The 55925-nt window shown below is 68.7% G+C and carries 54 protein-coding genes (2 of these 54 running past the window's edge); 29 read left to right on the plus strand and 25 right to left on the minus strand.

The genetic code is table 11. The annotated features are described in order from the left end of the window. The 4 genes from PSS76_RS01580 to PSS76_RS01595 form a co-directional block, all read left to right on the plus strand. Positions 1-12, plus strand: the final stretch of a protein-coding gene (locus PSS76_RS01580; protein WP_005516783.1) for a type 1 glutamine amidotransferase domain-containing protein. The gene continues 672 nt to the left of window position 1, outside the view; only the last 12 of its 684 coding nucleotides appear in the window; its start codon lies off the left edge, out of view; its stop codon occupies positions 10-12. 171 nt (positions 13-183) lie between these two features. Beyond that, positions 184-606, plus strand: a complete 423-nt coding sequence (locus PSS76_RS01585) for a YciI family protein (RefSeq protein ID WP_005516784.1) — start codon at positions 184-186, stop codon at positions 604-606. Positions 607-610: 4 nt separating this feature from the next. Further along, complete coding sequence (locus PSS76_RS01590) at positions 611-1912, plus strand: RNA polymerase sigma factor (RefSeq protein ID WP_013417603.1); 1302 nt, start codon at positions 611-613, stop codon at positions 1910-1912. 127 nt (positions 1913-2039) lie between these two features. Then, a complete protein-coding gene (locus tag PSS76_RS01595) occupies positions 2040-3779 on the plus strand; it encodes a cutinase family protein (RefSeq protein ID WP_069855388.1) in 1740 nt (579 codons plus the stop codon). Between the two features lie 33 nt (positions 3780-3812). Here the strand turns inward: PSS76_RS01595 and PSS76_RS01600 are convergent, their stop codons facing one another. The 4 genes from PSS76_RS01600 to PSS76_RS01615 form a co-directional block, all read right to left on the minus strand. After that, positions 3813-4847 carry a GAF domain-containing protein gene (locus PSS76_RS01600; protein ID WP_069855389.1) on the minus strand — a complete coding sequence of 345 codons (1035 nt, stop codon included), beginning with the start codon at positions 4845-4847 and terminating at the stop codon, positions 3813-3815. Between the two features lie 68 nt (positions 4848-4915). Then, positions 4916-5737, minus strand: coding sequence for an SDR family NAD(P)-dependent oxidoreductase (locus PSS76_RS01605; RefSeq protein ID WP_337455775.1), 822 nt, complete (start codon positions 5735-5737; stop codon positions 4916-4918). Positions 5738-6306: 569 nt separating this feature from the next. Then, on the minus strand, positions 6307-8655 hold the full coding sequence (locus PSS76_RS01610; RefSeq protein WP_069855390.1) for a heavy metal translocating P-type ATPase: 2349 nt from the start codon (positions 8653-8655) through the stop codon (positions 6307-6309). A gap of 69 nt (positions 8656-8724) precedes the next feature. Next, positions 8725-10245 (minus strand): flavin-containing monooxygenase, encoded by a 1521-nt coding sequence (locus PSS76_RS01615; RefSeq protein WP_005516795.1) that lies wholly within the window; start codon positions 10243-10245, stop codon positions 8725-8727. A 151-nt stretch (positions 10246-10396) separates the two neighbouring features. Between PSS76_RS01615 and PSS76_RS01620 the strand changes: the two genes are divergently transcribed. From PSS76_RS01620 to eutC, 5 genes are all read left to right on the plus strand, one after another. Beyond that, positions 10397-10744: a UBP-type zinc finger domain-containing protein gene (locus PSS76_RS01620; RefSeq protein ID WP_005516798.1), complete on the plus strand. Its 348-nt coding sequence runs from the start codon at positions 10397-10399 to the stop codon at positions 10742-10744. A gap of 23 nt (positions 10745-10767) precedes the next feature. Then, positions 10768-11649: an aminoglycoside phosphotransferase family protein gene (locus tag PSS76_RS01625; protein ID WP_084924316.1), complete on the plus strand. Its 882-nt coding sequence runs from the start codon at positions 10768-10770 to the stop codon at positions 11647-11649. Between the two features lie 14 nt (positions 11650-11663). Beyond that, positions 11664-12329, plus strand: coding sequence for an Rv1157c family protein (locus PSS76_RS01630; RefSeq protein WP_337455778.1), 666 nt, complete (start codon positions 11664-11666; stop codon positions 12327-12329). A gap of 97 nt (positions 12330-12426) precedes the next feature. Then, on the plus strand, positions 12427-13839 hold the full coding sequence (locus PSS76_RS01635) for an ethanolamine ammonia-lyase subunit EutB (RefSeq protein ID WP_084870749.1): 1413 nt from the start codon (positions 12427-12429) through the stop codon (positions 13837-13839). Then, a complete protein-coding gene (gene eutC, locus PSS76_RS01640) occupies positions 13836-14582 on the plus strand; it encodes an ethanolamine ammonia-lyase subunit EutC (protein WP_084870748.1) in 747 nt (248 codons plus the stop codon). The genes PSS76_RS01635 and eutC overlap by 4 nt, the downstream gene beginning before the upstream one ends. Positions 14583-14612: 30 nt before the next feature. On the opposite strand, the gene mihF is transcribed toward eutC, so the two are convergent. Both mihF and PSS76_RS01650 read right to left on the minus strand, forming a co-directional pair. After that, entirely contained in the window at positions 14613-14927 is a 315-nt protein-coding gene (mihF, locus tag PSS76_RS01645) for an integration host factor, actinobacterial type (RefSeq protein ID WP_005516808.1), read from the minus strand. A gap of 108 nt (positions 14928-15035) precedes the next feature. Then, entirely contained in the window at positions 15036-15815 is a 780-nt protein-coding gene (locus PSS76_RS01650; RefSeq protein WP_084870747.1) for an enoyl-CoA hydratase, read from the minus strand. A gap of 127 nt (positions 15816-15942) precedes the next feature. Between PSS76_RS01650 and pepN the strand changes: the two genes are divergently transcribed. Beyond that, positions 15943-18441: an aminopeptidase N gene (gene pepN, locus PSS76_RS01655; protein ID WP_337455780.1), complete on the plus strand. Its 2499-nt coding sequence runs from the start codon at positions 15943-15945 to the stop codon at positions 18439-18441. A gap of 165 nt (positions 18442-18606) precedes the next feature. Further along, positions 18607-18738 (plus strand): hypothetical protein, encoded by a 132-nt coding sequence (locus tag PSS76_RS01660; RefSeq protein WP_005516815.1) that lies wholly within the window; start codon positions 18607-18609, stop codon positions 18736-18738. A 78-nt stretch (positions 18739-18816) separates the two neighbouring features. On the opposite strand, the gene PSS76_RS01665 is transcribed toward PSS76_RS01660, so the two are convergent. Then, positions 18817-19224 (minus strand): hypothetical protein, encoded by a 408-nt coding sequence (locus PSS76_RS01665; protein WP_005516816.1) that lies wholly within the window; start codon positions 19222-19224, stop codon positions 18817-18819. 159 nt (positions 19225-19383) lie between these two features. Between PSS76_RS01665 and PSS76_RS01670 the strand changes: the two genes are divergently transcribed. Beyond that, positions 19384-19770 carry a hypothetical protein gene (locus tag PSS76_RS01670; protein WP_022598513.1) on the plus strand — a complete coding sequence of 129 codons (387 nt, stop codon included), beginning with the start codon at positions 19384-19386 and terminating at the stop codon, positions 19768-19770. Positions 19771-19785: 15 nt separating this feature from the next. Here PSS76_RS01670 and PSS76_RS01675 read toward each other — a convergent pair whose 3' ends face one another. Continuing rightward, the gene (locus PSS76_RS01675) at positions 19786-21006 is read right to left on the minus strand and encodes an MFS transporter (protein ID WP_081264976.1); all 1221 of its coding nucleotides are present in this window, start codon (positions 21004-21006) and stop codon (positions 19786-19788) included. 75 nt (positions 21007-21081) lie between these two features. On the opposite strand from PSS76_RS01675, the gene PSS76_RS01680 reads away from it, so the two are divergent. The 3 genes from PSS76_RS01680 to PSS76_RS01690 all read left to right on the plus strand — a co-directional run bounded on the left by PSS76_RS01680 (position 21082) and on the right by PSS76_RS01690 (position 24130). Further along, the gene (locus tag PSS76_RS01680) at positions 21082-21534 is read left to right on the plus strand and encodes a helix-turn-helix domain-containing protein (RefSeq protein WP_064076373.1); all 453 of its coding nucleotides are present in this window, start codon (positions 21082-21084) and stop codon (positions 21532-21534) included. Further along, positions 21531-22298, plus strand: a complete 768-nt coding sequence (locus PSS76_RS01685; protein ID WP_022598508.1) for an ABC transporter permease — start codon at positions 21531-21533, stop codon at positions 22296-22298. Before PSS76_RS01680 ends, PSS76_RS01685 begins: the two co-directional genes overlap by 4 nt. Positions 22299-22522: 224 nt before the next feature. Then, entirely contained in the window at positions 22523-24130 is a 1608-nt protein-coding gene (locus tag PSS76_RS01690; protein WP_193384786.1) for an alkaline phosphatase D family protein, read from the plus strand. Positions 24131-24134: 4 nt separating this feature from the next. On the opposite strand, the gene PSS76_RS01695 is transcribed toward PSS76_RS01690, so the two are convergent. Genes PSS76_RS01695 through PSS76_RS01705 form a run of 3 tightly spaced genes read right to left on the minus strand, consistent with a single transcriptional unit; the run spans position 24135 to position 27840 of the window. Next, the gene (locus PSS76_RS01695) at positions 24135-24968 is read right to left on the minus strand and encodes an HpcH/HpaI aldolase/citrate lyase family protein (RefSeq protein ID WP_013417589.1); all 834 of its coding nucleotides are present in this window, start codon (positions 24966-24968) and stop codon (positions 24135-24137) included. Then, a complete protein-coding gene (locus PSS76_RS01700) occupies positions 24965-26425 on the minus strand; it encodes an NAD-dependent succinate-semialdehyde dehydrogenase (RefSeq protein WP_084870745.1) in 1461 nt (486 codons plus the stop codon). The genes PSS76_RS01695 and PSS76_RS01700 overlap by 4 nt, the downstream gene beginning before the upstream one ends. Before the next feature lie 41 nt (positions 26426-26466). After that, positions 26467-27840 carry an MFS transporter gene (locus tag PSS76_RS01705; RefSeq protein WP_041674474.1) on the minus strand — a complete coding sequence of 458 codons (1374 nt, stop codon included), beginning with the start codon at positions 27838-27840 and terminating at the stop codon, positions 26467-26469. 341 nt (positions 27841-28181) lie between these two features. On the opposite strand from PSS76_RS01705, the gene PSS76_RS01710 reads away from it, so the two are divergent. Then, positions 28182-30170, plus strand: coding sequence for an oxidoreductase (locus PSS76_RS01710; protein WP_337455782.1), 1989 nt, complete (start codon positions 28182-28184; stop codon positions 30168-30170). A 17-nt stretch (positions 30171-30187) separates the two neighbouring features. Here the strand turns inward: PSS76_RS01710 and PSS76_RS01715 are convergent, their stop codons facing one another. Continuing rightward, the gene (locus PSS76_RS01715; protein ID WP_337455783.1) at positions 30188-31489 is read right to left on the minus strand and encodes an HNH endonuclease signature motif containing protein; all 1302 of its coding nucleotides are present in this window, start codon (positions 31487-31489) and stop codon (positions 30188-30190) included. 479 nt (positions 31490-31968) lie between these two features. On the opposite strand from PSS76_RS01715, the gene PSS76_RS01720 reads away from it, so the two are divergent. Next, positions 31969-32577, plus strand: coding sequence for an AMIN-like domain-containing (lipo)protein (locus tag PSS76_RS01720; protein WP_139809541.1), 609 nt, complete (start codon positions 31969-31971; stop codon positions 32575-32577). 5 nt (positions 32578-32582) lie between these two features. On the opposite strand, the gene PSS76_RS01725 is transcribed toward PSS76_RS01720, so the two are convergent. Next, positions 32583-34076, minus strand: a complete 1494-nt coding sequence (locus PSS76_RS01725) for a PucR family transcriptional regulator (protein ID WP_064079119.1) — start codon at positions 34074-34076, stop codon at positions 32583-32585. Positions 34077-34279: 203 nt separating this feature from the next. On the opposite strand from PSS76_RS01725, the gene PSS76_RS01730 reads away from it, so the two are divergent. Together PSS76_RS01730 and PSS76_RS01735 are read left to right on the plus strand one after the other, a co-directional pair. Further along, positions 34280-34696, plus strand: a complete 417-nt coding sequence (locus tag PSS76_RS01730) for a RidA family protein (RefSeq protein ID WP_337455784.1) — start codon at positions 34280-34282, stop codon at positions 34694-34696. Positions 34697-34765: 69 nt separating this feature from the next. Then, positions 34766-35362, plus strand: coding sequence for a CHAP domain-containing protein (locus PSS76_RS01735; RefSeq protein WP_013417582.1), 597 nt, complete (start codon positions 34766-34768; stop codon positions 35360-35362). Between the two features lie 34 nt (positions 35363-35396). Here PSS76_RS01735 and PSS76_RS01740 read toward each other — a convergent pair whose 3' ends face one another. Continuing rightward, positions 35397-36770: a type I glutamate--ammonia ligase gene (locus PSS76_RS01740; RefSeq protein ID WP_337455786.1), complete on the minus strand. Its 1374-nt coding sequence runs from the start codon at positions 36768-36770 to the stop codon at positions 35397-35399. A 44-nt stretch (positions 36771-36814) separates the two neighbouring features. Between PSS76_RS01740 and PSS76_RS01745 the strand changes: the two genes are divergently transcribed. Both PSS76_RS01745 and PSS76_RS01750 read left to right on the plus strand, forming a co-directional pair. Further along, positions 36815-38008: an amidohydrolase family protein gene (locus PSS76_RS01745; protein ID WP_337455787.1), complete on the plus strand. Its 1194-nt coding sequence runs from the start codon at positions 36815-36817 to the stop codon at positions 38006-38008. 105 nt (positions 38009-38113) lie between these two features. Continuing rightward, positions 38114-39736, plus strand: coding sequence for a long-chain fatty acid--CoA ligase (locus PSS76_RS01750; protein WP_337455788.1), 1623 nt, complete (start codon positions 38114-38116; stop codon positions 39734-39736). A gap of 50 nt (positions 39737-39786) precedes the next feature. On the opposite strand, the gene PSS76_RS01755 is transcribed toward PSS76_RS01750, so the two are convergent. After that, positions 39787-40389, minus strand: a complete 603-nt coding sequence (locus PSS76_RS01755; RefSeq protein WP_022598489.1) for an LOG family protein — start codon at positions 40387-40389, stop codon at positions 39787-39789. 59 nt (positions 40390-40448) lie between these two features. On the opposite strand from PSS76_RS01755, the gene PSS76_RS01760 reads away from it, so the two are divergent. Beyond that, complete coding sequence (locus PSS76_RS01760; protein WP_005516839.1) at positions 40449-41039, plus strand: TetR/AcrR family transcriptional regulator; 591 nt, start codon at positions 40449-40451, stop codon at positions 41037-41039. Here PSS76_RS01760 and PSS76_RS01765 read toward each other — a convergent pair. Further along, positions 41010-42149: a YbfB/YjiJ family MFS transporter gene (locus PSS76_RS01765; RefSeq protein ID WP_337455789.1), complete on the minus strand. Its 1140-nt coding sequence runs from the start codon at positions 42147-42149 to the stop codon at positions 41010-41012. The genes PSS76_RS01760 and PSS76_RS01765 overlap by 30 nt on opposite strands. Before the next feature lie 84 nt (positions 42150-42233). On the opposite strand from PSS76_RS01765, the gene PSS76_RS01770 reads away from it, so the two are divergent. Further along, the gene (locus PSS76_RS01770; RefSeq protein ID WP_005516841.1) at positions 42234-43091 is read left to right on the plus strand and encodes a LysR family transcriptional regulator; all 858 of its coding nucleotides are present in this window, start codon (positions 42234-42236) and stop codon (positions 43089-43091) included. A gap of 6 nt (positions 43092-43097) precedes the next feature. Here PSS76_RS01770 and PSS76_RS01775 read toward each other — a convergent pair whose 3' ends face one another. The 4 genes from PSS76_RS01775 to PSS76_RS01790 all read right to left on the minus strand — a co-directional run bounded on the left by PSS76_RS01775 (position 43098) and on the right by PSS76_RS01790 (position 46117). Next, positions 43098-43505 carry a hypothetical protein gene (locus PSS76_RS01775; protein ID WP_084866930.1) on the minus strand — a complete coding sequence of 136 codons (408 nt, stop codon included), beginning with the start codon at positions 43503-43505 and terminating at the stop codon, positions 43098-43100. A gap of 98 nt (positions 43506-43603) precedes the next feature. Further along, complete coding sequence (locus PSS76_RS01780) at positions 43604-44809, minus strand: enhanced intracellular survival protein Eis (RefSeq protein WP_145274889.1); 1206 nt, start codon at positions 44807-44809, stop codon at positions 43604-43606. A gap of 73 nt (positions 44810-44882) precedes the next feature. Then, positions 44883-45617, minus strand: a complete 735-nt coding sequence (locus tag PSS76_RS01785) for a polyprenol monophosphomannose synthase (protein WP_005516848.1) — start codon at positions 45615-45617, stop codon at positions 44883-44885. A gap of 92 nt (positions 45618-45709) precedes the next feature. Then, a complete protein-coding gene (locus PSS76_RS01790; RefSeq protein WP_013417573.1) occupies positions 45710-46117 on the minus strand; it encodes a VOC family protein in 408 nt (135 codons plus the stop codon). Between the two features lie 88 nt (positions 46118-46205). Between PSS76_RS01790 and PSS76_RS01795 the strand changes: the two genes are divergently transcribed. Further along, positions 46206-46349 carry a hypothetical protein gene (locus PSS76_RS01795; RefSeq protein ID WP_013417572.1) on the plus strand — a complete coding sequence of 48 codons (144 nt, stop codon included), beginning with the start codon at positions 46206-46208 and terminating at the stop codon, positions 46347-46349. Between the two features lie 247 nt (positions 46350-46596). On the opposite strand, the gene PSS76_RS01800 is transcribed toward PSS76_RS01795, so the two are convergent. Then, positions 46597-47757, minus strand: a complete 1161-nt coding sequence (locus tag PSS76_RS01800; RefSeq protein ID WP_041674867.1) for an Rv3169 family protein — start codon at positions 47755-47757, stop codon at positions 46597-46599. Further along, positions 47757-48947: a phosphotransferase family protein gene (locus tag PSS76_RS01805; protein ID WP_337455791.1), complete on the minus strand. Its 1191-nt coding sequence runs from the start codon at positions 48945-48947 to the stop codon at positions 47757-47759. Before PSS76_RS01805 ends, PSS76_RS01800 begins: the two co-directional genes overlap by 1 nt. Before the next feature lie 208 nt (positions 48948-49155). On the opposite strand from PSS76_RS01805, the gene PSS76_RS01810 reads away from it, so the two are divergent. Next, positions 49156-49749 (plus strand): TetR/AcrR family transcriptional regulator, encoded by a 594-nt coding sequence (locus tag PSS76_RS01810; RefSeq protein WP_005516865.1) that lies wholly within the window; start codon positions 49156-49158, stop codon positions 49747-49749. Positions 49750-49758: 9 nt separating this feature from the next. Here PSS76_RS01810 and PSS76_RS01815 read toward each other — a convergent pair whose 3' ends face one another. Both PSS76_RS01815 and PSS76_RS01820 read right to left on the minus strand, forming a co-directional pair. Beyond that, on the minus strand, positions 49759-49902 hold the full coding sequence (locus PSS76_RS01815) for a hypothetical protein (protein WP_175279534.1): 144 nt from the start codon (positions 49900-49902) through the stop codon (positions 49759-49761). Between the two features lie 16 nt (positions 49903-49918). Then, on the minus strand, positions 49919-51130 hold the full coding sequence (locus PSS76_RS01820) for a cytochrome P450 (protein ID WP_081183941.1): 1212 nt from the start codon (positions 51128-51130) through the stop codon (positions 49919-49921). Between the two features lie 87 nt (positions 51131-51217). Between PSS76_RS01820 and PSS76_RS01825 the strand changes: the two genes are divergently transcribed. From PSS76_RS01825 to PSS76_RS01835, 3 genes are all read left to right on the plus strand, one after another. After that, a complete protein-coding gene (locus tag PSS76_RS01825) occupies positions 51218-52114 on the plus strand; it encodes a helix-turn-helix domain-containing protein (RefSeq protein WP_084962511.1) in 897 nt (298 codons plus the stop codon). Continuing rightward, on the plus strand, positions 52111-52482 hold the full coding sequence (locus tag PSS76_RS01830) for a limonene-1,2-epoxide hydrolase family protein (protein WP_005516871.1): 372 nt from the start codon (positions 52111-52113) through the stop codon (positions 52480-52482). Before PSS76_RS01825 ends, PSS76_RS01830 begins: the two co-directional genes overlap by 4 nt. A gap of 87 nt (positions 52483-52569) precedes the next feature. Next, on the plus strand, positions 52570-54108 hold the full coding sequence (locus PSS76_RS01835) for an acyl-CoA synthetase (protein WP_005516873.1): 1539 nt from the start codon (positions 52570-52572) through the stop codon (positions 54106-54108). Positions 54109-54120: 12 nt separating this feature from the next. Here the strand turns inward: PSS76_RS01835 and PSS76_RS01840 are convergent, their stop codons facing one another. Further along, a complete protein-coding gene (locus PSS76_RS01840) occupies positions 54121-54984 on the minus strand; it encodes a M23 family metallopeptidase (RefSeq protein ID WP_084986136.1) in 864 nt (287 codons plus the stop codon). Positions 54985-55530: 546 nt separating this feature from the next. On the opposite strand from PSS76_RS01840, the gene PSS76_RS01845 reads away from it, so the two are divergent. Further along, positions 55531-55925, plus strand: partial view of a gluconokinase gene (locus PSS76_RS01845; RefSeq protein WP_201791951.1) — the 5' portion only. 133 nt of this gene lie beyond the right edge of the window; 395 of the gene's 528 nt are visible here — the first part of the coding sequence; the start codon lies at positions 55531-55533; its stop codon lies off the right edge, out of view.

Raw genomic sequence — 55925 nt, forward strand, 5'->3', positions numbered from 1 at the left:
GCGCTGCTCTGACGTCACGTAACCGACGCCACGAAACCGACGCCGCGACGCGGAGAGCGATGCCGAGAGCCCGGACTACCGGCCCCCGAAAAATAATTCTCGGCACCTGTCGATCCGCCGTCTTCCCGTTCGACGTCCTGGATGAGAGGGTCGATTCGCGACCCCGGACGAAGGAGCGGACACATGAAGTACATGCTGATCATGCGCGTCACCGACGAGGCGATCGAGGCGTCGAAGGACATCCCGTTCGAGCAGATCATCGAGGACATGGGCAAGTACAACGAGGCGATGATGAAGGCCGGTGTGCTGCTCGCCGGCGAGGGTCTCTCCGACGCGCAGGAAGGCTTCGTCGTCGACTTCACAAGCGAGACCCCGCTGGTGACCGACGGCCCTTACGGTGAGACGAAGGAACTGTTCAACGGCTTCTGGATCCTCGAGGTCGCGTCCAAGGAGGAGGCCGCCGAGTGGGCCAAGCGCGCTCCGCTCGGACCCGGAACCAAGCTCGAGGTGCGCCGGGTGACCGGCCCCGAGGACTTCCCTCAGGACAACGAGTGGATCGAGAAGGAAGAGGGCTGGCGCGAGGAACTCGAGAACCGCAAGGCCTGACCGTATGCCCGACATCCCGACCGAGCGTCGCGCGGAACCACCGGAGTCTGCGGAGTCTGCGCGACGCTCCGTCGCGGCGGTGTGGCGGATCGAGTCCGCCCGCATCGTTGCGACACTCACCCGCATGGTCGGTGACTTCGGCCGCGCCGAGGATCTCGCGCAGGACGCACTGGCCGACGCGCTCGCACAGTGGCCACAGACGGGTGTCCCCGCCAACCCCGGCGCGTGGCTGACGGCCGTCGCGAAGCGCCGCGCGATCGACGGCTGGCGCCGGCAGGAACGGTATGACGAGCGTCTCGCCGCGATCGCCCACGACCTCGGGACGGAGGAGGATCCCTCGTCGGACGAGTTGCCGTGGGACCCCGACCGGATCGACGACGACGTCCTGCGGTTGGTGTTCGTCTCGTGCCATCCGGTGCTGTCCCGCGAGGCCCGGGTTGCATTGACGCTCAAGGTGGTCGGCGGCCTGTCGAGCGAGGAGATCGCCCGCGCCTTCCTGGTGCCGACGTCGACGGTGCAGCAGCGGATCGTGCGGGCCAAGAAGACCCTGGCCGCCGCGAAGGTGCCGTTCGCGGTGCCCGAGCGCACCGAGTTCGCGGAGCGGCTGGGAACGGTGCTCGGGGTGCTGTATCTCGTGTTCAACGAGGGGCATTCGGCGAGCGCCGGCGACGACTGGATGCGCCCGGAGCTGAGCCGGGAGGCGCTGCGGCTCGGCCGGGTGCTCGTCGAGCTCGTGCCGCGCGAACCCGAGCCGCACGCGCTGGTTGCGCTGATGGAACTGACGGCGGCCCGGTTCCCGGCCCGGCTCGACGCGAACGGTGACCCGGTGCTGCTCGCCGACCAGGACCGACGACGCTGGGACCGGGGCGCGATCACGCGTGGCCGGGCCGCCCTCGCCCGCTCCGACGAGCTGGGACGCGGCCGCGGTGCCTACGCGCTGCAGGCGGCGATCGCGGAATGCCATGCGGTTGCACCGTCCGTGGACGACACCGACTGGGAGCGGATCGTGCTGCTGTACGAGGCACTGGGGAGGCTCGCGCCCTCCCCCGTCGTCGACCTCAACCGGGCTGCCGCGGTGGCGATGGCGTCCGGGCCCGGTGCGGCGCTCGAGATCGTCGACGGTCTCGTCGCGGACGGGCGGCTCGCCGGATACCGGTTCCTGTGCGCGACCCGCGCGGAACTCCTCGTTCGCCTCGGCCGGAACCGGGAGGCGCGCGCGGAGTTCGAGGCGGCGGCCGAACTGACAGCCAACGTCCGGGAACGGAAGAGGCTCGAGGACAGGGCGTCCGAATTGCCGAGCGCGTGACGATGCCGGGAGTGTGCACGGCCGTGATGTAACGCGTCCGGTCGACCGCCCGACTTCCTCCATGACGTGACGCGCGGACCGGGGGGCTGTCCACGTGTCTTCCGTGAGTCGGGTTTGGGGAGTGGACATGGCTATTCACGGCTTTCTCGAGCGGCATCGCGGCGCGACGCGGGTGCTCACCCCGATCGCACTGGGGGTGGCGTTGCTGGTGGTTCTGACGTGGGCGTTGTGGTCCGCCCCGCCGCGCACCATGGACACCGCGCTGACGGCGTCGACCACCGATTGCCACGACATGGTGACCTTGTCGATCGCGGGACGCGGTGACACGCCTCGCTCCGGCACCACGAAGATGCTCGTCGACGCGAACGGCCGGGAGTTGCCGGCGGCCTCGGCGGACGACTACGTCAGTGACTGGATCGACCAGGCGTCCAATGCGCCGCTGAAGGCGGTCGCGCCGGGCTCGTACGCCGCGATGTACATCGCCTACCCGGCGGACATGGCCAGCTACGAGAACGCCGTGACCACCGGTGTCGCGAACACCGAATCGGTGATCAAGGCGATTCGGGCGTCCTGCCCGGACACCAAGTTCGCGATCGTCGGCTACAGCGAGGGCGCCGACGTGGCCCGCCGCGTCGCGATGAACGTCGGCCACCAGGACGCGAACGCCGAAGGTGGTTACGGCATCGTCGATCCGGCGAACGTGGTCGGGGTCGTCATCCTCGCCGATGCCGGTCGCGCGGAGGGGCAGGGCCCGTTCCCCGGTGCGAAGAACCCGTTCACCAATCCGGACGGCTTCGACGTGAAGTACCAGAACGGCAGGAACCCGGTCCCCGGTCAGGGTGTGACACCGGATACCGGGGGCTCCGATTTCGGTGCACTGGCCGGACGCATCGCGTCGTTCTGCTCGGACGGTGACCTCACCTGTGCAGCGCCGCAGAACATCTCGTTGTTGCAGCTGGTGGTGAACGTGGGCCGACAGTTGAACATCGACGCACTCGAGCGGGAACAGTTGACGCCGGCCACCGGCATCGACGTCGCAACGGTCCTTTCCCGGATCGCGCTCGACGCCTTCGCGCACATCCAGGCGCAGCCGGACTGGATGCAGAACGACGAGACGTTCCTGGACGTATTGCTCACGGTGTCGAATCCGTCGTACACCCGGCCCACCGCGCCGCCGATCACGACGACGAAGCAGTCGGAGACCGGTACCGACAACGCAACCACGGATTCGGACATCTCGACTCCCGTTTCGGGAGAGACGGATTCGATCCAGGTCGAGAAGATGTCCCCGCTGGCGTACCTGCCGCAGAAGCTGTTCAAGGAGATCGTCGGTCTGATCGTGACGAACCAGAACACGATCCCGGTGATCATGAGCGATCCGTACCAGCTGACGTTGGGTCCGGATGTCGGGCACCACTTCGACTACTGGCGCGACGCCGACCAGGCGAACGGTAAGCCGCTCACCTCGGCGGACTACGCGGCTGCGTGGCTGACCCACCTCGCGAAGCAGGCTCAGAACGGACAGCAGGTTAATGCGGCGGCCAAACCCAGTGCGGCGGAACTGGCTGCGGCACTGGACGAGGTCACGTCCTCCGCGGCCCCGTCCTCCACAGCACCGTCCCCCGGGACCCCGTCCTCCACGCAGTCGAGCGCTTCGGTCGGACAGCCGCCGGCGGCCACCGCAGTCGCCTCGCCCACCCCGCAGGCTCCCGCGCCCGCTACGACGCCGGAGGTTGTGGTGCCCGAGACCACGACAGCTGCGACGGAAGGGGTTTCGCCCCCGGCGGATGCGTCCACGCCGGCCCCGCAGACCACCACCGTGGCCCCGACGACGACGTCCAGCGCAGCCCCCACACCGAGCGGCTAGCTGTCGCGGGTTCGCGCGGCAGGCCCCGATCGTTCATTCGTGAACGGTCGGGGCCTCCGTCACGGTGACCAGGCCGCCGTGCGTGGACTCGTCGAATGCCATGAGCGCCACCGACAGGTGCAGGGGCTTCCATGCGCCGTCGAGTCCGCGGCACCGGATCACGCCCTCGACCTTCCGGTGCGCGAGATCCTTCGCCATCGCCCTGGCGAGAGGGAGATCGTCCGGGTGGATTGCCGGCTTCGGTTCGCCGACAGCGTTGCCCCAGGCGATCCCGGGCATCGGCTGGTTGCGCCACTTGATCAGGGTGAGGCGTTTCAGGTCGACGTATGCGTGGTAGTGGCCGGGGGCGAGCACCGCGTCGAGGACTCGGTGCTCGAGGATGACCGGCGGAGGTGCCGACGAAACGTGTTCGGCGGGACCGATGTCGTGGGTGACGCCGCGCAGGATGACCACGCGGGGAGCGTCCGGTTCCGGTCGTTCGTCGAGCATTCGGCACGAGAAGTGTGCGGCGCGTTCGACGCCGTCGTCGCGCCGCACCTTCCATACCGCCTGGTGTTCGGTGCCGGGCTCGGACTGCACTATCTTCGCGAGTGCCTGACCCTCGTCGTGGTTGGTGACCAACCTGTTGAACGCGCCCGACAGTGCCGCCTCGGATCTGCGGTCCTCGGGTGCCACCCCGTACAGATCGAACAGGTCCTCACTACCGCTCGCGGTTCCTGCCGTCAGGTTGAAGTGCCACGCGCCGACGGGATCCCGCCTCGGAAGTTCGTCCGAGACGCCACCGCGCCACAGGTGAATGCCGTGCAGGCGTCCCTCCGAGTTGAGCAGTGGCACGGCCACGATCCGGTGGTCGCCGTCGTCGGTGGTCCGGTCGATCGGTCGATCGTGCGGATCGGCCATGACCTCCAGCACCGTGGAACGGATGTCGTCGAGGGACCGGTTCCTCTGTGCGCGGCGAGTTTTGAAGTGACGATCGAGAGCGACGAACGGTTTGGGGGTCGACCCGAGACCGATCAGTGCAGGCTCTGCACCGCCGAAGGTGTCGATCAGCAACCACTCCGGTGTCATGCGTACTTTCATCCCCCCAGTTGTGATGATGTGAACCCGCTCCGGGAGGAGCGGCACGCGAGACCTGCCTACCGTGAGGCCAGGCGCTTGGCCGCGGGCAGCAGCCATTGGTAGCCGGGCCCGAGGATCCGGGTGACGACGTCCACCACGCGGGCGTCGGGACCGACGAGCACGCGTGGGCGTCCGCGTTCGACACCCCGCAGGATCGTCCGAGCAGCATCGGCAGGGTCTGTGCGGGCGATCCGCTGTTCGAACGACGCCACGACGTCGGCGTGGTCGACGCCCGCTGCAATGCGCGCCGTGCGTGCGATGGGAGTCCGCACCCCGCCCGGGTAAACGCAGGTGACCTTGACACGATGACCGGCGCTCTCCATTTCCTGCCGGAGCGATTCGGTGAAGCCGCGCACCGCGAACTTCGCGGCGTTGTATGCGGAATAGCCGGGGGCGGCCATCAGCCCGAAGGCCGACGACAGGTTGACGACGTGGCCGCGTTCGGACTTCAGGATGTGCGGAAGGAACTCCTTGGTGCCGTTGACGACACCCCAGAAGTCGACGTTCACGACATGTTCGAGGTCCGCATAGTCGGCGTCGACTACGTTGCCGCTGAAGAGGACCCCGGCGTTGTTCACGATGACGTCGACCCCGCCGAACCGTCCGACGGTGTCGGTGGCGAATGCCGCTACCGCTGTTCGGTCGATGACGTCGAGTGCTGTGGTCGCGACGTCGGCGCCGATTCGGCGGCAGGTCTCGGCCGTGACGTCGAGTGCGGCGGAGTCGATGTCGGCGAGTGCCAGAGATGCCCCCGACTGCGCCAAGCGCAAAGCCAGTTCGCGGCCGATCCCTGAACCCGCACCGGTCACCGCGACGACGCGACGATCGAAATACCCCACTGAATTCCCCTGTCCCCGACATCTTCGTGCTCTGGTTGATTACCAGACAGCCGTCATGCCCGCATCCCGGGCGAATGTCGGGAAGGAGACGACCGCCGGACGGGCGATCCGCGTCGGGGTGTCGGATCGCACGCCCGGCGGCCGAACGGCTCGAGTGCTTGCGTGAAGCCACACGAGCCGAGTCGGTTCGGCGTTCTGTTCGATTCGCGTGACGAAGATGCAGAACGCCGAGAGGGTGACATGCCGGTGCACGATGCGCTACAGGCAGACCCGACGTGGACAAGGCTGCAGGAGACCCCGTATGGAGTGCGCTGTTGGCACTGTAGGCGAGCGTCCGATGATGTGGCAACAACGGCGGCGTGTCGGCGGTTTTCGGGGATCGGGTGGTGACGCCGAACGCGTTCTGCGTCACCACCCGACCACGGCCCGCCAGGTCGGGGGTCCGGGAGGCCGTGGGCCGTCCGACGAATCGGCCGGCACTTCTGAACGCTAGTGGGGCCTCGTCCGGGGCTGTAGGGGGATTTGCCCCGTGGTGGCGGGTGGCCGCGCCGTGGGGGTCCCCGGCGGCGTCAGCTGTTGGGGGCGGCGTCGGATTCGGGGGCGAGGGTGAAGTAGTTCTCCTCTTCCTGGACGAAGTGCAACCGCAGCAGCGCGTGCAGTCCGTACAGGCACGCCAGTAGGTCGTCGACCTGGTCCGGGGTGATGCCGCCGGCCCCGTCGGCGCGAGTGAGGTGGGTGCGCAACCGACGGGCGAGGCGGTCGATCTCGGCGTGCATGCGGCTCATCGTCGCCGTCGCCTCCGCGTTGCCGAGGGGCGTGGCGAGCGCCGGATACAGCTCGCGGTCCTCAGCCTCCTCGTGGGGCAGGAGGGTGTCGAACAGGAAGGCGTCGACGCGGCGAAGCGCGGCGTGGGCGGCCTCGAGATCACCGGTTGCGAGCAGGTCGGCGGTGTCGCGCAGGATGGTGAGCTGGTCGCGGAGCTCGTCGTGCTCGGCGGAGAACCGATGCAGCATCGCCTCTGTGTCCTCGGGCAGCGGAACCTCCTCGGCCCGATCGCCGCCCAGCGCGCGCAGCGCGTTGAGGATCACCGCCACGTCGATGCCTTCCTGGAGCAGCGCACCGACCGCGGGTGGTAACAGGCCGAAGGCGGCGAAGCCCATGGCCACCAAGGACAATCCCATGCCGACGGCCGCGCTCTGCACCGCGATCCGCCGGGAGCGTCGCGCGATCGCCATGGCGTCCGCGAGGTGGTCGAGACGGTCCGTGGTGAGCACGACGTCCGCCGCCTCGGAGGTCGCCGTCGACCCGCGGGCGCCCATTGCCACGCCGACGGTCGCGGCCGCCAGGGCGGGTGCGTCGTTGACCCCGTCGCCGACCATGACGGTGACCGCTCGCTCCCGTTCCGCCCGCACCCCCGCCACCTTGTCGGCGGGGCTCTGTTCGGCGCGGACCGCGTCGAGGCCGAGGACCGCCCCGATCTCCTCCGCCGGTTCGCGGCGGTCCCCGGTGAGCATGACCAACCGGTTCAGGCCGGCGGCGCGGAGGCGCCGGAGGGTGCGGGAGGCGTCGCGGCGCACCGGGTCGATCAGCAGGATCGCGCCGGTCAGCCGGTCGTCGACGGTGACCCAGGCGACTGCCGCCCCGTCGAGGACGGCCCGTCCGTGCGCCGACCGGGCCCAGCCCGGAGCATCGTCCGGCAGGTTCAGGGTGCCGACGCTGACGCGATGTCCGTCGACGGTGGCGGTCACTCCGGTACCGGCCTCCTCGTCCACGTCGGTCGGCAGGGACAGGTCCAGGCCCCGCACCTTCGCCTCCTGCACGATGGCCTCGGCGAGCACGTGCGGTGACAGCTGATCGGCCGACGCGGCCAGGCGCAGCACCTCGGAGGCGTCACCGCCGGGCGCGGTGAGCACATCGGTCCCGGTGGGTCGGCCGGTGGTGAGCGTGCCGGTCTTGTCCATCACCAATGTGGTTGCATGCCCCAGATTCTCGAGCGCCCCGCCGTTACGGACCACGACGCCGCGGCGCGAGGCGCGGGACAGACCCGACACGATCGCGACGGGCGCGGCCAGCAGCAGTGGGCAGGGTGTGGCGACGACGAGAACGGCGACGGCGCGGGTCGCCGAGCCGCTGAGTAGCCAGGCGGCACCTGCCACGGCCAGCGCTACGGGTAGGAACCAGCCGGCGATGCGGTCCGCGACCCGGACGACGGGAGCGCTCTCGGCGGCGGCATCCTGGGCCAGGCGCACGATTCCGGCGTACGTACTCAGGTCCGCGGTGGTGCGCGCCTGCATCTCGAAAGCGCCACCGGCGTCGACCGTTCCGCTGCGAATCGCCTCGCCGCGTCGGCGCTGCACGGCGAGCGGTTCGCCGGTGAGTACGGACTCGTCGAGAACCGCCACCTCCGAGGTGACCCAGCCGTCGACGGGCACCACCTCGCCGGGACCGACGACGAGGGCGTCGCCGGCAACGACGGCTTCGAGCGGGACGGTCTCGACGGTGTCGCCGACCCGGCGTCGCGCGGTCCGTGGCGCATGGTCGAGCAGCGAGCGCAGGTCCTTGGTGGCGCGTCGTTCCGCGGCCGCGTCGAGGGCCTGGCCGGTCGCCAGCATCACGCCGATCAGTGCGCCCGCCAGATACTCCCCCACGAGAAGCGTGCCGACGAGCGAGAGCACGGCGATGAGATCGACGCCGACACGGCGGTGACGAAGGGCGTCGACCACCCACCACGTGGCGGGCACGATCGCGACGACGGTCCCGGCGATCCAGCACGCATCCGAGACGTCGCGCGCCCCCGCGAGCCAGGCGATGCCACCGGCCAGGAGGGCCGTGAGCGTGACTGCCAGTAGGGCGGGTTCCCGCAGGCGACGCAACAGTGCACGCCGCCTGGATCGTGCATCGGACGCGGCATCCACCATGACGCTCCCAGGCTCTCGCGATGTCACCTCGACGGTACCGCGGCTGCATGCGTTGCCGGAGCAGACCGGTCAGTCGGGGCTGACGAGGTCGCCGTCCGGTTCCGTCGGTCTCCGCTGGGCCGCGGCGAAGGTCAGGGTGCCGTCGTCGACCGGGGTGTCGCGCAGGACCGCGACGTCCTTGTAGTAGTCCATCTGCAGGTTCCAGGGGTCCTTCGTGCCGGCCTGCGGCCACAGGTCCAGGGAGCGTTGGACGTAGCCGGCAGCGAAGTCGAGCAGGGGGCGGGTGTCCATGCCCTCCTCGCGGTTCTCCGCGACGGCGACATCGGCGCCGCGCCGATCCATCTCGGTGAGCACTCGGCACAGGAACTCGGCCACCAGATCGACCTTCAGCGTCCACGGGGCATTCGTGTAGCCGACGGCGAACGAGAAGTTCGGGATGTCGGAGAGCATCGTGCCCTTGAAGGCCAGCCGCTCGGTGATGTCGACGGGTTCGCCGTCCAGTCGCAGTTCCACACCGCCGAGCGCCAGCAGGTCGAGTCCCGTCGCGGTGACCACGATGTCGGCGTCGAGGTGCCTTCCGGACTCGAGCGCGATACCGGTCTCGGTGAAGGTCTCGATCCGGTCGGTGACGACCGACGCCTTGCCCTTGCGGATCGTCGCGAACAGATCGCCGCCCGGTACGACGCACAGCCGCTGATCCCACGGGTCGTAGCGAGGATTGAAATGGGTGTCGACATCGAAACCCGACGGAAGCAGGCGCTTGTTGAGCCACCGGATGACGGCCCGGGCCTGCCGCGGAAACCGTTGACAGAGCTTGTAGATCCAGACGTTCTGGGCGATGTTCTTCTTCCGGGTGAGCCGATAGCCGCGCTCATCGCCCAGCACGCGTCGGAACACACTCGACAGGGCGTCTTCGGCCGGCAACGGAATGATGTACGAGGGCGATCGCTGGAGCATCGTGACATGACCCGTGGCGTCCGCCATCGCCGGGATGAGCGTGACGGCGGTGGCCCCGGAGCCGATCACGACGACCTGCTTGCCGACGTAGTCCAGATCCTCGGGCCAGTGCTGCGGATGCACGAGTTGCCCGGCGAAGCGCTCGACGCCCGGCAACTGCGGGGTGTACCCCCGGTCGTAGTTGTAATAGCCGCTGGCGCAGAACAACCAGTTCGTCGTGAACGTCGCGGTCTCGTCGGTGTCACCGATCTGTGCGACCACGGTCCAGCGGGCATCGGATAGTGACCAGTCGGCACGGATCACCCTGTGGTGGTAGTGGATGTGCCGATCGAGGTCGTACTCACGGGCGGTCTCACGGATGTAGCCGAGGATGTCGGCGGCGGGTGCGAGCGCCTTGCGGCCCTTCCACGGCTTGAAGTCGTACCCGTAGGTCTGGACGTCCGAGTCGGAGCGAATGCCGGGGTAGCGGAACAGATCCCAGGTTCCGCCGGAAGCCGCGCGCGATTCCAGGATGGCGAGGGTCCGCTCGGGGTGCTCGCGACGCAGGCGGGCGGCGACGCCGATGCCGGACAGTCCGGCACCCACGACGAGGACGTCGACGTGCCGGGCAGTTCTCGCGTCGGTCTCGCTCATCGGGTCCTCCGGGTCGGCGTACGGTTGAACGGCGTCTGTACTGCACGTTAGCCCGATTCCGTAGGGTGGTGTGCGCAACGCGGCAACGGCTGCGTGGACGCCGTCCCGGACGCCGAGGGGCGCCGGGCGCGACCGAGTCGAGGAGGTACTTGTGCCCGAGACACCCGACATCGATCCGAGCGTGCCGCCGAGCGGCGCCGGATGCACCGAGTGCGACGCCACCGGCGGATGGTGGTTCCATCTGCGTCGGTGTGCCGCGTGCGGCCACGTCGGTTGCTGTGACTCCTCCCCGGCGCAGCACGCGAGCGCGCACGCGAAGGAGACCGGGCATCCGATCATCCGCAGCTACGAGCCGGGCGAGGCCTGGTTCTGGGACTACCGGACGCAGGGCCTCGCGGACGGTCCGGAACTGGCTCCCCCGCAGCATCATCCGCTGGATCAGACGGTGCCCGGACCCGCCGGTCGGGTGCCGGACGACTGGGCGGACCGGCTGCACTGACGGGACACCGATACGGTCGAGGAATGATCGAGGTTCCCGAGGCGCTCGTCGCTGCACAGCACAGGTACGGCGGTGCGTCCGGCCGGGCGTTCGTCGCCGCCCTCCCCCGGATCGCCGACGAGATGCTCGAGCGCTGGAACCTCCGCCCCGTCGGCCCTGCGATGCACGGCATGGCGGCGTTCGTGCTGCCGGTGACGGACGGTGACGAGCGGGCCGCCGTCCTGAAACTCCAGGCTGTCGACGAGGAAACCGTCGGCGAGTCGGTCGCGTTGCGGATTTGGGACGGCGACGGCGCAGTCCGGCTGCTGGCGCACGACACCGACACCGGCGCGATGCTGCTCGAACGCCTCGACATCTCCCGGCACCTGTCGAGCGTCGCGGACACCCGCGCGGCGGTGAAGATCATCGCCGGACTCCTCGCGCGCCTCACCGCGCACACGGCACCGGACGGGTTGCGCCGGCTCGGCGACGTGGCATCCGCGATGTCGGCGCAGACGGCTTCGGCTGTCCGTCTGCTCGATGACCGAGGCGAACGGGATCTGCTGTTGGACTGCGCTGCGGCTGTGCGTGAGGTGATGGACGAGCCCGGAAACCAGCTGTTGCACTGGGATCTCCACTACGACAACGTCCTCGGCTCCGCGCGCGAGCCGTGGCTCGCAATCGATCCGAAGCCACTCGCCGGTGACCCTGGATTCGAGCTGTTGCCCGCCCTGACCGATCGGTTCGACGACGTGGACATCCGCTGGCGGTTCGACCTCATGACCGAGGCGCTGAGCCTGGATCGGGATCGTGCGCGAGCCTGGACGCTCGGGCGCATCCTCCAGAACGCTCTGTGGGACATCGAGGACGGCGAGCGGCGCCTGTCGCGGGACCAGGTCTCGATCGCACGCGTTCTGCTGCCCTGAATTACCATCCCCGCATGATGAGACGAATTGTGGGGATTGCCGCGTCGGTGGGAATCCTGGTGGGCCTGGGTAGCCAGGCTCCCGCAGCGGCGCAGCCGGAGCCGGTGGACGACCTGACGGCTGTCCGGACGGCGTTCGGCGCGGGACTGCCGGTCGGCGCGCTCACCCCGCAGTCGGTGCTGGAGACGCTGGGGCGGGTCGCCGCCGGCGTTCCGCGTGCCTCCTACTTCCCCCGTTCGGTGCAGCTGGCCGAGGGCGTGGTCCAGCCGTTCCTGTACGACACGTCGGCGTCCGACTGCCTGCTGCCCAACGCTCTCGGCGACGACTCGATCGGTGTCGCGCAGGCCATCGCCGGGCCGGCCGTCGACACGAGCCTGCCGACGCCGGTCATTCCGCCCGGGACGGTCAACGTGTTGTTCTCCGGGCTGGGTACGTCGACGTCCTCGCCGTTCCGCGGCGACCCGATGACGGTGTCGTGGTTGAACCTGAACACGATGCGTTCGGGAACGGCACCGCTGTTCCAGGAGCGCCCCGCGGACGGTCCCCGCACACTGTCGAACACGGTCGAAACCGGAGGGGGCACAGTCGTTTTCCTGGTCTCGGGCAGCATGATCGACAACACCAGCCGGGATCTGCCGGCGTGCGACTTCGCTCCGGTCGTGGGGGTCGTGCAGGCCTGATGCCGTCGAGCCGCCCGCCGTCCGCTCGACGGCGGGCCGGCCCGGCCACATACTGAGGGTCCAGCCGAGGGTGTCGAATCCGGGAGGTGAGCGGGCCATGGCCGTGTACCGACAGAGGCTCGGCGACGTCGCTTACGAGTTCCACGGCCTGGTGGACCTGCTCGCCAAGGCGACTCCCCGCCGCTCGGGCGACGAACTCGCCGGGTGCGCAGCGCATTCGGACGCCGAACGAGCAGCCGCCCAGTGGGCTCTCGCCGAGGTGCCGCTACGCACGTTCCTCACCGAGTCGGTGGTGCCGTACGAGAGCGACGAGGTGACCCGGCTGATCCTCGACACCCACGACGTCGCCGCGTTCGCGCCGATCGCCCACCTCACCGTCGGCGGACTCCGCGATCACCTGCTCGCGGTCGCGGCACGCCCCGACTCGGCCGACGTCCTGGCGGCCCTCGCGCCCGGGCTTACACCGGAGACCGTCGCGGCGGTCAGCAAGATCATGCGGAACCAGGACCTCGTCGCGGTGTCCCGGGCGGCGACCGTGACCAGCGCGTTCCGGACCACCATCGGGCTGCCCGGGCGGTTGGCCACCCGGCTGCAGCCGAACCATCCCCTCGACGATCCACGCGGTGTCGCCGCGGCGATCCTCGACGGATTGCTACTGGGGTGCGGCGACGCCGTCGTCGGGATCAACCCGGCGAGCGATTCACCGCACGCCGTCTCCGATCTGCTGCACCTGCTCGACGACATCCGTGAGCGGTTCGAGATCCCCACCCAGTCGTGCGTGCTCACCCATGTCACGACGACGATCGACCTCATCGAGCGCGGCGCACCCGTCGATCTCGTGTTCCAGTCCGTAGCGGGGACCGAGGGCGCCAACCGCGCTTTCGGGGTGGATCTGACGCTGCTCCGGGAGGGCAACGAAGCCGGTCGGTCGTCGGGCCGCGGCACGGTCGGCGACAACGTCATGTATCTCGAGACCGGCCAGGGGTCGGCGTTGTCGTCGGGAACTCACCTGGGCACCGGCGGCCGTCCGGTGGACCAGCAGACGCTCGAGGCCCGCGCGTACGCGGTGGCGCGGGACCTGCGGCCGTTGCTGGTGAACACCGTGGTCGGTTTCATCGGTCCCGAATACCTCTACGACGGAAAGCAAATCGTGCGGGCGGGGCTCGAGGATCAGTTCTGCGGAAAGCTCCTCGGGCTGCCGATGGGGGTGGACGTCTGCTACACCAACCACGCCGAGGCAGACCAGGACGACATGGACACCCTGCTGACGCTGCTCGCGGTCGCCGGCACGGCGTTCGTCATCACGGTGCCGGGTGCCGACGACGTCATGCTGGGCTATCAGTCGCTGTCGTTCCACGACGCGCTGTACGTCCGGGAGGTCGCCCGGCTGCGTCCCGCGCCCGAGTTCGAGGCGTGGTTGCGCAAACTCGGGATGGCCGACGACACCGGGCGGATTCTTCCCGTCGACGTCGCGGCGTCGCCGTTGCGCGCCCTCGGCGGCGCCGCATGATCGATCCCTGGGACGACATCCGGCGGCACACTCGGGCTCGGATCGGTCTGGGCCGCAGCGGGAACGGAGTGCCGACCCGCCGTCACCTCCAGTTCGTCGCCGCCCACGCGGAGGCGCGGGACGCGGTGCACACGGCGCTCGACGTCGAGACGCTGGCGGAACGGATCCGCGATGTAGGCATCGGGGCCCCGCTGATCGTGCGGAGTGCGGCGGCCGACCGGGCCACATATCTGCGCCGACCCGATCTCGGCCGCATCCCGGAATCGGGAACGAAGTTGCCGCCCAATGCCTCCGACATCGGAATCGCACTGTGTGACGGGCTGTCCGCGACGGCGCTCGCGGCACACGGCCCCGGTCTGACGGCCGCGATCGTCCAAGCACTGCCGCGGCTGACGTTCGCTCCCCCGGTGATCGCCACACAGGCCCGGGTGGCGTTGGGGGACCACATCGGTGCACAACTCGGTGTCACGACGATGCTCGTGCTGATCGGGGAACGTCCAGGGCTGTCGGTCGCCGACAGCGTCGGCATCTATCTGACGCACCACCCGCGGCCGGGCCGCACCGACGCTCAACGCAACTGCGTCTCCAACGTCCATCCGCCGGACGGAATGACGTACGACCACGCGGCGCGGGTCGTCGCGGTACTCGTCGAGGGGGCGCGGCGTATGGGGGCTTCCGGCGTTGCACTCAAGGACTTGTCGCGCGATCCTGGCCTGACGGACACGGAACGGCCCGCGCTGTGAGAGCGCGGGCCGTTCCGAAGCGCAGTGACGTCAGCTGCTGAGCTTGGCGATCAGGTCGGCACGCTGACGCGCACCGAGACCCGAAACGCGGCGCGTCTCGGCGATGCCGACGGACTCGGCGATGTCGCGAGCCTTGATCTTGCCGACCTTCGGCAGGGATTCGAGCAGGTACAGCACCTTCGTCTTACCAACCAACTCGTCGGTGTCTGCCTTGTCGAGAACCTCCACCAGCGTCAGCTTGCCCGACTTGAGGCCTTCCCTCAGTTCGGAACGAGCCTTGCGCGACGCGGCGGCCTTCTCGAGGGCGGCGGCGCGCTGCTCGGGGGTCAACGTGGGCAATGCCATGATGTGCCTCTCTCTCGCGGTACCCGGAATGGACCTCAGGCTAGAACGCAATTGGGTTCCGCGCGCGCCAAGTTGGTCCCGCGTGTCGAGAAACTGGGGGTGTTCGTCTCATTTGCCCGTCCATTCGGGCTTCCGTTTCGCGAGGAATGCACTCATGCCCTCCTGTGCGTCGCACGTGACGGCGTTGTCGGCCATCGTCCGGGACATGAGTTCGTACGCCTCGTGCTGGGGCAGATCGATCTGGCGGTAGAACGCCTGCTTGCCGATCGCCAACGTGAGGGGGCTGGACTGGGCGATGCGGACGGCCAACTCATCTGTACGAACGTCCAGTTGCTCCGGCGCCACAACGATATTGACCAAACCCCAGTCTGCCGCTGTCGCGGCGTCGACCGTCTCGCCGGTGAGCAGCATCTGCATTGCCCGCTTGCGCCCCACTGCGCGGCTGAGCGCGACCATGGGCGTCGAACAGAACAGTCCGATCCGCACGCCCGGTGTCCCGAACACCGCGGTCGACGACGCCACGACGAGATCGCACGACGCGGCAAGCTGGCAGCCGGCGGCGATCGCCGGACCCTGGACTGCGGCGATCACCGGTTGCGGGATCGACTGGACGGTATCCATCATCTCCGTGCAGACCTCGAAGATCTCCCGCTCCTCCTCGAGCGTTCGTCCGATCATCTCGGACAGATCGTGGCCGGCGGAGAACACGGGACCGGCCGCCGACAGCACCACGACACGGACGGCCTCGTCATTGCCGAAGCCCTGCAGCGCGGCGGTGACCGCACGCATCATGCTGGTGGACAGCGGGTTCCGCTGGCCCGGCCGGTCGAGGTACAGACGCGCGACGCCCGTCCGGCCGTCGAAGCTCGTCCTGATCGGATCATCCATGCCGCACCTCTTCCCGCGAGTACTCGCAGCCCGATGCTACGACGTCGCGATTCCCCCTGCAGGCCCTGTTCGTGCCGGATGGCCGGACACACCCCGGGTCGTTCCCGCGGCTGGCAGGATCGAGGGCGTGAGTATCGCGAATCTGACCCGCTCCGAGACCGCCGCGCGCTCGGCGGCCGTGACAGTCCGTGCCTATCGGGTGGAGTTGGACGTGTCGGACGCCCCCGACGAGACCGAGGCGGGCTTCCTGACCACGACCACGGTGGAGTTCGACGCCACCACCCCGGAGACGTGGCTGGACTTCCTCGGGCTCGAAGTGCGTTCGGTGATCGTCAACGGCCAGTTCATCGACGTCGAGTACGACGGCGCCCGCATCCCGCTGCACGGCCTGCGCCGCTCCAACACGGTGGTGGTGAGTGCAGTGGGCTGTTACAGCCGTTCCGGTGAAGGGCTGCACCGCTTCCGGGATCCGGTCGACGGAGCGACGTATCTGTACACACAGTACGAGCCGTCCGACGCGCGACGGGTGTTCGCGTGCTTCGAGCAACCGGACATGAAGGCGCCCTTCACGTTCGCGGTCATCGCACCGTCCGGCTGGGAGGTGGCGTCCAATCGTCCCGCCGCCATGGTGGAGGACGACGGCGATCGTCAGTCGGTGGAGTTCTCCCCCACTCTGCCCATCTCGACGTACATCACCGCGATCGTCGCCGGTCCCTACCATCGCGTCGAATCGCAATGGCGGCGAGGTGATCTCGACGTCCCGCTCGGGCTCCTGTGTCGCGCGTCGCTCGCCCGCTACCTGGATGCCGACACGATCTTCGAGGTGACCCGCCAGGGTCTCGACTTCTTCGCCGAGAACTTCGACTATCCGTACCCGTGGGGCAAGTACGACCAGGTGTTCGTCCCCGAGTACAACCTCGGTGCGATGGAGAACCCGGGTTGCGTCACGTTCACCGAGGCGTACGTGTTCCGGGGCGCCGCCACCGCAGCGCAGTACGAGGGTCGCGCCAACACGATCCTGCACGAGATGGCGCACATGTGGTTCGGCGACCTCGTGACGATGGTGTGGTGGGACGACCTCTGGCTCAAGGAGTCCTTCGCCGACTACATGGGTGCGCTCGCGAGCGCGGAGGCCACCGAGTGGACGGACGCGTGGGTCGCGTTCGCGAACCGGCGCAAGGCGTGGGCGTACTCGCAGGACCAGTTGCCCACGACGCACCCGATCGTCGCCGACATCGTCGACCTCGAGGCCGCGAAGCTGAACTTCGACGGCATCACGTACGCGAAGGGTGCCAGCGTTCTCAAGCAACTGGTGGCGTACGTCGGCCGGGATGCATTCTTCGAAGGAGCGCGCCGCTACTTCCGCAAGCACGAGTTCGGCAACACCACCCTCGCGGACCTGCTGTCGGAGTTGTCGGAGGCGTCCGGTCGCGACCTCGCCGCATGGGCGCAGGCATGGCTCCGGACAACCGGGGTCTCCACGTTGATCCTCGAGCGTGGCGTCGACGGCTGCGAGATCGTGCAGACCGATCCTCGGCCGCACCGGATCGCCGTGGGTACCTACGACTTCGACGACTCGGGAAACCTCGTCCGACGCGATCGCGTGGAGCTGGACCTCGAGAACGAACGCACACCCGTCGAGTTGCCGGATGCACCCCTGCGCCTGCTCAACGACGGCGACCTCACGTACGCGAAGGTCCGGCTCGACGCCGATTCCCTCGCTACCGTCGAGCGTTCGCTGGACCGTGTCGTCGACCCGCTGACCCGGGGGCTGATCTGGTCGGCGCTGTGGAATGCCACCCGTGACGGCGAGCTCGCGCCCGAGCGCTATCTTGCGATGGCGCAGGCCTTCGCGCCGTCCGAGAGCAACACGGCGCTCACGGCAGCGGTCCTCGCGAATGCCGGGTACGCCGTCGGGCACTATCTTCCGGACCCGACGCGCGACGAGTGGCGCGGCCGTTGGCTCGAATCGTGCTGGGGGGCGCTGTGGGATGCGCAGCCCGGTTCCGGCGCACAGTTGGCATGGGCACGGGCGGTGGCGGGGGCGGCCGTCGTCGACGATCGCTTCGCGGTGCAGATCCGTGCCGTGCTCGACGGCTCCGCGCCGGCGCCCGACGGGCTGCCGCTCGATCCGGACCTGCGCTGGGCGTTGTGGACCGCGCTGGCCGCCACGGGGCATGCCGACGCGGCGGATCTCGACGCCGAACTCGGCCGCGACGACACCGCGTCCGGACGCACTGCGCACCTGCGAGCGCTCACGGCACGCCCGCTCGCGGAGGTCAAGGACGAGGCCTGGCGGGCGGCGCTGGAGGATCCGGGGCTCAGTAACGACCAACTCGATGCCGTCATCGGCGGCTTCCGGGCCGGCGATCGCCGCGATCTGATCGGCTCGTACGACGACGGCTATTTCGCGGCGCTCCGCGACGTGTGGGCGACGCGGAGCATCGAGATCGCGCGTCGCATCGTGCTGGGTCTGTTCCCGTCGTCGGAGTCGCTCGATCCGGTGGATGCCTGGCTGACGGCGAATACCGACGCTCCGGGAGCGCTCCGCCGCCTGGTTGTCGAACAGCGCGATCACCTGGCCCGCGATCTGCGGGTGCGGGGGCTCGGTGTTAACGACGTGTGACGTCGTTTTTACGCGCGGGTGCCCGAGCGTTTCCATTCTGTAATGGATTGCGATTCAAGGCTTTCACCGCTTGGAATCCGTTGTCGCCGTCCGCTACACATGCAGTGGCGCCGAGAACGGCGACTGAGACGAAGCACCAGCTTCACGGGAACAAAGGGGAAGACAATGGGTTCTGAGGAGTTCGCTACGGCTCTGGGTTCGGTCGACTTCGATCAGGTTGTCGCAGGTGCGGAAGCGGTGGGGGCTTTCGCCGGTCTGATCGCAGCCCTCGGGGCGTTCGCCGCGCTGCTCGTCTAGTGAGTGTGGCCGGGAGCCGGCCGACTCGTGTAGGGCCCGAAGCCGCTCGTCGGCTTCGGGCCCTACACGTATTCGACCTCAGGTACGTTCGACCAGTCTCTCGTATCGCTGCCGCGCCGCTTGGGTGCTGCCGAGTCCCAACCCGAATGCGATTTCTCGCCAAGTCATTCCGCGCTGGCGAGCGATGCCGAGGAACAGCGCCTCGAGCTGGTCCATCTCCGCGCGAGCCTTGGGGAACAGTCCGAGGGCCGCGGTGATGTCGGCGTCGTCGACATCCGGTTCGCCGGGCTCGGGGGTGTGAACGCCGCCCGCCAGCGCGGCCACGACCCGGATGGCACCCAGGGGTTCCAGGATTTCGGGGTGTGACTGACGCGCCCGCTGTTCGGGCGTGGCGCCGTGGCGTTCGATGATCCGGAACAGGGCCGCGTACTCGCGGTGGGCACGCTCGCGGCTGGGGTTGGGTGGAGTGAAATCCTCGGAGGTCATGCTTCGAGGGTCCATTGAAGAATCCCTGTTGTCAACGAAATATTGACAACAAGATGTTCACACCATTTCGGCGCGACGTGTAATCGCGACGTGTAATGCAGACCGCCCCTGTGCGATGAAACCGGCATGAAATTAACAAAAGGGACGGTCGGCTCTGTTGTGGCCGGTACGGCGCTCTCGGCACTCGTTCTCGGCGTGCCGACGGCCGCGGCCGACGTCGTTCGGGTGGATGCCCATCCCGGACTCAGCTACACGTGGACCCCGGAGCGTGGCTTCGAGGAGAAGTTCGGAACCAACTGCATCTATGCGGTGACCGCGGCAACGACGTGGCAGAACCCCGTCTCGTTCTTCGACTTCCAGAAGGCCACGATCCTGCCGAGCCCGCTGGCGCCCGTTCTGAACGGCACGGCCACAGTCGGGTGGATTCCGCGCACCCCCGGTGACCATCGGATCGTGGCGTACCACACGTCGGCGGGCGGTCCCGACGTGACAGTTCCGGTGGGAACGGGAATCCCATTGGGTCCGGCCTGTTTCGTGCTTCCATGAGTCCGGTGGCACTCGTCAACCTGCCTGCCTTCCCGGCTTCGGGTCGTGCCCGGCGCGCATGCTCGCGACGGCGTTGACGGCGAGCAGGACGAGGAACGCGGTGACCGGTGCGGTCCACGATCCGGTGGCGTCGTGCAGGATCGACGCCAGGATCGGTCCGGTCGCCGCGATCAGGTAACCGCCCGTCTGCGCCACCGTCGACAGCGCGGCCACGTGGTCCGGGGTACGCCCGCGTCGGGCGTACAGCACTCCGGCAACGGCTTGACCCGCGCCGAGCCCGATACCGAGGATCAACGCCCATACGACCGGCACGGAGTCGGGCGCTATAAGCAATCCGGCGAAGCCCGCGGCGCACACCGCGACGATCGCCAGGATGTGAGGTCGCTGGTCCGCGCTCGCGGCCGCGAGGATCGGTGCCACCAGTCCTCCCCCGGCGACGCCGACGATGAACAGCGCCTGCATGTTTCCGGCGCTGCCGTCGGCCAGCCCGGCGGCGACCAGGATGGAGGGCAGCCAGGCGAGCGTCGCGTAGAAGAGCAGCGTCTGGATGCCGAAGAAGATCGTCGAACTCCATGCGGTCCACGTGCGCAGCACTTTCGGCCGGCCGTGGGCCGTCGCCCCCGCGTGGGTGCCGGGCCGACTCGCATGCCGCAGTTGCGGGACGGTTCCGACGAGCGCCAGGAGCGCGGGAATCACCGCGAGTCCGATTGCCGGCGGCCATGATTCGCCCGACGCGCGCCACACGGGAATCATCAGCGCCGCGATCACGGCGGAGCCGGCGCCCATCGACATGGCGTAGACACCCATCATCACGCCGGTCCGTTCGGGCGCGAACCGCTTGCGTACGAACACTGGCACGAGCACGTTCACCACCGCGGTCGCGAGGCTCACGATCACGGTGCCGGCGATCAGCCCGGGCATACCCGCCATCCGGACCAAGGCTCCCACGAGGAGCACGGCGCCGGCGGCGAACAGGGCGCGCTCCTCGCCGAGGCGTCGGCGAGCGACGACGGCGAGCGGCGCGAACAGTCCCATCACCAACGGGGGGATCAGCCCGAGCAGTGTGACGGTGGCGGCGTCGAACCCGGCAACTGGGGCCAGTGGGCCGATCTGACCGAAAGCGACGCGGGTGTTCGCGCTGATCAGGACGAAACCGGCGACCAGCAGCATCATCGAGGCGCCGACGCCTGCGCGGGAGGTCGCGGCCGGTGCGGCACCGGACTGCAGAGACTGCACTGAGCGTTCCTTTCCGAGGAGTAGGCTCACAGCGTCCACACTCAAGTGGGCTTGAGCGCAAGTCGGAGGTGTCGCATGCCCGACGACCTCTTCTCGATCACCGACGTCGCGCACGCCTTCGGACTGTCCGTGCCGGCGCTGCGGTACTACGAGGAGCGCGGTCTCATCGAGGCGTCGGAGCGTCGCGGGCGCGTCCGCTACTACACCCGCGACGATCTCGGCCGGCTCGCCTACATCCAGTTGTGGCACGAGGACGGGATGCTCTCGCTCGCCGATACCCAAGCGATCGTCGACTCGGACACGGTGGCGGACCGCAGCAGGTTGATCGAGGACCAGGCCGCCCGGATGCGTGAGCGCATCAGTCATCTGTCCCGGGCGGTCGCGGTGCTCGAACACATGCTCGGCTGCCGCACCGACCGGGCGCGCGACTGCCCGACCACCGGCGGGTACATCCGGGCCCGGGTCGACGCGGCCCTGTCCGGTGAGGACTTCGCGGACGACTTCCTGCCCAAGGCTTCCGAACCGTGAGCACCTCGCTCGTGAACCCCGGCCTCGCGCTGTTCGTCCTGTGCGCGGTCATGGTGGGTCTGGCCGCCGTCGTGTATCGCTTCGCCGGGCTCGGCAACCCGCTGACCGCGCCGTGGGCCGCGGTGCGCGGTGCGCTGCAACTGGCCGCGGTGTCGCTGATCCTGGCGGCGGCGCTCGCGCACCTGTGGTCGTCGTTGCTGGTGCTCGCGGTGATGTTCGTGGCGGCGGCGTTCACCGCGGCGCGGCGCTCGCGGGCGGGCCGGTCGGCGGTGTGGCTGGCGTCGGCGTTGGCCGTCGGCGTCGGGCTGGTGGTTCCTCTCATGCTGGTCAGTGGTGTGGTGCCGCTCGAGGGGGTGGCACTGGTGCCGATCGGCGGCATCGTCCTGGGTAACGCGATGACCGCGACGGCACTTGCCGCCAAACGCGGCCTCGACGCGATCGAGCAACGCTGGGGAGAGGTGGAAGCCGCACTCAGCCTGGGGTTGAGCACGCGGGACGCCCGGATGGAGGTGGTCGGGTCGGCCGCCGCGGACGCTCTGCTGCCGGGCCTCGACCAGACCAGGACCGTGGGCCTGGTGACGCTGCCCGGAGCGTTCGTCGGCGTGCTGCTCGCGACCGGATCCGCCGTGCAGGCCGGTGCCGTGCAGATCCTCGTCCTCGTCGGTCTTCTGCTCGCACAGACGTGCGCGGTCGCCACCACGATCGAGTTGGTGGCGCGCGGCGCCGTCCACCGGCCGCGGACCTCTGGTCTCCACCACCCCTGAGTCCCCCTCTCCCCCGCGTTTCGCGCACTTGTCGCGCATTCCGGGGCGTTTTCCCCGCGCTAAGTGCGCGAAACGCGAAGGGGGCGGGAAGGGGAACAGTCGATGAATGCTCGGTACGTTTCACGATTCTTGTTGAACGTGCGTCCGAATTGCGTTGTGATCCGGGGGTGTTCGAGAACAACGACATCGCTGGGGTGACTCGCCGCGGGGTGCTGCGCGGCTCGATGGTGCTCGCAGGGGCCGGAATCGCCGCCGCGGCAGCGGGACGGGCGTCGGCGGCCACACCGGCACCGGGTTTCGTCCACGGGGTGGCATCCGGTGACCCGCTCCCCGACCGCGTGATCATCTGGACGCGCTTCACCCCGACGGCCGACGCGCTACCGGGATCCGCTGCCGGGCCCGCCGTCCCGGTCACCTGGCAGGTCGCGACCGACGCGGGATTCGCGACGCTCGTTCGCAGCGGCACGGTCACCGCCGGTCCGGAGACGGACCACACGGTGAAGGTCGACGTCACCGGGTTGCGCCCCGGCACCGGATACTTCTACCGGTTCACCGGACTCGGCATCGTCTCCCCCGTCGGACGCACCCGCACGGCGCCGGCCGCGGACGCCGACATCGCCCGCCTGCGTTTCGGCGTCGTGTCGTGCTCCAACTGGGAGGCAGGGTACTTCGCGTCGTACCGGCACCTCGCCGAACGGGACGACCTCGATGCGATTCTCCACCTCGGCGACTACATCTACGAGTACGGTCGCGGCGAGTACGGGGCTCGCGGCGGTTCGGTGCGCCTGCACGACCCGGCCCACGAGATCGTCTCGCTCGCCGACTACCGAATCCGGCACGCGCAGTACAAGACCGACCCCGATCTCCTGGCGTTGCACGCGAAGCTGCCGTTCATCGCGACGTGGGACGACCACGAATCGGCAGACAACTCGTACGACGGCGGCGCCGAGAACCACGATCCGGCCACCGAGGGGGACTGGGGTGCGCGCAAGGCCGCGTCGACCCGGGCCTACTTCGAGTGGATGCCGGTGCGGGTCCACGGGACCGGGTCCGACGCCGCACTGTACCGGCGCTTCCGGTTCGGCACGTTGGCGGAACTGTCGATGCTCGACCTGCGCACCTATCGTGACGAACCGGCATCCGCCGGCGCCGGATGGCGCAAGGTCGACTCCCCCGACCGGACGATTACCGGTCGCGCGCAGATGGATTGGCTGACGAGCGGCGTCGTGACCGCGTCGACCCGGTGGAAGATCGTGGGCAACCCGGTGATGATCACACCGTGCGTCTTTCCGCCCCTGGATAATCGGACGATGGGTGCGATCACGCAGATGACCGGCGTGCCCGACGCCGGTATCCCCTACAACACCGACCAGTGGGACGGCTACACCGCCGACCGTCGACGCCTGTTCGACGCCATCACCGCGAACGGGGTGCGCAACACGGTGTTCCTCACCGGGGATATCCACACGTCGTGGGCGTGCGACCTACCGGTGGACGCCGCGAACTACCCGGCTGCGGGCACGGTCGGCACCGAGTTCGTCGTGCCGTCGGTGACGTCGCCGAACATCGACGACATGTTGAAGGTGCCGCCTCGCACCGCGACCGTGGCCGCGGAGGAGGCGTTCAAGGCGTTCAACCGTCACGTCCGGTACGTCGAACTGGATTCGCACGGTTACGGTGTGTTCGAAGTGAACGAAGCTGCGGCGCAGATGGACTGGTTCTACGTATCCGACCCCACCGATCCGCGCGGGATCGTCCGGCACGCGATGAGCTACCGCGTCGCCGACGGCACGCAGCAGGCGCATCCCGTCGCAGGACCGCTCGCGCCCTGACCCGTCAACCGTCGACCGGGAGCCCGAACTGCCGAGCTCGCCGCAGCACGGCCTTGGCTGCGGCCAGCCGGGGCACGTCCGCGCCGGAAGCGACGTGTTCGCCGTGCGCGCCCAGGCGGTCGATCGTCGCTGCCGCGGAATCGATCTCGGCGAGAGTGGGGGAGAGTGCATCGTTGATGAATGCGGCATCGGCCGGCCGCACGGCGAGTCTTCCCGTCATCCCCAGTTCGGCTGCACCGCGGGTGTCGAGCGCCACCGCCTCCTCCCGTGCGCTGGGACCGTCGATCGGCCCGGGCAGCCCGGCGGCGCGGCTTGCCACCACCAGTCGGGACCGCGCGTACGTCAACGCGGCAGAGGTGTTCGCCACGCCGGTGTCGTGTCGGAAGTCGCCGACACCGAAGGCCAGGCGGACCGCAGGTTCGGCGGCGGCGATCTCGACCGCGCGGGTGAGTGCGAGCGCGGACTCGATCATCGGCACGATCGGGAGCCCGGGCAGTTCGCGTGCCGTCGTGCGTACGTCCTCGGCGGATTCGGCCTTCGCGAGCACCACACCGAGTACCCCGGGAGTGCCCCGCACCACCTCGACGTCGAGAGCGTGCTGGCCGGATTTCACGTCGCCGATGCGGACCCAGGACGGGTTGTCGGACAGCCACTCACGTACCAGCTGTCGCGCGAAGCTCTTGCGAGCGAACGGCACTCCGTCCTCGAGGTCGACGACGAGACAGTCCGCTCCGGCGCGGGCGGCGGCGGACAGCGCGTCCTCGCCCACCGCTGCCGCCAGGAGCCAGGATCGTGCCGCGGCAGTGCGGGTCTCGGGGTTCTCCGCGGCCAGGGTCACAGCGCGACGTACTTCGTCTCGAGGTACTCCTCGATGCCCTCGGTGCCGCCCTCGCGGCCGAAACCCGAGTGCTTGACGCCACCGAACGGGGCGGACGCGTCCGACAGGATGCCCCGGTTGACGGCGACCATGCCGGTGTCGAGAGCGGCCGCGACCCGCATCGCCCGATCCATGTCGCGGGTGTAGAAGTAGGAGGCCAGACCGTACTCGGTGTCGTTCGCGGCCGCGATGCCCTCCTCTTCGGTGTCGAATCCGGAGACGGTCGCGACGGGCCCGAAGATCTCTTCGCGCAGCACTCTCGCGTCCGCGGGGATGCGGTCGAGCAGTGTCGGTGCGTAGAAGAATCCCGGACCCTCCGGGGCGAACCCGCCGGTGCGGACACGGGCACCGCGAGCGACGGCGTCGGCCACGAGGTCGGACACGACGTCGCGTTGGTCCGCGTTGACGAGCGGCCCGACGTCGGTGCTCGGATCGATGCCCGGGCCCGTACGCAGCGCGGAGATCCGTGCGCTCAGCTTCTCGGTGAACTCCTCGATGACCGCGTGCGCGACGTGGAACCGGTTGGCGGCCGTGCAGGCCTGCCCGCCGTTACGCATCTTCGCGGCCATGGCACCGTCCACCGCGGCATCGACGTCGGCGTCCTCGAACACCACGAACGGTGCGTTGCCACCGAGTTCCATCGAGGTCCGGAGGAGCTGGTCGGCGGCGTTGCGCACCAACAGCTTTCCGACCGGCGTCGAGCCCGTGAAGGTCACCTTCCGCAGGCGGGGATCCTGCATGAGTGGCCCGGACAGTGCCGACGCGTTCGACGTCGGCAGGATCGACAGCACGCCGTCGGGCAGCCCGGCCTCGGCGAACACCTCACCGAGCAGCAGCATCGTCAGGGGTGTCTCCTCGGCCGGCTTGACGATGATCGTGCATCCCGCCGCGACAGCCGGCGCGATCTTGCGGGTTCCCATGGCCAGCGGGAAGTTCCACGGGGTGATCGCCAGTACCGGGCCCACCGGGACCTTGGTGACCAGGATCCGTCCGTTGCCGCCCGGTGCGGCGCCGAACCGTCCGCCGACGCGGACGGCCTCCTCCGCGAACCATCGCAGATACTCGGCTCCGTAGGCGACCTCGCTGCGCGCCTCACCGATGGCCTTGCCCATCTCGAGTGTCATGACGGTCGCGAAGTCCTCGCTGCGCCTGCGCACCGACTCGAAGGCGGCGCGCAGGATCTCACCGCGCTCTCGCGGCGCGGTGGCCGCCCACTGGGCCTGGGTTCTCGACGCGAGATCGAGGGCGCGGCGGCCGTCGTCCGGGCTCGCGTCGGCGACGTGGGTGAGGACGCTGCCGGTCGCAGGGTCGTGCACCGGGAAGGTGGCGCCGGTGGACGCGGGGGTCTGCCGGCCGCCCACCCACAGGTCGGTGGGCACGGAGTCGACGATGCTGTCGGGGGTGGTGAGGATCGTCATCGAGTCATCTTTCGAGAGTTCGCCTGCGGAGATACGGGTTCTCAGTCCACGGCCGCGGCAGGGCGGACGCGGGCCGGAGCAACGGACGCGGTCTCCTCGAGCGGGCGTCCGGCGGTCTCCGGAGCCCACGCGTAGCAGGCGGCGAATCCGGCCAGCGTGATGAGCGCGCCGAAGCCCATGGTGGTGCCGATACCGAAGTTGTCGATGCTGATGGGCAGCAGGTAGGTGCCGGTCGCGGCGCCGATCCGGCTGATACCCACGGACACACCCACGGCGGTGGCGCGAATCTCGGTGGGGAACAGCTCGTTCGGGTAGATCCACTCGAGGATGCTGGGGCCGCCGGACGCGAAGGCATACGCGCAGAAGGCCACGACCACCAGCCACACGGGTGCGTCCGGGACGAGCCACAGGAAGATCAGCGGGAACGCCATGACCGCGAACGGGATGATCGACATCTTGCGGCGGCCGATCGTCTCGACCCAGCGCAATGCCGGGATGGAACCGATCGCGAACAGCAGGATGATGACGGTCTCGACGATCAAACCGGCCGAGCCGTCGCTCGACACCGCGAAGCCCGCCAGGATGACCGGGAGGAAGGTCAGCATCGCGTACTGCGGCGTGATCTGTGCGAAGTACAGGGCACCGCACATGAGGGTGCGCTTGAGATAGCCCCCGCGCACGATCGCCTTGAACGACTGAAGCATCGTCATCCCGGAGTCGGCAGGTGCTTCGTCGGTGAGGTCGAGCTTCTTGCCGTAGACGTCGAGGATCACCTGCTCGGCCTCGGCGACGCGACCCTTGCCGAGGAGCCACCGGGGCGACTCCGGGATGCCGCGGCGGGCGAGCACGACGACGACGCCCAGGATCGCGGACGTCGCCAGCATCCAGCGCCAGTGATCGTGACCGCCACTGACGCCGACGAACACCGCGCCGACGATGTAGGCGAAGCCGGCGCCGAGCGACCACGACAGACCGGTCACGCCGATCATGAAGCCCCGCTTCTTCGTCGGGGTGAATTCGGTGAGCAGCGACGTCGCGATGGGATAGTCCGCACCGATCGCGAGTCCGATCACGAACCGGAGCACGATCAGTTGCCACGCCTCCTGGACGAACGCGCTGAGGGCGCAACCGATCACCAGGACCGTGAGGTCGAGGGCGTACATCTTCTCGCGGCCGATGCGGTCGGTGAGTGCGCCGAAGAGCGTCGCGCCGAAGAAGATGCCGATCAACGACGCGGCACCGATGAGTCCGACCTCGGCACTCGACGGCATCAGGTCGGCCTTGATGCCGACGAGCGCCACGCCGATGATGCTGAGCACGAACCCGTCCAGGAACGGGCCGCCGCAGCAGGCGATCAACAACTTTCGGTGGAAGCGCGACGTCGGCGCCTCGTCCATGACGTCAAAAGATTTCATCGTGAGTGTCCTCGAAGTGTCGCAGCCGCGGCCAGGAGATGGACCGGAGCGGAACTGATTGCTCGAAACACTAGGAGAACCCTCGGCCGGTGTGAACTGTACGACAGGACGTAACTCGTGGGTGATTCTATCCAGCAGTACAACCCCCTGGACTCGAAGACAGCGTGCTGGGGCCTGATTCGAGCCTTGTTGCTCGTGGTGCGAAATACCGCCGGACCGGGTGTACGCGAGTACGAGTGCGGGGGTCAATTGCAGACTTCGGTACGAGTGATCGTGGTGGGTCGGTGTGGAACAGTCGAGGCGCCAGATCGAAGCATCAGCACGTTCCAGAGAGGTCTCCCATGTCGACCGCGATCGAGTTTCCGACGTTGTTCAGCCCCCTCCGACTCGGTGGGACGACGCTGAAGAACCGGATCTTCTCGTCGGGTCACGACACCGTCATGGTGCACGACGGCGAGGTCACCGACCAGCTCGTCGCATACCACCGCGCGCGGGCGGAGGGCGGCGCCGGAATGATCATCATGCAGGTCGCCGGCATTCACGAGACCGCGCGCTACACCTCGCACGTCCTGATGATCACCGACGACAGCTGCATTCCCGGCTACCGGAGAGTGGCCGAGGCAGTGCACGAGCACGACTGCAAATTGATCTCGCAGATTTTCCATCCGGGACGCGAAATCATGGAATCCGGCGACGGTGCGCTACCCGTCGCGCTCGCACCTTCCGCGGTGCCGAACGAGCGCTTCCACGTCATGCCGCAGGCCGTTGGCATCGAACTTCTGCAGGAGATCATCGCCGGCTACGCCGAGGGCGCGGTACGGCTGCAGACCGCGGGCCTCGACGGTGTGGAGATCGTCGCGAGTCACGGCTACCTCCCCGCGCAGTTCCTCAATCCGAATCTCAATGTGCGCGAGGACCGCTACGGCGGGAGCCTCGAGAATCGGATGCGCATGCTGCGCGAGACGGCCCGGGCCGTGCGCCAGGCAGTCGGACCCGACTTCGTGGTGGGCGTACGCCTTTCGGCCGACGAGAACACCTACGACGCCACCGGTGAGAGCGACACCATCGCGCTGTGCAAGGCGCTCGACGCGGACGGCTACGTCGACTACCTGAACGTCACCGAGGGCACGTCCGCGAGCACGGGCGGGTCCACGCACATCGTGCCGCCCATGCACTACGAGGCGATGTACACCGCACCGTCCGCCGCGAAGATCAAAAAGCAGGTGTCGGTGCCGGTTCTGGTCGCCGGACGCATCAACCAGCCGCACGAGGCGGAGATCGTGCTGGCGTCCGGACAGGCCGACGCCTGCGCGATGACGCGTGCGCTCATCTGTGATCCCGAGATGCCGGACAAGGCGCAGTCGCAACGTACCGAGGAGATCCGGGCGTGTATCGCGTGCAACCAGGCATGCATCGGCCACTTCCACATGGGGTACCCGATCTCGTGCATCCAGCGTCCCGAGACGGGCCGTGAAATTCAGTTCGGCCGTACTGTTCCCGCTGCCGCGGCGAAGAGCGTGATGGTCGTGGGCGGCGGGCCGGCGGGCATGAAAGCGGCCGTGATTGCCGCGCAGCGTGGGCACCACGTCACGATCTACGAGGCGGCCGGCCGCGTCGGCGGTCAGGTGTTGTTGGCCGAGAGGTTGCCGCACCGAGCGGAGTTCGGCGGCGCGGTCACGAACCTGCAGTCGGAGATCGAACGCTACGGGGTGGAGGTGCACACCCGAGTGCAGGTCGACGCCGCGCTGGTCCGCGAGGTGAACCCGGATGTCGTGATCGTCGCTACGGGCGCCACCCCGTACCGTCCGCCACTCGAGCTCGACGACGCCCTGCCGGTGTTCGAGTCATGGGACGTCATCAAATCGAACGCCGCCGAGCTTCCGAAGGGACGAATCGTGGTGGCCGACTGGCGCTGCGACTGGATCGGTCTGGGGGTCGCGGAGATGATCGCCCGCAGCGGAGGCCGCAAGGTGACGCTCGCCGTGGACGGCTACGCACCCGGCGAAACCATCCAGCAGTACACCCGCAACGCCATGCTGGCTGCGGTGTACGAGGCGGGCGTGGAGATCGTCACCAACGCGCGACTCTACGGCGCCGACGACGACACCGTATACCTCCAGAACACCCTCACTTCGCAGCCCGTGATCGCGGAAGACGTTGCAGCGCTGGTGCTGTGCCTCGGCCACAAGCAGGAGGACGGGCTGTTTCACGAGCTGACAGCGCAGTTGAGTGGAACCGGGACCGAGGTGTACGCGATCGGAGACTGCCAGGCGCCGCGCACCGTCGAGGAGGCGACTCTCGAAGGGTTGCGGGTCGCCAGCAGAATCTGATGCTCGAGCCCACCGTCTCATGCGGCGTGTGGTCCCGCCCGGTTGTGGGCAGGGACGGGCTTCCTGTAGGGGTCGACGGTGCTCGGTGGGGTGAACCACGGCTTTCTGTCCGGGCCTATGCGGACTTCCCAGTGGGAATGATGCAGTAGCTGGTGGTGGAAGCGGCAGAGCATCACGAGATTGTCGAGGTCGGTGGGTCCGCCGTCGGCCCAGTGTGTGATGTGGTGGCCTTCGCAGTGTGCGGGTGGTGCGCCGCAGCCGGGGAAGGCGCAGCCGTGGTCGCGGGCGATCAACGCCCGACGCTGTTTCTTCGACACGGTCCTACTGGTGCGCCCCAGATTCAAGGGGACGCCGTCGTCCATGACGATCGGGGTGAGGTGGCAGTCGCACGCGAGCCTGCGTGCGGTCGCGATCGACAGCGGCCCCGTGTGGGGCAGGCGTGCGATGTCCTTGTCGCCGAACAGGTCCGACCCGTCATCGGTGGACGTCCACTCGTGAGCCGACTCGCTGCGGGCGAGATCGGCGGCGTTCACGTGTAGTGACAGGTGGGGCCGCTCCCCGCCCTCGATCGGGGCGTCGCCGGAGTCGAGGTAGCGGCGCAGGATTTCAGCGAAAGCATCGGCTCGTTGCCGTGTCGGGGTGCGTTTCTCGGCGGGGTCGTCGATCGGATTCCTGGGTTTGGTCAGCGCGGACAGTGCCGTGAGGAGCATTTCACCGGTGACGGCGTCGAGGTCACCTTTGACCGCGACGCGGCCGTTCAGGGTTTTCGAGGCGTGGAATTCGTTGCGCTCGGTGTCTTCGCTGGGCGGGAGTTCGTCGGATTCGAAGATCCGCTCGAGCCGGGAGATGCAGGTGCGGACGGTCGTGGTGGTCGCGGCCGGACGGAAAGCGGCGTCCAGCAACACTTTCCGGCACGAATCCAACGCTTCGTTCGGCATTCCGTGCGGCGGGGTTTCGCAGAACTTCCCGATCAGGGCGGCATGCTCGGCGGAAATCTCGCCGGCGTTGAAGCCGTCGGCGATCTCGGGCTGCCGGGCGAGCATCCGGCCCAATGCGAGTATGCGTGCCGCGGCCGGCACTTCCAACAGCGAGTTCGCGGCCAGCCACTGCTTGACGCTGCGAAATCCGAGGGTGTCGAACGAGACCGCGCGCGCATCGACTTCGGCGGCCATCGCTACCTGCAACCCTTGGAGCCGTTCGATCTCACGGCAAACGTCGGCCATGCCCTGCACAAGGGCCGCTTCGGCGAGCGATCCCACGTCGCCAGGCCGCAGCGAAGCGACTGCGATGCCCGAATTGTTGAGTCCCCCCGGATTCATGACACGAGCCTAGTTCGAACTTACGTTCGAGTCAATGGATGCTGAGGCCGGTCGGGAGCGGCTGCGAGTAAGGCAGTTACCGCCAGTTCGTGGACCCGGGAGCAGCACTGTGCCCCGGACAAGTTCGTCCGGGGCACAGAGATGGAGCCGTAGCGATTACGCCGGAGTCGGTACCTCGCCGCCGGAACCGCTGACCTGGAAACCGGAAGAGCCGGCCGAGAATCCCAGGTTCAGGATCAAGGTGAAAAAGTCGCCCACGCTGGAGAACATTTGGAACTCCTTCTCTGTCGGTCGAACAGAAACGGTTGGTACGTGATGAACGTTATCAACCGATTGTGAGGTCTGCATGGCAGCAGTTTCCGGGCGCCGAAAGGCCGTCCCCGACGCCCCTCGCGCCGCGGGTGTTCCGGTCCGCCGCTAGTTTTTCGGCGACGTACGTAGAGTGCGCGACGGGGGAGTGGGTTCCGCGGAGGGGGCGTATGAGAATGATGAGGCTGATCGGTGTGCTCGGGACGCTGGCGCTGGCGACCGGCTGTGGTGCCGACCGAGCGACGCTCCCGTCGAACCCCTCTTTCGTCTCCACGCCGGCCGACCGAACCGGACGAATCGACGTCGGATCCGTCGCCCCGCCGCGGTCCACGCTCGAACTCGTTCCGGACGGCGGTGTCCTCTCGACGATCGGTCCTGCCTCTACTGCGTCGGTGAGAGATGTACGAATCGAATCTGATGTGGAGGCGGGTGCGGATCGAGTTGTGTACTCCTTCACCGGGTCCGGAGTGCCGTTCTGGAAGGTCGGCTACGTTGCCGAGGCTGTGCCGCACCGTGGTGGTTCGCCGCTGACGATTCCTGGGCGATCGCTGGTGCAGGTGGACATGATGGACACCGCGCCACCGGCCCGTCATCTCTCTGCCGCTGCAGCACCACTGGCGGGTCCGGAAGGTTCCCGCGTGGCCCAGCTCTACTTGCTCCCCGACATTCGGGAGACCGGGGGAATCACTCAGTCCTTCATCGGTTTCCGGGACGATCCAGCGCTGTTCGATGTGACCGTGCTCGACGCCCCGCCGCGGTTGGTCATCGAGTTCCGCTAGCCCGACTATTGGTTCCCGCCGCGACTGATCCGCAGTGCGATGAGCGCCATCCAGAAGGTCGAGATGTCGGCGGAGCTCTTGGTGCTGCGGCCGGTGATCGTTTCGATTCGCTTGAGCCGGTAGGCGAGTGTCTGCCGATGGATCATCAGTTTCTCGGCGGTGGCCGTCCAGCTTCGGTCGAGGGTCAGGAAGGTGTCCAGGGTTTCGACCAGCTGGGACTGGTTGGCGCTGTCGTGGTCCATCAGATCGCCCAGGACGGCACGCGCGGCGAAGGTCGCCTCGCTGAGGGTGCGGGGAAGGAACAGTGGTGACGCCGTGGAGTATTCGGCGACGGCACTGCCGTCGGCGCGTGCGGCCTGCAACGCCCAGCGGGCCTGTCGGACGCTGTCCGGGAGGCGCTGAATCGTGGAGGTGGGGGCCGAGACACCGAGATGCGGGATTCGGCCGGACAGTAGGTCCAGCGCGCCGCTCATATCGTCGGCCGTGGTCATGAGGTAGCCCTCCTCTCCCACGATGCATGTCAGATTCGGCAAGGCGCCGTCTCCCAAATAGATTCGCGCCGCGCGCAGATGCGGTGAATCGAACGCGATCACAACCCACTCGCGGTCGGCGAGGCCGCTCTGTTCGAGCCGGGGTTGCGCGGCGTCGGAGCCGAGCGAGCCGTCGACGATCTGCTCGAACAGCAGTGCGCCGGATGCGTCCTCGCGTTCGCGGTCGCGGGTCGCGCGTTCGACCTCGATTCCGATGAGGCTCTGGGCGTGCAGCAGGCCGAACGCGTCCATGTCGATATCGGACGGACCGTCCACGACGAGCATGCACTTGCGGTGGGTCGAGAGCGCGAAGGCCGTCGCGACCAGTTCGTCGCCTACCGTCACGGCCTGGCGAGCGGGCAGCCGGTCGAGCTTGCCGCCGACCCGTTGGCGGAGCGCTCGGACGGTCTCGGCGGGCATGCGTCCCCGGCGGCCGAGAACTTCGGTGCCGAATTCGACGTCGACGACGTGGAGGGGGTGCCCCAGTTCCGTGGACAGCCGGTCCAGCAGCGAAGAGTCAGCGAGCGTGGCGGACCTCGCCACCTCGTACAGCCGACTCAGCCGCGCGATACGGCTGATCTGTTCGCTCTGGGTGGCGACGCCGACCGTCCGCCCGATGGCCGAGAACGGCGTGGAATGCGAGACGCTCAGGATCGGCAGGTCCAGCGCGTTCGCCTCGTCGAGCATCCCGTCCGTCAGCGGTGGGGCTTTCAAGTCGTCGCCGATCGCCATGCCGGCGATGCCCGCTGTGTGGAGCCGGCGGATCATCTCGATCTGGAGTGCTTCGTCGGAGGGAATGCACATGCCGGTGGTCATCAGGAGTTCGTCGGTGGCCACCCAGTTCCACGGGTCGTCGAGCTCGCAGGAATGCGCCCACACGACCGGTCGGTCCAGGCCGCCCGATCCGGCGATCGTCCGACAACCCAACTGGCGCATGGCGACGAGGTCGCCCACGGTCAACTCGGACATTGTGTTTCCTGCCGACGTTCGGGAATGAGGACTGCACTATACGAGGGTATGTCGATTGCGGGGAAGTCCGTACGACAGTACGTCGCTGTTGCAGATCGGTGTGTGACAGCCTCGACGAAGGTAGCGCCTCGCCCCTTTCCCTTGCGGTAGTGGCGATTTCGTCCACAGATCAGGTCGCTGCCGGGTATCGAGAGGAGAGTCGGATGTCGCAGGAAACCAAGGTGATCGAGGTCCGGGAGGCGCCGTTCACGTGGGCGAAGACCGCGGAGTACAGCCAGGTCGTCAGGGTCGGCGACTTCGTCTACACGGCGGGCATCGGTGGCTTCGTTGATGCCGGCAGCCTGGTGGCAGGCGGTTTCGTCGAGCAGGCCCGGCAGACGTTCCGGAACATCGAACTCGCCCTGCGTTCGCACGGGGTGGGTCTCGAGTCGATCGTGAAGATGTCGGTTCACGTCCCGAACATCGAAGACTACGACCTGTTCAAGCAGGTGCGTCCCGAGTTTCTGCAGGCTCCGTGGCCCGCTTCCATCGCCATCTCCTCGGGATTGCTCGTCGAGGGGATGCTCATCGAAATGGACGCCGTCGCGGTAGTCGACGGCAAGCGCGTCTTCGTCGGCTGACGTCCCGAACGCTGAGCCCATCGGTGAGGCCGCCCGATCACCGTCTCGCTTGCGGCTACATTCGAGGGCATGAGCGCACAGCCGGTCGCCCGTCGTCGACGCCTCGCCATGTGGATCGCATCCGTGGCCGCGGTGCTGGTGTTGGTGGCGGGCGCCGTGCTGTGGTGGGCGCCGCCGCGTTACCTGCCGTGGGACACGGCGTCGTTTCCCGACGTCGACACGTCCGCGCTGACGCCCACCCAGGCGAAGGTCGTCGGTCTTCTGGAGAACGAGCACCGCGAGCAGCGGCCCGGCACGTTCTACTCGGAGGGCGTCAAGGAGCCGTGGTGCGCCAACTTCGTCAGCTGGGTGATGCGCGAGGCCGGCGAACCGTTCTCGAACCCCAACTCGGGGTCGTGGCGCATTCCCGGTGTGTATACGTTGCAGGAGTACTACGAATCCCAGGGGCGCTTCGAGCCGATCGGTAACGGCTACCGTCCCAAGACCGGGGATACGGTGCTGTACGACAACGAGTTCCGCATCGGTCAGCACACCAACTTCGTGGTCGCGGTGGACGGCGACACCGCGACCACGGTCGGCGGCAACGAACTCGGCAAGATCCGGGTGCACGATCTCGACTGGCTGTCGGACGGCGCCGTCGTCGGGTTCGGCCGGCTCGATTCCTGACGGCTCACCGGGATCGGAGCGACGGCGCAAGCTGTCAGAACGCCCATCGCAGCGCCGCGGCGATCTCCTCGTCGCTCGCGTCCGCGAATCGCGCGGTCTCTGCACGGCGGACGTCGACGATGGTCGCGGACAGCTCGGTCCCGAACGCCTCGGTGAGCATCGTGTCCGCCTCGAAGGCGTCGGTGGCCGCGGCGAGAGAACTCGGCAGGCGGTCGATTCCGCGACGGCTGCGTTCCTCGTCGGTGAGCGAAGCCGGGTCGACGTCCACCAGGTCGGGCAGGGCGACGCCCTCGCGGATTCCGGCCATCCCGGCGAACAGCAGACCGGCCATGCACAGGTACGGGTTCGCGGACAGATCCAGCACCTTCACCTCGAGATTCGAGGCACGGTCCTCCTCGCCGCCGCTGCCGGTGACCAATCGCAGTGCGGCCTCGCGGTTCTCGTGGCCACACGCCCGGAACGGTGCAGCCCACTGCCCGGGCACCAGGCGAAGGTAGCTCGCCGCCGACGGCGCCCCCACCGCGAGCAGACCGGGTAGGTGTTCGAGGATGCCGGCGGCGAAGGCCTCGGCCGTCGCGGTCAGCCCGCACGGGCCGTCGCCGCCGCTGTGCAGATTTCGTCGGTCCCACCACAGCGACAGATGCACGTGTCCGCCGTTGCCGACCCCGCCGGCAACCACTTTGGGGGAGAACGACACCCGCATTGCGTGCCGGACCGTCACCGCTCGGATCGTCTCGCGCACCAGCACCGACGTGTCGGCCGCAGCGAGTGGGTCCTCCGCGGCCACCGACAACTCGAACTGCCCTGACGCGTATTCCGGATGGATCTGCTCCACCCGCACACCCTGCTTCCGCAGTGCGCTCGCCAGGTCGGTCAGGTAGTCGGACTTCTCGACCAGCCGCGTGAATCCGTACGCGGGCCCCCGGGTGGCGGGGGTGAAGCCGTCGGCGTCCGCCGCGACGATCCACTCGATCTCGAACGCCGCCTTCGCGGTCAGACCCTCGTCGTCGAGTTGTGCGACGGCCCGACGCAGCACTCCGCGGGCATCCTGCGGGTGAACCTCGCCGTCCTGCGTGTACCGGTCGACGGGCGCCCACGCCCACCCGGGTAGCGCGGCGAGAATCGTCACCCGGTCGAGGTCCGGCATCAACCGCAGGTCGCCGACCGGCCCGCCCGCGCAGCGGCCCGTGACGATCGTGTCGTCCGGGGCGAACGCGTCGAAGACCGGGGAGGCGCCCACGCCCCACGCGGCGGCCCGCTCCATACGGTCGATCGGGACGGCCTTGGTGCGCACCACGCCGCTGTTGTCGACCCACGGCAACGCGACGAGCACCACCCCGGCGTGGGCGAGTTCGCCGGTGAGCCGCGCCGCGGCGAGGGCCCGACGCTCGCGTTCGAGCCGATCCATCGCAACTCCCTCGCAGCGGGGCCGGTCGGCGGCAGAATGGCAGCGTGACGTTCTCACCGGACGATACGCCCCCGGCCCCCGACGGTGACTCGTTTGCGGAGATGGTCGACGCCCTCCCGCTCGTCGATCATCACTGCCACGGCGTGCTGCGTCGCCCCCTCGACCGGGCCGGGTTCGAGTCGTTCCTCACCGAGGCGGCGGCACCCGGACGGTGGCACGGGAGCTTGTTCGATACGCAGGCTGGCACCGCGGTCCGCAGTCTGTGCGCGCCGGTGCTGGACCTCGACAGGCACGCCGGATCCGACGAGTACCTCGACCGGCGGACCGAACTCGGCGTCGACGAGGTGACCCGACGGCTGCTCGACGCGGCCGGGATCTCCGAGTTCCTCGTCGACACAGGGTTTCTCCCGGACCAGCTGACGGCGCCGGACGAGCTGGCAGATTTCACCGGCGGTGTCGCGCACGAGGTGGTCCGCCTCGAGTCGGTGGCCGAGGACGTCATCGCCGGGCACAACGCCGACGCGTTCGCGCCGACGTGTCGAGCGCGGTTGGCCGACGCGTCCCGCACCGCCGTCGCGTTCAAAACCGTTGCGGCCTATCGGGTGGGCCTGGATCTGGCGGCGGATCGCCCGTCCGACGCCGCGGTCTTCACGGCCGCTGCGCGCTGGGCGGCGGACGTCGCCGCGGGGCGCCCGGTTCGGCTGCACGACGAAACCCTCGTCCGGTTCCTGTTCTGGACCGCCGTCGATCTGGGTCTGCCGATCCAGTTCCACGTCGGTTACGGCGACGCCGACACAGATCTGCACCGCGCGGACCCGCTGCTGCTGATGCCGCTGCTGCGGGCTACTGCGGGCCGGGACGTGCCGATCATGTTGCTGCACAACTACCCCTTCCACCGCAACGCGGGCTATCTCGCGCAGGTGTTCGACCACGTCTTCGTCGACGTCGGGCTCGCCGTGCAGAACGTCGGTGGTGGCGGCGCGGCCCGCATCCTCGCCGAACTGCTCGAGCTCGCTCCGTTCGGGTCGGTGCTCTTCTCCACGGACGGGTGTGGGCTGCCCGAGCTGTTCCACGTGGCCGCGGTGCGGTTCCGTCGCGCACTCGCAGCGGTGCTCGACGCCGAAGTGGCCCGGCGGGACTGGTCGCGTGCGGATGCCCGGCGCGTCGCACGGATGATCGCCGCTGACAACGCGCGCCGCGCCTACCGGCTCGGATCCAACACCCCACCGACCGATTAGTCCGAAACGCCAGGAACCGAGGGGCTGTGATCCGGGTCTCTCGCATGGCATAGTTTCGGCCCACACCAACACGCCACACGGCGTGCATCGAGCGAGGAGCCGTCAATGCTGAGTACGATGAATGATTTACCTCTTTCCATCGCGCAGCTTTTGCGGCACGGAAGCACCGTCCACGCGGACGCCGAGGTGGTGACCTGGACCGAGGCCGGCGCGCGGCGTCGGACGTACGCGGAGGTCGGGCGGCGCTGTGCACAGCTGGCGCACGCCCTCCGTGGCCTCGGCGTCGACGGTGACGACCGGGTCGCGACGTTCATGTGGAACAACGCCGAGCACCTCGAGGCCTACCTCGCGGTGCCGTCGATGGGGGCGGTGCTCCACACGCTCAACATCCGACTGTTCCCGGAGCAGTTGGTCCACGTGGCGAACCACGCCGAGGACCGCGTGATCATCGTCGACGCCACGCTCGTCCCGTTGCTCGCGCCCCAGTTGCCGCAGCTCAAGACCGTCGAGCACGTGATCGTGACGGGAGAGTCGACGGCCGGGTTGGAGGCGCCGGAGGGCGTCCAGGTGCACACCTACGAGGACCTGATCGCCGGCGAGTCGACCGAGTACGACTGGCCCGAGCTCGACGAACGATCTGCAGCGGCAATGTGTTACACCTCGGGGACCACCGGTGACCCGAAGGGTGTCGTGTACTCGCACCGCTCGATCTACCTGCATTCGATGCAGGTCTGCATGAGTGACGGGCCGAACCTGGCGCAGGGCGACCGCGCGCTCGCGGTGGTGCCGCAGTTCCACGCGATGTCGTGGGGGCTGCCCTACGCGGCGTTCATGATCGGCGCGTCGTTGATCATGCCGGACCGGTTCCTGCAGCCCGGCCCGCTCGCGGAGCTCATCGCGGCGGAGCGGCCGACGTTCGCGGCCGCGGTGCCGACGATCTGGCAGGGCCTGCACCTGCACCTCGAACACCATCCGCAGGACATCTCGTCGATGCGTGAGGTGCTCATCGGCGGGGCCGCGGTGCCGCCGTCGCTGATGCACGCGTTCGAGAACGACCACCAGGTGTCGGTGCTGCACGCGTGGGGCATGACCGAGACGTCGCCGGTCGGTTCGGTCGCGCGTCCGCCCGCCGAGGCCACGGGGGAGGAGCGATGGAAGTACCGCTACACGCAGGGCCGGTTCCCGGCATCCGTGGAGGCCCGCCTGATCGACTACGACGGCAACCGGGTTCCGCACGACGGCACCAGCATCGGTGAACTCGAGGTCCGCGGGCCGTGGATCACCGCGTCGTACTACGGCGTCGAGGCGCCGGACAAGTTCCGGGACGGCTGGCTGCGCACCGGTGACGTCGGCTCGATCACGCCCGACGGGTACCTGACGCTGTCGGACCGGACGAAGGACATCATCAAGTCCGGTGGGGAGTGGATCTCCTCGGTCGACCTCGAGAACGCGGTGATGGGGCACCCGGCCGTGGCCGAGGCCGCGGTGATCGGCATCCCCGACGAGAAGTGGGACGAGCGTCCGCTGGTGGCGGTGGTGCTGCGTGAGGGCAGCGACACCACACTCGATCAACTGCGAGACTTCCTGGCGGACAAGGTCGCCAAGTGGCAGCTCCCGGAGAACTGGGCGGTGATCCAGGAGGTTCCCAAGACCAGCGTCGGCAAGTTCGACAAGAAGCGCCTACGCGCCGATTTCCACGACGGAAGCCTCGACATCACCCGGTTGTGAGCCGCCGGGCCTGCCACGCTGGTTCGGGCGCGTGGCAGGCCCCGGGAGGCTCACGCCCGTTCGAGGTCGGTGTCGTTCGCGGGCTCGGCGGTCCCGGACCACTTCGGGGCGGGCGGCGCCCACGTCGTCATCGCGGTCCGAACGTCGTCGAGGTCGGTGGCGACGAGCAGCGCCTCCCGCTGGTACGCGGCCACGAACCCGGCGTCGACGAGGTGGTCGAGGAGCGCGACGAGGGGCTGCCAGAAACCGTCCGCGTCGAACAGGAACACCGGCTTGTCGTGCAGCCCGAGCTGCTGCCAGGTCCAGATCTCGAAAAACTCGTCGAGCGTTCCGGCGCCACCGGGCAGCACCACGAAGGCATCTGCGAGCTCGGCCATCCGCTGCTTGCGGACGTGCATCGATTCGACGACCTCGAGGGTCGACAGGCCCGGATGTGCGATCTCCTTGTCTGCGAGATGCCGGGGAATCACCCCCACGGTCTCGCCGCCGCCTGCGACCACCGCGTCGGCCACGGCGCCCATGAGTCCGACGCGGCCGCCGCCGTACACCAGGCCGATTCCGGCCGCGGCCAGGTCGCGGCCGAACTGCGTCGCCGTCTGCAGATGGGTGGGATCGTGCCCGGTGGCCGACCCCATGAAGACGGTGATCCTCATTCCACTCCTTAATGCAACGCAACGTTGCGTTGCATCCTATCGCGTGGCAGCATGCGCGCATGCCGGTTCCCAGTGCCGAGCCGCGTCGCGGCGGCCCACGCAAGCGTGACCTCGTGCTTCGGACGGTCGTCGACGAGCTGGCCGTGACGCCGTACGCGCAGCTGACCGTCGAGCGCATCGCCGAGGCGAGCGGTGTGCACAAGACCACGCTGTACCGCTGGTGGTCGGGCAAGCCGGAACTCGTCGCCGACGCACTCGCGACACTGATGGACACCGGGCCGGTTCCTGACACCGGCAGTACGCGGGACGACCTCGTGCAGTGGCTGACCGGGACCGTGCGCAACTACGCGGGCTCACCCCTCGGCGTCGCGATGCCCGCCCTCATCAGTGACCTGGCCCGGACGCCCGAGGGGCTCGCCGCCTTCCGGGGCGCATTCCTTGCCGAGCGCCGCACCAATTGCGTGGAGGTCATCGACCGGGGGGTGGCGCGGGGAGATCTGCCGGCCGATCTCGACGTCGACCTGTTCATGGACACACTCGCGGGCGCCGTCTTCTACCGTCAGGTGGTCAGCGGTGGCCTGGTCGACGCCGACCTCGCCGAGCGCGTGGTCGACCTGCTCCTACCGTCGGCGAGTGGCGCCCGCGAGTAGCGCAGACGTCATGAGAACGGCTGCAGCGCAGATGAATGCCGCCCGGAACCCGTCGCCGAGCATCGGTGCCACGACGAGCGGTCCGAGGATCTGGCCGAGGCCGTAGATCGCGGTCAGCGCGGCCGCGGCTCGGGGGATGCCCAGTCCCAGAGCCGAATCCATGGCCAACAACGTGATTCCCATGAATGTTCCGCCGAACAGGACGGCGGCCACCACGGCGGCTATCGGTCCGTCGACCAGTGCGGGCAGCAGCGCCGACACCGACTGCAGCAGGAGTGCCACGGCCAGCAGGGATTCGGCCGACCAGCGGCGGAGGGCTTTCGCCCACAGCAGCGGTGACGGCACGGCGGCGAGCCCGACCACCACCCACGCGGCGGGGCCGGTCCACGCTTCGCCGCCCGCCGATACCGCCGCGACGAGGAAGGTGCCGAGGATGATGTAGCCCAGTCCCTCCAGGAAGTACGACGCGCCGAGTGTCCACCACCGTGCGGACGGCGCCGTGCGGGGCGGAGGTCTGCCGTGGGTCGGGGCCCGCGGCGGGGACCCCGGGGGCAGGCTCCACGCGATCGCGGCATACCCGACCGTGGACGCCGCGGCGACGACCCACAGCGCAGTCCACGACAGCATCGGCCCGAGCACGGCGACGAGCGCCCCGGAGGTCGCGATGCCGATCCCGACGCCGGTGAAGGTGATCCCGGCCGAGGGGTGTCCCACCACGGCCGTGGCGCAGTAGACGAAGATCGCGGCGCTGGCCACGCCCGCGACCACGCGCGCGGCCAGCCACACGCGTACGTCCGTCCCGACGGTCATCGCGAGTTCGCTCGCGACGAGGGCGAGGATCGAGGCGCGGAAGACGGGCACCGAGCGCGTGCCGGCCGGGAACACCGCGAGGGCGATCGCACCCAGGAAGTAGCCGAGGTAGTTGGCGGTCGCGACCAGTGCCGTGTCCGAATGCGAGACCCCGGTCTGCTCCTGCATCAGCGGCAGCAGCGGGGTGTACACGAACCTGCCGACCCCCATGGCGGCGGCGAGTCCGGCCGCCGCGCGCACCACCGTCAGGCGTGTGCGGCGGGCCGGGACCTCCAGGTCGGTTCCTGCCGGCGCGCTCACGTCGTCCCCCTTCGTCGCCTCGACGTTATGCGGGAGGACGGCCGGACGGAAATGCCGCCTCGTTTGGATCTATGCTCAGCAGTTATGAATGTCGAGTTGCGGCATCTGAGGGCGCTGGTCGCGGTGATCGACGCCGGGACCTTCACCGGCGCTGCCGAGCGACTGAGCATCACCCAACCCGCGCTGACCCGGACGATCCAGCAGCTCGAGGCGACGCTGGGCACCCGGCTGCTGGAGCGGACGTCCCGCTCGATGGAGCCCACCGACGACGGGCGAGCCTTCGCGGAGCGGGTGCGGCACGTGCTCGGCGACCTGGATGCTGCCGTCGCATCGGTGCAGGCCAACCGGACGGTGCGGCTGGGGTTCAGCTGGCTGCTGCCCGATCCGTGGGCGCACGACACGATCGCCGCGTGCGAACAGCGCTCGGGTGCGCGCGTGCTGCTACAACGGTGCGACGACCCGGTGACGGCACTGCGGGACGGTGTCGTGGACGCCGCGGTGATGCGCGGTGAGGTTTCCGGCGCAGCCCTCGCCGTGCATCACCTGTTCTCGGAGCCCCGGGTCGCCGCGGTCAGTGCCCGCTCACCCCTCGCGGAGCGGGACACCGTGACGTGGGAGGAGCTGGGGACGCATCCGCTGGTGGTCAACACCCTGACCGGGACGACCCGCGCCGAATCGTGGGCCGCGCCAGACCCGAACCGGGAGATCGTGACCTGCACCAACTTCGACGAGTGGCTGGAGCTGGTCGCGGCCGACCGCGGTGTCGGGGCGGTGCCGGTGGCGGCGCGCCGCCGCGTCCACCACCACAACGTCCGCTTCGTCGATATCGAGGGGGCCGCGCCGACCGCGGTGAGCCTCGTTTACATCGCGAGTCGCGTGACTCCGCTGATGCGGGTGCTGCGGGACTGCGCGCTGACCGAGGCCCGCCGCCTCCGGCGCTGAGACCGTCTACGACGCGCTGCCGAACCCGAACGGCGACGGTGTCACGTCGAACTGGACTGTGGTGGTTGCCGTTTCGCCCGACGGCGGCGCGAAGGTGGCAACTGCCGTGTAGCGGCCCGCCTCGTGGACTCGAACGACCTGGGTGGCGCCGCCCAAGGTCAGCGGAACGGTGAAGCTGGTCGTGTCGCCGTCGGGTTCCGTGAGGGCGAGGGTGACTGGGGTGGTGGCGTCGGCGCCCGACGGGGCGGGGCCGACGACCACCGCCAGGGTCGTGATCGTGCTGCTGAAAACGGTGCCGATCGGAGGAACGACGGTCACGGTGTACGTCGTGGCAGCGGAAGCGTTGGGCGCGAATGCCAGGCAGGCGGCACCAGCGAACGCGGCGAGGGTGGCGGAACTGCGCGGGAGGCTCATGCGAATCCCTTCGTGTCGACAGCGATGAACATGCGACCCCGCCACGCTAGCTGCCCGGACCGGCAACGCATTTCACCCGCACAGGGTGAAATCCGAACTCAGAAACCCCAACCGAGCACCGCGGGCCGCTCCGCCCGGAACGCCAGATCGAACTGCGTCAGTTCGCGGTCCGACATCGCCCGCACGCGCCCGGCTGCCGCGAAGGGGCGGGCGTGGTGGCCACCGAGATACAGGCTGCCCAGGACCTCGAGATCGAGCGAGATCGTGGGTGACGCATCGGTACGTCGGCACTGCGCGTGCCCGTCCCGCACCGTCAACGCGTACGTTCCGCCAGCATCCAGATACGGGTCGCGGACCTCGATGACGGTGTCGAGATCGAGGGCGTACGTGCGTGCCTCCAGTGCGGCCGGCACGTCCATGATGCGCAGCCACAGGTCGTCGACGACGCGGGTGGTGCGCACCAGCCGAGGGTCGGTGAGCATGTGCCGGAGCGAATCGTCGGGGTGCGTGCTCGCCTCGACACGGACCATCAGGTCCAGCCCGCACAGGGCTCGCCACAGCGCGGCGTGGGCGTCGTCGGTCACCGCGATCAACTCCTCGACGACAGCGGTGCGGGCGTCGCCGTCGCCGCGGCGTCGGAACATCGCATACCCGTCGGGGTGCAGCAGGAAGAAGAGCCCGGTACCGCCGCCGCGGCCCGACTCCGGATCGGTGAACGTGAACTCCCAGTGCGGTTCCGGTCGTGCCTGTGCGCCGGGTGTGATGCGGCGCCAGCGGTCGTAGATTTCCGGCAGGTGGCGCGCGGCGGTGGTCGCGTCAACCACCTGGACGCCACCCGGGTCGGGCGCGTCGTCACGGAACCGGGCGAATCGGCGATCGAGTGTCACGTCGGAGACGACGGTGGCGGGGCCGTACCCGAACCGGCCGTAGATGCCGCCCTCGCTCGCGGTCAGGGCGGACAGCGGCACGCCGGTGGCCGCGATCTCCCGATGCAGGTGGGTGAACATTGCACGGAGGACGCCGCGCCGCCGATGTGTCGGCGCCACCGACACCCAGGAGACGCCACGGGTGGCCGCCCGGTGCCCGCCGGGGACCGTGAGCTCGAGCGGCAGGTGGAGCGCGACTCCGACCGGGTTGCCGTCGTCGGTCGCCACGACGATGTCGTCGATCCGGTTCAGCGCTCTGCCGAGGGTCCGGTCCGGCTCCGCCGGGTGATAGCCGAACCCGACGGCGTCGAGCAGTTCGATCGCCGGCCAGTCACTCTCGGTGGCGGCGCGGACCTGGATACCTTCTGCAGACGTCATGATTGCCGATGTTGGCAGGAATCCGTCGCGACCGCCCGTGATTTTTCGGCCGGCAGCGATGCGACGGCGACGCTCAGCGCTTCTTGCCGAACCGCAGCTTCCACGGCACCAGCGCCGACTCGAGCTGGACGCCGAGGCTCATCTTCGACACACCCTCGATCCGCTCCTCGAACCGGATCGGGACCTCGGCGATCCGCATGCCGCGGCTGGTGGTCCGGTAGTTCATCTCCACCTGGAACGAGTAGCCGTTGCTGTGGATCGACGCCACGTCGATCGCCTCGAGGGTGCGCGCATCCCACGCCTTGAAGCCCGCGGTCGCGTCCTTCACACCGAGTCGCAGGATCGCGTTGACGTAGAAGTTCGCCCAGGCCGACAGCGCCTTGCGGTGCCACGGCCAGTCGCTCGCGACGGCGCCGCCCGGCACGTACCGGGAGCCGAGGACCACCGCCGCGTCCGTCGTGGTGAGGGTGCGGATCATCGTCGGGATCACCTCGGCCGGGTGCGACAGGTCCGCGTCCATCTGGACGACGATGTCGGCGCCCTCGGCGAGCGCGCGGGTCATGCCGGCCACGTACGCCCGACCCAGCCCGTCCTTCTCGGTGCGGTGGAGCACCCCGATGGGGAGGGGAGACTCGAGCGCCAGCTTCTCCGCGACGTCGCCCGTGCCGTCGGGTGAGTTGTCGTCGACGACGAGCAGGTGCAGGTTCGGTACCTCCAGCGCCGCCAGCAGCTCGACGAGCTTGGGAAGATTGTCGCGTTCGTTGTACGTAGGTACAACGACGGTCGTCTTGGGCGAGCTGCTGTCCATGGGACCTTCCTGATCACGCTCTGTCGTCTAGGCCAAAGGCGAGTGTGGTCATGAATGGAGTCGATAGCAACTCACCTGGAGTTTTACTGCACTCAGGACGCCGGTTCCGTGATATTCACCATCCACGAAACCCCGAAACGATCGGTGCAGGCACCGAAGGTGTCACCCCACATCTGCTTCTCGAGGGGCACGTCGACGGTTCCGGACCCGGACAGCGCGGTCCAGTAGCCGCGTAGTTCGTCGGCGTCGTCGCCGCTCAGACTCACCGCCATGTCGGTGCCGTGCGTCCGCTCCATGCCGGGCGGGGTGTCCGCGCCCATGATCGTGAAGCCGCTGCCGGTCTCGAGCGTGGCGTGCATGATCTGGTCCTCGGGAGCGGGTGCCCCGAACTCGCCGAAGGTGCTCATGTTCAGGGTGCCGCCGAAGACGTCCCGGTAGAACTCCATCGCGTCGCGCGCGGTGCCGGGAAAGCTGATGTACGGATTGAGACGAGATGCCACGGGATGCTCCTGGGGGGCGTCGGTACGTACTCGTTGTCGCAGCACCGACGCTACCGCCCATGGCCGGTGCTGCGGATAGGTTCGGTCGGTGAAGATCATCGACCGGAGCGGACCGGCCTTCGCCGCCTTCGTCGGCGCGTTCGTAGCGGGGTTCGCGATCCTCGCGTCGGAACCGAACGACACGATTGCGCTCGAGGGGGATAGCGGCATCTGGCTCCACACGACGCTGTAGTGGGCCGCCACCGCCGCGGCTGTCACCGCGGTACTGGTGTACGTGGCGCTGCGGGCGCCGACCCGGTGCCCGTTGCGGTTGCAGTTGCTGTCGGGCTCGCCGCGCCGGCGCTCAGCGGTCCGTAGCTGAACTGGATCGGAGCCCGGCCGGTCCCGATCGGGGGCAGGACCGGCCGGGCGCCGAGGTATCGGTGGGGCTCAGGCCCACATCTTGGTCGCCGACTCGAAGTTCCCTCCGGGAGAAGGGATCAGTTCGCGACGTCGGCCATGCCGGTGAAGCCGTACCGGTCGCAGGGGCCGATGACCGCGACCTCGAAGAGGCCGGAGCCGACCACGCTCTCGCCGTCCTCGACGAGGGTGAACCGCGCGAGATTGTCGACGGGGCAGAACATCTTCTTCCACGCCTCGATGTCGGCGACCTTCTCGCGGACACCCTGCACGACCAGTTCGCCCTGCCACATGCCGTGCCGCCAGTCCTGCTCGAGGCCGTACCCGGTGCCGACGCCGAGGTAGTGAGGCAGAACGGGTTCGCAAGCGACGGTGAGGATCCGGTCGGGTTTGCCGTATCCCTCGGGACGGTGGAACGTCAGCGTCCCCGTCGCGACCTCGCGCCCGCCGGGGACGAACGTCAGGTCGTGTTCGGGTCGGCCGAGCCACTCGGGCTCGCGGGACCGGTCGGTCCACACCCGCGTCGCGTCCTGCACTATCCGGCGGCCCTGCCGGTCTTCCTGCATGATCGCGACGATCGAGAACTCGTCGAACTGCATGATCGCGTAGATCCAGAAGAAGTTCTGCTCGCCCGCGATCGCCGGATCGGCGCGCCGTCCGGGCGGTTCGGCCTCGCCGACCGGGCGTACGCCCCACGACCGGTCGCGGTTTCCGCGCCACGTGTCGGGGGTCACGGGGTGGGTCTCGCCGTCCACGGTGAGGGTGCCGCTCCAACGTCCGGTCTGCACGAAGCGTTGCGTATCGAACGTGACGCGCTCGAGCTGCCGGTGGAAGTGCCTGGCCTCCAACGCTGCCGGCACATCCGACTCGAATACGAGATCGAACGACAGGTCGGGCGCCTCGGGAGTGGGCTCGAGGACCACGCGCAGGCGGTGCAGGCCCTCGAGCACCTCGATCCGCAGCGGCCCCACCGAGACGTCCATGCGATCCGAGCCGAGCGCCTTGGACGCGCGGGCCACGATGTGGTCGTTGCCCCGACGGAGCACCGCGAAGCCGTCCGTCACACCGAGATTGGGGTACTGGCCGAGGCCGATGATGAGGAACAGTGGTTCCCCGTCGTAGTCGAGCCCCGGGTGGCAGTTGAAGTAGTAGCGGTCGTAGAAGTTGCGGTCGGACGTGCCGACGTGACGGATCGGTTCGGCGACCTGGTGGACCGGGTAGTCGTCCATCGGTGAGAGCATCACGCCACTCCTTCGCTGTCGATGCGGGGCCAGTAGACGCCGTCGAGCATCTCCTCGAGCGTCTTGCGGTGCAGGATCATGTCGTCCGGGTCTGCGGGCGCGTCGGCCTGGCCGAACGCGACAGCGCGGCTCTGCACGCGGAACATGATGATCGCGTGCCGCAGCGCGGCGTACAGCGTGTAGAACTCGAGGTCGCGGGCCTCGTGCCCGGTGAGGTCGCGGTAGGTGGCCGCGACGTCGTCGCGGCGCAGGAAGTCGGGCAGTCCGGGCAGGCCGGCCATCGTGGCCAGGTCCTCGAAGAACCTGTGGATGAAGATCATCCACGCCAGGTCCATCTCGCGCGGCCCGAGCGTCGCCATCTCCCAGTCGAGCACCGCGACCGGCTCGAAGTCGCGGTAGATGATGTTCCCGATCCGCGAATCGCCCCAGCACAGCACGGCCGGTCCGGTGACGGTGGGCCAGTGCGCGTCCAGCCAGTCGAGGCCACGCTCGATCAGCGGTGAGCGCGGCCCCGTCTCGGTGGCCCACTCGTAGTAGCGGCGCTGGCCGTCGACGTGCGCGCGGAGCGCGGAGTCCGCCGTGACGGCGTCGACACCCGCTGCGGGCGCCAGGCTCGGAAACAGCTGTGCGGGTGTCGGTATCGCGTGCAGCTCGGCGAGGACGCGCACCGATGCGTCCTGGAGGCGCCGACGGTCTTGGGGAGAACCGGCGAACAACCACGAGTCGCCGAAGTTGTACGGCATCACGTCCGGCGGAACCTCGCCGTCGAGGCGTTCCATCACGAAGAACTCGCCGCCGAGTGCGTCCGGCGACGTCTCGGACCAGTAGACTCGCGGCACCGGGACCGGGGAGTGCGCCCCGACCGCCTTGATCACCTCGAACTGCTGGTCCAGGTCGTACGACGGGAAGATCGGCACCCCTGAGGGGGCGGGCGCGATGCGGGCCACGAGGTGGTGGTGACGGCGTTCGCCCTCCTCGTTCCACAGTGCGTCGAACAGAATGGTCTCGTTCGACATGCCGTTCGCGGCCGGTACCTGGACGTCGGTGACCTCGGGTTCCGCATCGGCCGGCAGCTTGGTCCGGAGCCAGCCCTGGAGTCGCGAGCCCAACTCGGCCGGATCCGTGCGGGATTCGCCGGGTCTGGCGATCTCCGAGTAGTCGCGATCGTCGGTCGTGTACTCGAAACTCATGGCGACCCTTCGTCTGGTCGGGAGGCGTTCGGGCGCCTCGCAGGCAGGGGAGAGCGGGGTGCTGCGGTGGAGCGGTCCAGCGGCAGTTCGATCGGCGGCCCCGGTGGTGTCGACGGGACGCGGAAAGCTCTAGTCGATACATTGCGTATCGACTACGACGTGACACAATGTAACGGCCATCACACTTCGACGCAAGGGGTTCCATTCGATGTCCAGGCAGCGGCAAGCGCAGCACAGGCTTGGGCCGCAACGGAACCCCGCGATCGACGAGGCCGTCCTGCAGGCGACGCGCGATCTTCTGGTCGAGAACGGCTATGCCGGAACATCGATCGATGCCATCGCCACGAGGGCCGGGGTCGGCCGCCCGGCGATCTATCGGCGCTGGCCGTCGAAGGCACACATCGTGCACGACGCCGTGTATCCGGTGATGGAGTCGGAGAACGTGTCCGACCTGGAGATCGCCGAGGAGCTCGGGCGGCTCACGTACGGTGCCGTGGCGTTGTTCGGCGGTCCGGCGGCGCGGGAGGCCGTGCCGGGGCTGATGAATGAGGGGCGCAGCGATCCCGAACTGCGCAAGGCACTGATCACCGACCAGCTCGAGGTGATCCGCGAGGAGCTCGGTAATCGCATGCGGGAAGCGATGGCCGCCGGGGAGCTGCGAGAGGGCGTCGATCCGGACGTCCTGCTCGACGTCATCGCCGGCACGGCGATCTTCGCGCAGTCGGTACGCGACGTCGAGGACCAGCAGCGGCTCGCCTCGTCGCTCGTCGACATCCTGCTCAACGGGGTGCTGCCGCGGTGAGTGGCCGGCTCAGCCGGCGAGATCGTCCGGGCCGACGGCGTCGGCGCGCCACTCGGCCGTACTGAGCGGCGCGTCGAACCGCAGCCGGCGCCAGGCTGCCCAGGCGCCGGCCGCGATCGCGAGAACGAGGACGAGGCGGCGAGTGGAGTTCATGCCGCCATTGTGCCCGCTACGCGCGGTCCCACTCCACGAGTAGCGAATTGGGCCCACGCAGTGCAACGCCGACCTGGCTGGTGACCCGAGCCTGCTCCGCGGCGCCGTCCTGCAGTCGCAGACCGGGGAGTCGGGTGAGCAGGATCGTCAGCGCGGTGTTCAGTTCGGCCAGTGCGAGCCAGCTACCGGCGCAGCTGTGTGGGCCCTGCCCGAACGCGAGCATCGAGGTGGCGCGGCGGGTGATGTCGAAGCGGTGCGGATCCTCGTGGACGGCCGGGTCGCGCAGCGCGGCGTTGATCGAGAAGATCATCGGTGTGAGCGGCGGGATGTCGATGCCGTTCCATGTGGTGGCCTCCGGGCAGGCGCGGGGGAGCAACCCCACCGGCGGTTCCCAACGCAGGCCCTCCCAGATCGCCCACTGCGTGTGCTCGGCCGGATCCGAGCGCAGCAGGTCCATCTGGTCGGGATGGGTGAGCAACGCGGACAGCGTGTTTCCGAGAGCGAGCATGGTGGTGTCGGCGCCCGCGGGGAACAGCAGGCGCAGGAACGCGAGGATCTGCTCGTCGTCGAGCGTCTCGCCCTCCGCGGACTCGGTGACGAGCATCGAGATCAGGTCGTCGCCGGGGTTGCGCCGTCGTTCGGCGAGGATCGGCATCACGTGGTCGGTGAACTCCTCCGACGCGCGCATCGCGGCCGGGGGATCCATCGGGAAGTAGAACAGGTCGTGCGCCCAGCGGTGCACGGTGGCCTCGTCCTCCACCGGCAGACCGAGCAATCGGCTGATGACGAGCACCGGGTACCGCGTGGTGAACTCGGCCACCAGATCGGCGGTGCCCCGATCGGCGAAGCGATCGATCAGTTCGTGCGCGAGCGGTTCGAGAATCGGCTCGATGTACTCGCTGATCCGGCTGCGCCGGAAGGGCGGGGACACGATGGCGCGGTTCACTCGATGCTCCCGACCGGCCATGCACTGCAACGTCTTTCCCAGTACCGGCCCGGTGGTCATCGGGTAGATGGCCGACGCTGGAAAGGTGTCCTCGTCCTTGAAGGCCGCGGACACCAGATCGTGGGTGAGGAGCAGGACGGCCTTGACGCCGGCGAAGGGCACTACGGCGTAGGGCTTCTCGCTGCGTAGCCGCTCGAGGACGGCATGGATCTCGGGGGAGTCCTCGAAGGCGAAGTCGACCCCCTCGATGTCGACGGTGTCGAGCGTTGACGGAGCGGTCATCGGCGGGATCCTCCCGAGAAGATGCGAGACGAATATTCGTGTCGCACTGGACGAATATCGGTTACTGTGGCGAGGGTAGGAGGAAACATGGACCGTGACAAGGGTGCAACCGCATCGCCGCCCACCGATCGGGTGGTGGCGGTGATCGAACTGCTGGCCGGTCGGGACGAGGCGTGCACCATCGCCGAGGTGGCCGACGCGCTCGGATTGAGTCGTTCGACGGTGGGTGCGGTGCTGGGCTCGCTGGACGCCCACGGGTGGGTCCGCCGCGACGCCGACCTCCGGTACCGCCTGGGGGCGCGCCTCGCAAGCATCGGTGAGGCTGCGCGTTCGGCGGCGGGCGTGCCGCCCGGACTGGACGCGGCGCTCGCCAAGTTGTCCGCGCAGGTGGACTGCGGCGCGGCACTCGGCGTGGTCACCGCCACGGAGATGACGTTCCTTGCGGTCGACGCGGGCCGGGGGCGGCTGCCCGCGGGGATCACCGTGGGCACCGGGTTGCCGCTGCGGGCGCCCGCGGGCGCGGCTGTCATCGCGTTCGCCGACCAGGCCCGTCGGCGCGCCTGGCTCGACACCCTGCCCCCGGAGCTGCGCGCGGAGACCGCCGAGGCGCTCGAGCTGATCCGGACCACCGGAGTCGGGATGTGGGGGATCGGTGCCGCCGACCCCGGCATGCTGGACGTGCTGGCGGAGGTCGTGGAGCACCTCGGTGACGACCCCACGCGCAACGCGTTGCGCGGCCGGGTGCTGGACCTGCTCGGCGGGATCAGCGGGAGACCCTACGGCGCAGACGATCTCGCGAGCGAGCGGGCGCTGCCCGTGAGTTACCTGGTGGCGCCGGTCTTCGACGCGGACGGCCGCGCGGCGTGGGAGTTGCAGATCGGTCCTCTCCGCTCCGCCGTCGGTCGCGACGAGCGGGCGCACTACATCGAAAGCCTCACCCGAACCGCTCGGGATCTGGATACGAGAACTGGAGTGAATGCATGAGTGCTGCCGAAGATCTGGTCACCGAGTTCTGTGCGCTCTGGGCCGATCCCGACCCGGCGGTGATAGCCGGCTACTTCACCGAAGATGCCATTTACCACAACATTCCGATGGATCCGGTGAAGGGTCGCGCCGCGATTCAGGAGTTCCTCGAGGGCTTCCTGGCGATGTTCGAGGGGATCGACTTCCAGATCCACAAGCAGGTCGAGTCGGGCGGCATCGTGATGAACGAACGCACGGACGTGCTCCGGGGCCTCGGCAAGGCGACGCCGCTACCGGTGATGGGCGTGTTCGAGGTGGTCGACGGGAAGATCGCGGCGTGGCGGGACTACTTCGACATGTCGGCGATCACGGCCGCTTTCGGCGGCTGATTCCGGCGCGGACGCGCGAAACTACACAACCGGTGCGCGGAAAGAAAGCCCTTACGCAATAGTTGGACGTCCTATAACCTGCGTCACATGAGTGAGGATCCGCGCACCGACACCGTCGACGGAGTGCTCCGTCGGTCCGCCGCGAGACGGCCCGAACACACTGCTCTGACCTTCGACGACCGCAGCTGGACGTATCGCGAACTGGACGACGCCGTCACCCGCGCCGCCGGGCGCCTGCTCGCGCTCGGACTGGCCCCCGGCGACCGCGTGGCCGGGTACGGCGTCAACTCCGACGCCTACGTCATCGGGTTCCTGGCTTGCTCCCGCGCCGGCCTGGTCCACGTGCCGGTGAACTACGCCCTCACCGGCGACGAATTGCGCTACCTGCTGGCGCAATCGGGGTCCCGCGCCGTACTGGTCGACCCGGCGCTCCGGTCGAGCCTCGAATCCGTCCGCGCCGATCTCGGTGTCGAGCACGTGGTCACGCTTCGGGGCGAGGGCGACTCGCTGCTCGAGTGGACCCGGGACGGCGACGTCCCGCAGGTGCCGGCCCGGGTGTCCGGCGGCGACCTGGCGCAGCTGCTCTACACCTCCGGCACGACATCGAAGCCCAAGGGCGCCATGATGACCCACGGCGCACTGGTGCACGAGTACGTGTCGTCGGTGATCGCCCTCGGGCTGAACGCCGACGACAACCCCCTGATCTGTATGCCGCTCTACCACTCCGCGGGCATGCACGTGTTCATGCTGCCGTACCTGTCGGTGGGGGCGACCGTGCACCTGATGCAGACGCCGGACATCCCCGAGATCCTGCGCCGCATCGAGGCCGATCGGATCGGCTCGCTGTTCCTCGCGCCGACCGTGTGGGTACCGCTCGCGGCGCACCCGGACCTCGAGCGGCGTGATCTCTCGTCGCTGCGGAAGGCGCAGTACGGCGCGTCGATCATGCCGGTGACGGTCCTGAACCGGCTCCGGGAGCGGTACCCGGACCTCGGCTTCTACAACTGCTTCGGGCAGTCCGAGATCGGGCCGCTCGCAACGGTGCTCGGCCCCGATGAGCACGAAGCGCGGCCGTCGTCGTGCGGTCGTGCGGTCTACTTCGTCGAGACTCGGGTGGTGGACGCGAACGGAGACGACGTCCCCGACGGCGAGCCGGGTGAGATTCTCTATCGCTCTCCGCAACTGTGCCAAGGGTATTGGGACAATCCGGAGGCCACGGCCGAGGCGTTCCGGGACGGCTGGTTCCATTCCGGCGACCTGGTGACCCGAGACGCCCAGGGATACATCACCGTGGTCGACCGGATCAAGGACGTGATCAACACCGGTGGCATCCTGGTGGCCTCCCGCGAGGTGGAGGACGCCCTCTACACGCACCCCGGCGTGGCCGAGGTCGCGGTGATCGGTGTGCCCGACGAGAAGTGGATCGAGGCCGTGACAGCCGTCGTCGTGCTGCGCGACGACGCCGACCCGGACGTGGTCACGGCGCAGGTGCTCGTGGACCACGTCCGAGATCGCATCGCACCGTTCAAGGTGCCCAAGCGAATTCGCTTCGTCTCGACGTTGCCTCGCAACCAGAGCGGCAAGTTGCTCAAGCGTGAGCTGCGTGCCGAGCTCGACCCGGTGTGACCCGGCGCCAGGTCACCAGTTGACGGCGACTCCGCTGTCGTGCAACCAGATCAGCGGATCGACCTGGTAGCCGGCCGGATTCCACACCTCGAGGTGCAGGTGCGGGCCGGTCGACTGGCCTCGGTTGCCCACCGTGGCGATCAGCTCACCGGCGAGAACGGGCTGCCCGACGTTCACGACGAACGTGTCGACGTGGCCGTAGACGGTGATGGTGCCGTCGGTGTGCTGGACCCGCACCCACAGTCCGAACCCGGATGCCGGACCGGCGTCGATGACGACACCGTCGGCTGCCGACAGGATCGGCGTGCCGAGGTTGGCGCCGATGTCGATGCCGTTGTGGTGGGTTCCCCAGCGTGGTCCGTAACTCGACGTCAGGAAGCCCGCGACCGGCTGGACGAAGGCGGGACGCGGCGGGGGGACCACGGGAGCCGGCATCGGTGCCGGAGCGGCCTCGGGTGCCGGCAGCGGCTCGGGCGCGGGGACGGGCTCGGGGGCCGGTAGCGGCTCGGGCATCGGAGCCGGAATCGGCACGGACTGCGGTTCCGGGGCGGGGGCGGGGGCCTGGAGCTTGGGTGCGGGCTTCCACGAGGCGGCGGTGGTGGGCGTCCACTGACCCGGTCCGGCGTGCACGGCGTCCACGAGCGACGGGATGTCGACGCCGGGGAGGAACTGGCCGGCGGGCAGTTGAAGCTGGACCCCGGCGACGTCGGGCCGGTGCAGGGGCGCGGCGGACGCGGTGGCGGCGCCGATCTGCACACTGCCTGCGAGCAGGGCGCCCGTCGTGACGGCGACGGCGGTGGCCTTCGCGGCGCGGCTGCGGAGGGCGGCGGGGGAAGTCGGGGCTACGACGTTGTGTGTGCTGTGGTTATCGGCCACAGGGAGTACCTCATTTGTGGTCTCTGGTCGGTCCCGATGGACGGCAACCTCGGATCTTTCGTCACGGAAAAGTAACAAAGAGGTATCGACTCGTCCACCGTGATGCTGTCGTTACCTTGATGGGATAAGAACCAACCGGTTCCGAGGGAAGTTGCAGGTCAGGCCGCTCGACGGCCTTCGGCGGGCCTTGGAGGCAACTCCGTGGGCCATCGAACGGACCATCGAGTACGAACGCTCGGAGGGCCGTATGCCGAGGTCGGACGGTCAACGGGCAGTCCGTGCATCTGAATTACGTCACTGTGACTACAGGCTCCGCTCAGTGGCCGGAAGCGTCCGGCGATATCGCGATCGACCGATACCGCTCACGGGCGGTCCGCACGGTCGCTTTGTGTCAGCGATCTCAGCGATACGCCGCCATGGGACCCCGAAAGTAGGCTCCGACGCCACGGCCCGGGCGCTTCTGCGGTGGCACTTGCGCGCGAGCGTGAAACTCTGTGGCAGACCTACCATTGGCCTCGGCCCGGACCCTGTACGGCGGGAGAGGTCATGTCAGGACCCGAAGCGCGGCGGTGTGTGGTCGTGATGGGTGTCTCGGGGGTGGGTAAGACTGCGGTCGCACGCCGTCTCGCGGAGCGACTGGACCTGCCGTGGATCGACGCCGACGACCTGCACCCGGTGAGGAACGTCGCCAAGATGGCTCGTGGCACGCCGCTCGACGACGCCGACAGGCAACCGTGGCTGGAGGCGGTCGGCGCATGGTTGCGCGAGCGTTGCAGCGCGGGCCCGGGAGGTGTGGTCGCGTGTTCGGCCCTCGCACGCAGCCACCGCGACGTGCTGCGCCGCAGCGTGATCGGTGTGGTCTTCGTGCATCTGACGGCCGAGCCGGCGGTGATCGCGCACCGTATCGCCCACCGCACCGGGCACTTCATGCCGGCGTCTTT

The sequence above is a fragment of the Prescottella sp. D32 genome (assembly GCF_037287305.1).
Taxonomy (GTDB): domain Bacteria; phylum Actinomycetota; class Actinomycetes; order Mycobacteriales; family Mycobacteriaceae; genus Prescottella; species Prescottella equi.

Bases quoted from the DNA above. Each gene is read 5' to 3' on its own strand.
- PSS76_RS01585 (WP_005516784.1), top strand. From the start codon at position 184: ATGAAGTACATGCTGATCATGCGCGTCACCGACGAGGCGATCGAGGCG.
- PSS76_RS01590 (WP_013417603.1), top strand. From the start codon at position 611: ATGCCCGACATCCCGACCGAGCGTCGCGCGGAACCACCGGAGTCTGCG.
- PSS76_RS01595 (WP_069855388.1), top strand. From the start codon at position 2,040: ATGGCTATTCACGGCTTTCTCGAGCGGCATCGCGGCGCGACGCGGGTG.
- PSS76_RS01600 (WP_069855389.1), bottom strand. From the start codon at position 4,847: ATGACACCGGAGTGGTTGCTGATCGACACCTTCGGCGGTGCAGAGCCT.
- PSS76_RS01610 (WP_069855390.1), bottom strand. From the start codon at position 8,655: ATGGTGGATGCCGCGTCCGATGCACGATCCAGGCGGCGTGCACTGTTG.
- PSS76_RS01615 (WP_005516795.1), bottom strand. From the start codon at position 10,245: ATGAGCGAGACCGACGCGAGAACTGCCCGGCACGTCGACGTCCTCGTC.
- PSS76_RS01625 (WP_084924316.1), top strand. From the start codon at position 10,768: ATGATCGAGGTTCCCGAGGCGCTCGTCGCTGCACAGCACAGGTACGGC.
- PSS76_RS01630 (WP_337455778.1), top strand. From the start codon at position 11,664: ATGATGAGACGAATTGTGGGGATTGCCGCGTCGGTGGGAATCCTGGTG.
- PSS76_RS01635 (WP_084870749.1), top strand. From the start codon at position 12,427: ATGGCCGTGTACCGACAGAGGCTCGGCGACGTCGCTTACGAGTTCCAC.
- eutC (WP_084870748.1), top strand. From the start codon at position 13,836: ATGATCGATCCCTGGGACGACATCCGGCGGCACACTCGGGCTCGGATC.
- mihF (WP_005516808.1), bottom strand. From the start codon at position 14,927: ATGGCATTGCCCACGTTGACCCCCGAGCAGCGCGCCGCCGCCCTCGAG.
- PSS76_RS01650 (WP_084870747.1), bottom strand. From the start codon at position 15,815: ATGGATGATCCGATCAGGACGAGCTTCGACGGCCGGACGGGCGTCGCG.
- PSS76_RS01660 (WP_005516815.1), top strand. From the start codon at position 18,607: ATGGGTTCTGAGGAGTTCGCTACGGCTCTGGGTTCGGTCGACTTCGAT.
- PSS76_RS01665 (WP_005516816.1), bottom strand. From the start codon at position 19,224: ATGACCTCCGAGGATTTCACTCCACCCAACCCCAGCCGCGAGCGTGCC.
- PSS76_RS01680 (WP_064076373.1), top strand. From the start codon at position 21,082: ATGCCCGACGACCTCTTCTCGATCACCGACGTCGCGCACGCCTTCGGA.
- PSS76_RS01690 (WP_193384786.1), top strand. From the start codon at position 22,523: ATGGTGCTCGCAGGGGCCGGAATCGCCGCCGCGGCAGCGGGACGGGCG.
- PSS76_RS01700 (WP_084870745.1), bottom strand. From the start codon at position 26,425: ATGACGATCCTCACCACCCCCGACAGCATCGTCGACTCCGTGCCCACC.
- PSS76_RS01705 (WP_041674474.1), bottom strand. From the start codon at position 27,840: ATGAAATCTTTTGACGTCATGGACGAGGCGCCGACGTCGCGCTTCCAC.
- PSS76_RS01710 (WP_337455782.1), top strand. From the start codon at position 28,182: ATGTCGACCGCGATCGAGTTTCCGACGTTGTTCAGCCCCCTCCGACTC.
- PSS76_RS01715 (WP_337455783.1), bottom strand. From the start codon at position 31,489: ATGAATCCGGGGGGACTCAACAATTCGGGCATCGCAGTCGCTTCGCTG.
- PSS76_RS01720 (WP_139809541.1), top strand. From the start codon at position 31,969: ATGAGAATGATGAGGCTGATCGGTGTGCTCGGGACGCTGGCGCTGGCG.
- PSS76_RS01725 (WP_064079119.1), bottom strand. From the start codon at position 34,076: ATGTCCGAGTTGACCGTGGGCGACCTCGTCGCCATGCGCCAGTTGGGT.
- PSS76_RS01730 (WP_337455784.1), top strand. From the start codon at position 34,280: ATGTCGCAGGAAACCAAGGTGATCGAGGTCCGGGAGGCGCCGTTCACG.
- PSS76_RS01735 (WP_013417582.1), top strand. From the start codon at position 34,766: ATGAGCGCACAGCCGGTCGCCCGTCGTCGACGCCTCGCCATGTGGATC.
- PSS76_RS01740 (WP_337455786.1), bottom strand. From the start codon at position 36,770: ATGGATCGGCTCGAACGCGAGCGTCGGGCCCTCGCCGCGGCGCGGCTC.
- PSS76_RS01750 (WP_337455788.1), top strand. From the start codon at position 38,114: ATGCTGAGTACGATGAATGATTTACCTCTTTCCATCGCGCAGCTTTTG.
- PSS76_RS01755 (WP_022598489.1), bottom strand. From the start codon at position 40,389: ATGAGGATCACCGTCTTCATGGGGTCGGCCACCGGGCACGATCCCACC.
- PSS76_RS01760 (WP_005516839.1), top strand. From the start codon at position 40,449: ATGCCGGTTCCCAGTGCCGAGCCGCGTCGCGGCGGCCCACGCAAGCGT.
- PSS76_RS01770 (WP_005516841.1), top strand. From the start codon at position 42,234: ATGAATGTCGAGTTGCGGCATCTGAGGGCGCTGGTCGCGGTGATCGAC.
- PSS76_RS01775 (WP_084866930.1), bottom strand. From the start codon at position 43,505: ATGAGCCTCCCGCGCAGTTCCGCCACCCTCGCCGCGTTCGCTGGTGCC.
- PSS76_RS01780 (WP_145274889.1), bottom strand. From the start codon at position 44,809: ATGACGTCTGCAGAAGGTATCCAGGTCCGCGCCGCCACCGAGAGTGAC.
- PSS76_RS01785 (WP_005516848.1), bottom strand. From the start codon at position 45,617: ATGGACAGCAGCTCGCCCAAGACGACCGTCGTTGTACCTACGTACAAC.
- PSS76_RS01800 (WP_041674867.1), bottom strand. From the start codon at position 47,757: ATGCTCTCACCGATGGACGACTACCCGGTCCACCAGGTCGCCGAACCG.
- PSS76_RS01805 (WP_337455791.1), bottom strand. From the start codon at position 48,947: ATGAGTTTCGAGTACACGACCGACGATCGCGACTACTCGGAGATCGCC.
- PSS76_RS01810 (WP_005516865.1), top strand. From the start codon at position 49,156: ATGTCCAGGCAGCGGCAAGCGCAGCACAGGCTTGGGCCGCAACGGAAC.
- PSS76_RS01815 (WP_175279534.1), bottom strand. From the start codon at position 49,902: ATGAACTCCACTCGCCGCCTCGTCCTCGTTCTCGCGATCGCGGCCGGC.
- PSS76_RS01820 (WP_081183941.1), bottom strand. From the start codon at position 51,130: ATGACCGCTCCGTCAACGCTCGACACCGTCGACATCGAGGGGGTCGAC.
- PSS76_RS01825 (WP_084962511.1), top strand. From the start codon at position 51,218: ATGGACCGTGACAAGGGTGCAACCGCATCGCCGCCCACCGATCGGGTG.
- PSS76_RS01830 (WP_005516871.1), top strand. From the start codon at position 52,111: ATGAGTGCTGCCGAAGATCTGGTCACCGAGTTCTGTGCGCTCTGGGCC.
- PSS76_RS01835 (WP_005516873.1), top strand. From the start codon at position 52,570: ATGAGTGAGGATCCGCGCACCGACACCGTCGACGGAGTGCTCCGTCGG.